The following is a 55,860-nucleotide window of genomic DNA, read 5'->3' as shown; positions in this document are numbered from 1 at the left end:
CTTGCCCGCGCTGCGCGGTGCGCTTTGTCCCGGCTGTTTCGGGCTGGTGCGCGCCACCGACACGCTCTGGGTCGAGGCGGCGATGCCCGCCCCCGCGCGGCTGCAGCTGATCGCCCAGATCGCCGCGGCAAAGGCGCAGGTGACCCGGACCCTTGGTCCGACCCGGGGCCGACTGCGCCTTTTGGCCTGTCATTCCGCAAGCTGCGACCGTCGCCTTGGCGGGCGCGGCGCGGCCGCCGTGACCTATTCCCTTGGCCCCGTCGCGGTCGTGCGCCTCTCGCCGCGCGGGCTTTCGACGACGATCCTGGCGCATGAGCTGACCCATGTCGCGCTGCATGCCCGGATGGGCGTCACCGGGCAGCTGGCCGACCGTCTGCCCGCCTGGGCCGACGAGGGGCTGGCGGTGATCGTATCCGGGGATCCGCGCTATCTGACCCCGGGGTCCGGCCTTCGGCGCTGCCGCAAGACCCCGCGTCCCGTGCTGCCCGAAACCCCGCGCGACTGGCTGCATCTGGCCGCGCAAGAGCGCGACATTTACGCCGAAGCGGCCTGCGCCATGCTGGGCTGGATGGCAGAAAATGACGGCTGGGACGGGGTTTGGGCGGTGATCGAGGGCAGGCGGCGACTGGATCGGCCCGCCAATCCCCTTGCCCCCGCCCGTGCCGCGCCCTAGTGTCGCGCCAAAGCGACAGGAGGCCCGCATGGGGATGAAACCCGCCAAGAACCGCTCGCGCGCGATCTTCGAGGAGGTGGGCGTCGAGACCCCGAAACAGATGCCGGTGGCGCCGAAGGGCGGCATGATCGACGCGCGGCCCAAGGGCGCGCGCAAGGCGCTGCTTGTGTGGATGGTCTCGCTGATCGTGCTGGCCGTGCTGCAACTGGGGCTGGATGCGACGCCGGGCTTCGGCATTGCGGAACTTGATCTGGTGCAGCCCTACACGGGGCTGGCGCTGTTCGCGGTCTGGGCGCTGGGGGCGCTCGGTCTGGCCGTCAGCCGCCGCCTGCCGCCGGGCTGGGGGATGCGCGTCGCCGGTCTGGGGCTGGGCTGCCTGCTGCTCGCGGCCTCCGACCCCGCGCCGATGTCCCAGCTTTCCAAGGCCCTGTCGCCCGAACCCGCGGTCGAGGTGCTGCCGCAGACCGGCGCCCTGCCGCCGATGCAGCTTTTGCCCGCAACCCCGCCTGCGCCCGCGCCCGTGATCGCCCCGCCGACGCCGCAGGAACGGGTGGCGCAGGCCGCCGATCTGGTCGTCGACAAGATCGCGCTGGCGCAGACGACCCTTGGCGCCGCGCCCTTCGCCACGCTGCGCCTGGGCCTGGCCTTCGCGCTGGCGGGCTTTGCCTTCTGGTATGCGCTCTTGGCGGCGCGGACCGAGGCGGCGCTGATCGCGGCCCGGCGTCAGGCGGAACCGGGGCTGGTCGGGCTGGCGACGGGGCTGATGCATCTGAGCTTTCTGCAACTGCTCGTGGGCGGGCTGGTGACCGGAGTTGGGGCGGGGGCGGTCTTCACCGACTGGCCTTTGATGGGCGGGGTCTGGCTGCCGCCCGATCTGCTCTCGCTGCAACCGATCTGGCGCAATGCGCTGGAAAATCAGGCGCTTTTGCAGTTCAGCCACCGGGCGCTTGGCTATCTTCTGCTGGCGCTTGCGGCTTTCGCGCTGATCCGGTCGCGCCGGTCCGTGCATGCGGTGACGCGCATGGCCTTTGCGCTCGCCACGGTCTGGATGCTGTTGCAGGCGGTGCTGGGCATCGTCACGCTGCTGCATGGCGATCCGCTGGCGCTGCGTCTGGCGCATCTGGGCGGGGCGCTGGTGCTTTGGCTCTTTCTCATCCGCGCGCGGTTCCTCGCGCGCTATCCGCGCGTGCAATCGATCCGGGGGATCAAATGACAGCTTTGACCGACCTGAAAGCCTACCTTCGCGAAACCGAGGCGCTTGGCCATGTGGCCGAGCGTCTGGGCTGGGATCAGGAGACGATGATGCCGCGCGGTGCCGCCGAACAGCGGGCCGAGGAACTGGCGGCGATGGAATCGATCCTGCATGCGCGGCGCACCGATCCGCGGATCGAGGACTGGCTGGCCCGGGCCGAGGCGACGACCGAGGCCGACGCGCGGCTTCTGGATCTGGCCGGGCGCAACTACAACCGCGCGACGCGGATCCCGGCGCGGCTGGCCACCGAACTGGCCCGTCTCACCTCGCTGGCGCAGGGCGTCTGGGCCGAGGCGCGCGCGGCCGAGGATCCGGCCGCCTTCCTGCCGACGCTGGCGCAAATGGTGACGCTGAAGCGCGAGGAAGCGGCCTGCCTGTCCGAGGGCGATCTTTACGATGCGCTGCTGGATGATTACGAACCGGGCGCGACGCATCGCCAGCTTGGCGCGATGTTCGACCGGATGCGTCCGCGTCTTGTCAGCTTGCGCGAAAGGGTGCTTGGATCGGCGCACCAGCCGCCCGCGCTGGCCCATGTCTTCCCCGAGGCGACGCAACTGCGTCTTGCCCGGATCTGCGCCTCGGCCTTCGGCTACGACTGGACGATGGGGCGGCTCGATCTTGTGGTGCATCCGTTCTGCTCGGGCTCGGGGCGGGATGTGCGGATCACCACGCGGGTCTGCGAAAGCGAGCCCTTCAACTGCCTTTACTCGACCATCCACGAGGTCGGCCACGCCTGCTACGAACAGGGGATTGCGCCCGACTATGCCTTCTCGCCGCTCGGTCGCGGCGTCTCGATGGGGGTGCATGAAAGCCAGAGCCGGATCTACGAAAACCAGCTTGGCCGCTCCTCGGCCTTCACCGGCTGGCTCTATCAGCGCATGGTCGATGCGTTCGGCGATTTCGGCGTGGCCAGCCCCGAGACCTTCCATGCGGTGGTGAACCGGGTGGCGCCCGGCTTCATCCGCACCGAGGCCGACGAGCTGCATTACAACCTGCACATCATGCTGCGCTTCGATCTGGAACGGCAGCTGATCGCGGGCAAGCTGGAAGTGGCCGATCTGGAAGCGGCCTGGAACACCCGCTTCGCGGCCGATTTCGGCGTCGCGGTCGAGAAACCCTCGCAGGGCTTCTTGCAGGATGTGCATTGGGCGGGCGGGCTTTTCGGCTATTTCCCGACCTATACGCTGGGCAATGTCTATGCGGGCTGCCTGAACAGCGCGATGCGCGCGGCGGTGCCGGGGATCGACGCGGCTCTGGCCGAGGGCACGGCAAAACCCGCGACCGACTGGCTGCGGGAAAACCTGCAACGCCACGGCGGGCTGCGCCCCCCGCGCGAGACGATCGTCACCGCCTGCGGCTTCGAGCCCACGGAAGAGCCGCTGCTCGACTATCTCGAAACCAAATACGCGGCGATCTACCGGCTTTGAGGGCGAGGGGGCGCTGCCCCCGCCGAGGCGATGCCTCGGCCCCCCGGGATATTTGCACCAAGGTGAACGGGGCCCCGGGCTTTGTTTCACCTTGGCCGAAATATCCCGGGGGGAGTCCCGCAGGGACGGGGGGCAGAGCCCCCCCTACGCCACCGAGGTGAAGCGGTTCGCGGCCGTGTCGATCACACTTTTTGACGGCGGCGTCTGCGCGAAGCGCTCGGCCAGCGTGAGCGGCCCCGCGGTGATGCGGAAATAATCATAGGCGCCGGGGCGGTCGAAGGCGCACAGATACTGGAAATGCAGCCGGAAGAAGCGCCAGCGCAGTTCCTTCCAGCGCGCGGGCGACAGCGTCTGCGTGAAGGCGGCCGAGAGGATCAGCGGCTGGCGTTGATCGGCGGGGCCGACGCCCGAGACCTTGACCGGATCGCACAGCGCAAAGGCGCAGCCGTCGCCCGGGGCAGTGACATCGACCCAGGTCAGTTCGGACCGCCTGCACAGATAGGCCAGATCGCCGCGCAGCCGTTTGGCTTTTGGCAGAAAACTGACCATCGGCACGACATGGCCCAGCGACAGGAAGCCAAGCCGCGGCCCCGTCGCGGGCACCCGGCCCGCGCGGATCAGATCGGCCAGAACCGAGACCGCCAGATGCGCGCCCGAGGAATGGCCGACCACAAGCACCTCGTCCCAGTCCTCGGTCAGCGCCTGCGCGATCGTGTCGCCAAAACTCGCCATCCGGGCCTCGAGCGCGGCCGGATTGGCGCCGCCCCAGCGCGCGGTGAAGGCGTAATCATGCATCAGATAATAGGCGTAGAAGCTGCCGTCGTGCTTGCGAAACCAGCGCAGCACCGCCCAGGTGACGAGGCCGCAGAGCGCAAGGCCAAGCGCCCAGTCGAAGCGGACATCGGGCAGCGGCCAAAGCAGCAGCGCGGCCAGCGCCGCCCCCGCACCAAGGCCCGCCAGCGCCTGCAAGATCAGCGCGACGATCGGGTAAAGCGCCGCGATCACCGGGCCCTTGCGCAGCCGCATCAGTCGAAAGAGCGCGCCTGAGCCGATATAGGCCCAGGCGGTGCGGACAAGTTGCAGATAAGTCGCGGGGATCGAGGCCGCCATGCTGTCGCGCACGATATCGGCCCAGATCAGCACCTCGACATCGGCCTCGACCGGCTGCCCGTCCTGGGTCGAGGCGACATGCCAGCCATAGGGTCCGCCCGCGCGCTTGGGCGCCAGCGTCAGCGCATAGCCCGAGAGTGCCGCCTGCGCCGTGCCCTCGGTCCGGTAAAGCTCGCGGTAGCGGCGCGGATGGATCGGGTCGTAGCCGGGAATGTAGAACACCCGGCGTTTGCGGACGGTCTGGGTCATCGGTCGTGGTCCTGCGGTTGCCTGCCCGGGTGATAGCGGAAAAATCGGCGCCGCGCTGTGACTTACGCCGCAGTCCAGCGGGCGACATTGGCGCGGATCGCGGCCATGCGCCGCGTCGTCTCGGGGTGCGAGGAAGCCCAGGAGGGCGCGGCAGCCCCCGCGCCCGCGCCCACCAGCCGGTCGAGCCGGGAAAACAGGCTCAGCTGCGGGTCCGGGCCGATCCCCGCCTTGATCAGCAGCGCGGTGGCGAAGGCATCGGCCTCGTATTCGTCGCGCTGGCTCAGACGCGCGGCAAGGGCGGTGGTGATCAGATTGGCGATCCAGACCCCGGCAAAGGGCACGATCCGGCCCAGCACGCCCACCAGCAGCAGCTGCAGCAGGTTCTGCCCGGTGAAATCGATCATCCGCCGCCGCGCATGGCCGCTCGCCACATGGCCGATCTCATGGGCGATGACCGAGGCCAACTCCTCGGCCGTCACCTGCCCGCTGCGGTAAAGCGCCAGGAAACCTTCGGTCAGAAAGACCCTTCCGTCGGGGGCGGCAAGGCCGTTCACCTTGGGGTCATCGAGCACGAAGACGGGCAGGGCGGAGACATTCAGCGCCTTGCGCAGCCGATCGAGCACCGGGACAAGACCCGGCTCCGCCAGCGGCACCGAGCGGGCAGAGAGCTGGCGCAGCAGGTTGCGCGCCGAGAAATGCCACATCGCAAGCGCGGCAAGGATCGTCAGCAGGATGGGCAGAAGGCGCAGAAGCATCGGCCAAAGATGGGGCCGGGCGCGGTCCGGGTCAATCCCCGGCGGGGCGCGCGGCGCTCACCCCAGCAGCTTCATCGCCCGGGTGATCCCTTCAAGCGTCAGCGGGAACATGCGTCCCTCAAACGCCGCCTGGATCATCGCGATCGATTGGGTGTAGCCCCACTGCCGTTCGGGCACCGGGTTGAGCCAGACGTGACCCGGCCACTGGCTGCGGGCGCGGTCAAGCCAGACCGAGCCCGCCTCGGCGTTCCAATGTTCGTTGGCGCCGCCGACATGGCTGATCTCATAGGGCGACATCGACGCATCGCCCACAAAAATGCATTTGTAATCAGGCCCGTAGCGGTGAAGCACCTCCCAGGTCGGGGTCACCTCGTCCCAGCGGCGGCGGTTGTCGCGCCACACGCCCTCGTAAAGGCAGTTGTGAAAGTAGTAATGCTCCAGATGCTTGAATTCGCTGCGCGCGGCGGAAAACAGCTCCTCGACCAGCTGCACATGCGCGTCCATCGAGCCGCCCGCATCCAGAAACAGCACCACCTTGACCGCATTGTGCCGCTCGGGCCGGGTCTTCACGTCGATATAGCCGCTTTCGGCGCTGGCGCGGATCGTGCCGGGCAGGTCAAGCTCCTCGGTCGCGCCGTGCCGGGCCCAGTGCCGCAGCCGTTTCAGCGCCACCTTGATGTTGCGCGTGCCGAGTTCCACCCGATCGTCGAAATCGCGAAATTCCCTTTTGTCCCAGACTTTTACCGCACGTTGATGACGGCTCTCAAGCTGCCCGATCCGCACCCCTTCGGGGTTGTAGCCATAGGCGCCAAAGGGCGACGTGCCCGCCGTGCCGATCCATTTGTTGCCGCCCTGATGGCGGCCCTGTTGTTCCTTCAGCCGCTCGCGCAGGGTTTCCATCAGCTTCTCGAACCCGCCCAGCGCCGCGATCTGCGCCTTCTCCTCGGGGGTCAGATGTTTTTCCGCCAGCTTGCGCAGCCAGTCCTCGGGCAGCTGCAGCGCGTCCAGAACCGCCTCGGGCGGGATCGCGTCAAGGCCGCGGAAGCTTTCCGCGAAGGCCCGGTCGAAACGGTCAAGGTGGCGTTCGTCCTTCACCATCGTCGCGCGCGCGAAATAGTAGAACCCGTCGATGTCGAAGCGGCAAAGACCCGCCGCAAGCCCTTCGAGAAACGACAGAAATTCGCGCGGGCTGGCGGGCACGCCGTGCCGACGCAGGCTGTCGAAGAAGGGCAGAAACATCGCAAATCCCCCGCGCCGCCGTCAGGGCGCGGGGGTCAGCCGCGCCTCAGTTGTATCGCGCCCCGGCCCGCGCCAAAGCTGCCACCTCGGCAGCGCGCGCGCGCACGGCGGCATCCGAACCGAAACCGTAGCGTGCCCATTGCGCCGAGTCGAGCCGTGCCTGCTGCGCCTGCGCCGGATTGCCGAGCGTCTCGTAGGCCTCGGCGCGGATCAGATAAAGCGTCGCCATCAGCGCCGCATTTTCCCCGGTCAGCGCCTGCGGAATCGCCCGGTTCACCAGCGCGATCGCATCCGAGGCCCGCCCCGAGGACAGCGCAAAGGCCGCCAGCTGCATGTCGACATGGGCCGACTGGATACCCGCGCCGGGGGTGGCGCGGTAGATCGCGCCCGCATTGGCAAAGGCGGCAATCGCGGTCTCGGGGTCGTCATAGACGCTCAGCCGGCCGAGCGCGAACCAGCCAAAGGCGGCCCTTGTGTCCTGCCAGCCCTGCGCCCCCGACATCTGGATCGCCGTCATCGCCGCCGCCTTGCGCGCGCCCTGCGACCCGCGGCCGATGGCGCGTTCGAGCGCGTTGACGAAGGCGCGCGGGGTGGGATCCTCGGGCAGGCCGGTGACCTTGCCGCCGCCGGGATTGATCCGGGCGAAGACGGCGGGCAGTTTCGCCTGCACCTCGGGCACCGACATGCCCGAGCGCAATTCGGGCGCATAGACGGCGCGCAGCTGCATCATGTCGTAGCGGGTCAGGACGGTGTGGAAGTTGTCGTCGTTCCAGACCGAATTCGAGAGCCGGTACAGGTCGTTCAGCGGCCCGAGCGCCTGGCTGGTTTCCTCGTGCAGGCAGTCGCGCAGCTCCTGCGGCGTCGCCTCGGCGGGGATGAAGACGGTGGCGGCGGTGCGGCGCTGCACCTTGGTCCAGTCGCCCGCGGCAGAGCGGCGGTTGGCGCGATACTCGGCCCAGGTGGCGGCATTGGGCACGACGAAACAGGCGGCATTCGGGACTTCGCGGCTCATCTCGGCGCGGGGCACGAAGGCGATGCTGATGCGGTTCGTGGCGCCCGCGCCGGTCGAGATCGGGATATTCGCCTCGCTGCGCAGCCGAGTGACGAGGCGGGACAGCTCGGTCGCGGCGGTGGGCGGCGCGGCGCCCTGCAGCGTGACGCTGATCGGCCCCTCGAAGCGCGAGAATTGCGGGATCGTGCGGCCCGATTCCAGCATGAAGTTCAGCTCGAGGAAGTCGCGCGCCATCACGCTGTTGGCGGGCAGCGCCCCGGCGCGGGGGGCGGGGGTCGGCAGCCCGATGGTCGGATCCGCCAGCGGCATGTCGATCGCGGCGGTCGAGGCGCGCGAGGTCGGCACATCACGGCCCCCCGGCGCATCGGCGCAGCCCGCAAGCGCAGCGGCCACAGCCAGCCCCGAGAGGGCAGTCAAAGCGTGACGGGCCCGTGGCGCAATGCGCCCGGACCGGGTGGCTTCCGCGGGGGCAGCCGCGAAAACCGCCCGAGGCGGCAGACAGTTCAAACGCATGGCAGTGCGTATCCCAGGTTGTGGTGCCAACATTAGGCACAGGCCTTAAAAGCGACCAGTAATTCTTCGGGTTTCAATGAGATATTAATGTGGCAGGTCCAGATATAGTGCCAAGACGAGGTCATGTACACGCCTTATTGTGGTCACAATTCAATCGCTTGCGCTGTCTTTGGGCGGAACGGGGAAACAGTGGCGGCGCTTCGCGGCGAATCATTGCCGCGATTTCAGGGCGATTCCCCGCGTCCGGCCCGGGGGTGTTTCCGGTTTTGAAACGGCAGATTTTTTTACACTTCGTTAATCACTATGTCGAAAACCTTTCGACGGGCGGCGGAAGCGGCAGGGTCAGGCGGCATTGATCCCGGGGCGGCGGGCAATCGGGCGCGATTACCGGCGGGCCCGGAAACGAAACGCCCCGGCCGGGGCCGGGGCGTTTGCAAAGGGTAGGGCGCTTCGTCGCGGGGGCGCGAATCGCCGGGGGCTCAGCGGCCGCGGCGAAGCTTGCGCCCTCTTTCATCGCGTCGAGCACCTTCGACAGCCGGATCCAGTCCATCGCATTGTCGTCGTGGTTCATCAGCAGGTTGGCGGCGCGAATGGCCTCCATCTCCTGGCTGCGGACCGGGTTCATGATCGCCGAGGTCATGCCCGCGCCGATCGCCATCGGCAGGAAGGCGGCGTTGACGCCATGCCGGTTCGGCAGACCAAAGCTGATGTTCGAGGCGCCGCAGGTGGTGTTCACGCCCAGCTCCGTCCGCAGCCGGTTGACCAGCGTGAAGACCTGACGGCCCGCAGAGGCCATGGCGCCGACCGGCATCACCAGCGGGTCGACGACGATGTCATGCGCCGGAATGCCGAAATCGGCGGCGCGTTCGACGATCTTCTTCGCCACGGCAAAGCGCACGTCGGGGTCTTCGGAAATGCCCGTGTCGTCGTTCGAGATCGCCACCACCGGCACGTTGTATTTCTTGACCAGCGGCAGCACGCGTTCGAGCCGCTCTTCCTCGCCGGTGACGGAATTCAAGAGCGGACGGCCCTCGCAGGCGGCCAGGCCCGCTTCCAAAGCGGCCGGAACCGAGCTGTCGATGCACAGCGGCACATCGGTGATCGCCTGCACCCGCAAGATCAGATCGCGCATCAAGGGCGGCTCGACGAAGTTGTTGTCGGCATAGCGCGGATCTTCGGCCATCTTGTTCGAGAAGACCGCGCCCGAGTTGATGTCCAGCACCGTCGCCCCGCAGGCCACCTGTTCCAGCGCATCCTTTTCGACGGTGGTGAAATCGCCCAGCTCCAGCTCGGCGGCCAGTTTCTTGCGGCCGGTCGGGTTGATGCGCTCGCCGATGACGCAGAAGGGCTCGTCAAAGCCGATCACCACGGTCTTCGATTTGCTTTCCAGAACGGTACGGGTCATGCCTCAGCCTTTCGTTTTGTCCGCGATCCAGGTCGCATTGGTCTTGATACCGCCGAGCGGGAAGAAATGCACCGCCTCGATGCCGAAATCGGGGTGACGGGCCTTGTGTTTGGCCAGTTCCGTCACAAGATCGGTCGGCTCGAAGGGGGTGAGCAGTTTCGTCACGTCCTTGGCGCGTTTTTGCAGCACTTTCAGGGACGGCCCGACACCGCAGGAAATCGCGAATTTGAGCAGCGTCTGCAGTTTCGCAGGCCCCGCGATCCCGAGATGGACCGGCATCCTGATGCCCTCGGCGGCGAGACGGTCGACCCATTGGATGATCGGCCCGGCCTCAAAGGCGAATTGCGTCACGATGGCCGTGTCGGCATCGGTGGTGTCGGCGAATTTCTGTTTCAGGGCAAGCGCCTGCATGACGATCTTGTCGGTGCCGTCGGCGTCGATGTCGCGGTTGCCCTCGGGGTGACCGGCGAAATGCAGCCGCTCGAAGCCCGCGAAGGCGCCGGTTTCCACCAGCTGCATCGCATTGTCGAGGCTGCCCACCGGGGTCTTGAGGCCGCCGCCCAAAAGCAGCGCCTGTTTCACGCCCGCCTCGCCCTTGTAACGGGCGACCCAGTCGCGCAGCTGCAGCGCGTCGCGGAGGATCCGGGCGGGGAAATGCGGCATCGGCTCGAAGCCCTCGGCGCGCAGGCGTTTCGCCGTGGCGACCATTTCCTCGATCGGCGTGCCCTCGATATGGGCGACATAGACGCGGGTGCCCGCGGGCAGAAGGGTGCGGAAATCCTCGATCTTTTCGGCGGTGCGCGGCATCACCTCGATCGAGAAGCCGTCGAGGAAAGCGGTCAGCGTGCCGTTGGTGGGGGTCTCGGCCTCGCGGCGGAAGTTCAAAAGCGCCATCAGATCTCTCCGTCAGGGGGGCCGGCCTGGTCCCAGCCGTCATTGCCAATCAACCGCACCAAAGCGGCGGTGTCGTAGTCGGAGAGAACCCGGGCCAGCTCGGCCTCGGCGGCTTCGGCATCCGTGCCGTCGCGGGTGCCGATCACCACCTTGCGCCATTCCGCCAGATAGGCGTCGCTGTCCTTGGCGCCGATCTTCATCGCGCAGCGGTCGATCGCCTGCTCGAAACGTTCGGGCAAAGGTTTCTTGACGGCCTTGCGACCGGTCCCGGCAATGATCTGCGCCGGGATGTCGCGCCAGAAAACGATCGTGATCTCAGCCATGTGCGTGATTCCCTCTGAGATATGGATACGCCCGTTTGCGACGCGCCCGGTGACGGATTTCGACATGTTGCGCCAGATTGGCGACAACCGCGCAGGTTCCTTACCCGCCCCTTGCGCCCCGATGCATCCCCAAAACATGCATCAAGATGATGAGGCGCGCTCAAGCGCCCGCCCGGTCGCGCGGTGCCGCGCGGCGCGGCCTCCGGCGGGGATATTTGCAGCAAGATAAATTCCCCCCTTCATCTTGCCCCAAATATCCCGGGGGGAGGCCGCAGGCCCGGGGGGCAGCGCCCCCCGCCTTGGCGCGTCACGAAGATGTCATCGGGCGCTTGAACCTTCGGCCCCCCCGCGCTACCTAGGGGGTAACTTGAAATCGGAGGGCGTAAGATGGCGCCCAGGCGTCCTCGGGCTGCGGGCGCGATCCCGAAACTGGTCGAACGCGCCGCATCCCACCCCGCCGAGCCGGGCGAGCTTTATGCTGCGCTCGATCTCGGCACCAACAGTTGCCGGATGCTGATCGCCCGACCGAAGGGCGATCAGTTTCAGGTCGTGGACAGCTTTTCCAAAGCTGTTCAACTCGGTCAGGGGCTGGAAGCCTCGGGCCGGTTGTCGCGCTCGTCGATGGCGCGCACCGTGCAGGCGCTGCAGATCTGCCGCCGCAAGATCGAAACCCATGGCGTCAAGCGGATGCGGCTTGTCGCGACCGAGGCCTGCAGGCGGGCGGGCAATGCGCGTGATTTCATCCGCTATGTCCGGCGCGAAACCGGGCTGCCGCTGGAAATCATCCCGCCCGAGGAAGAGGCGCGGCTGGCGGTGATCTCCTGCGCCTCGCTGGTCAATCCGCGCAGCGAACAGGTGCTGGTGGTCGACATCGGCGGCGGCTCGACCGAACTTGTGTGGATCGACATTTCCAAGGTGCCGCATTCGGACCGGCCGCGTTCGATCATGCGGCTCTCGGGCGGCTTCGATCAGCCCGAGGGCGAGATTCCGCAGGCGCGGGTGGTGGACTGGATTTCCGTTCCGCTGGGCGTTGCCACGCTCAAGGACCAGTTCGGCGATGTCGAGGATGACGCCGCGCGCTTCGCGCTGATGTCCTGGTTCTTCGAGGAAAAGCTGGCCGATTTCTCGCCCTATGCCTCGGGGACGCCGCAGGAGGGGTTTCAGGTGATCGGCACCAGCGGAACGGTGACGACGGTTGCCGCTTGCCATCTGAACCTGAAGCGCTATGACCGCAACCGGGTCGATGGTCTGACGATGACCTCGGGCGAGATCGACGCGGTGATCCGCTCGTTCCTGACGCTTGGCCCCGAGGGGCGCCGCGCCGATCCGCGCATCGGGCGCGACCGGCACACGCTGATCATGTCGGGGGCGGCGATCTTGCAGGCGCTGATGCGGGTCTGGCCGACGGACAAGATGTCGGTGGCCGACCGCGGCCTGCGCGAGGGGCTTTTGTATGCGCAGATGGCCGAAGACGGCGTGATCGAAGAAATGAAGCCGATCGAGGGAGAGATGAAATGACGAAACCCCCCAGCGGCAAATCGGGCGGCGCGGGCTCTGGCAAGAACACTTCGGGGCGCGGGCAGCGCGATCTGCGGGTGCGGGTGAAGACCGCGAAGGGACGCAAGCTGTCCTCGACGCTCTGGCTGGAACGGCAGCTGAACGACCCCTATGTGGTGCGCGCGAAGAAAGAGGGCTATCGCGGTCGCGCCGCCTACAAGATCATGGAACTGGACGACAAGTTCCGCTTCCTCGTGCCGGGGGCGCGGGTGGTGGACCTTGGCTGCGCGCCGGGGGGCTGGTGTCAGGTCGCGGTCGCGCGGGTGAATGCGCTGGGCGAAAAGGGCGGCAAGAAGGTCGGCACGGTTCTGGGCGTCGATCTGCAGGAGATCGCGGCGATTGCCGGGGCCGAGCTGCATCAGCTGGACTTCCTGGAAGATGGTGCCGATGACAAGGTCAAGGCCTGGCTTGGCGGCCGCGCCGATGTGGTGATGTCGGACATGGCGGCGGCCGCCTCGGGCAACCAGCAGGTGGACCATTTGCGCATCATCACTTTGTGCGAACATGCCGCCTATTTCGCCTTCGACGTGCTGGAACTGGGCGGCACCTTTGTCGCCAAGGTTCTGGCGGGTGGCGCCGAACAGGGGCTGATGACGGTCCTGAAGAAGAACTTCGAGAAGGTGGTGAACATGAAGCCGCCCGCCAGCCGCAAGGACAGCTCGGAAAAATTCGTCGTCGCCACCGGCTACCGCGGCAAGCGCCACGAAGAGGGGCAGGCGGAGCCCGCCGAGGCGTGAGTCTTAGACCAAAGTCGTAGGCCCCCCGCCTGCTCTTGCGTGACGCCGCAAAGCGCCTATCCTGCGGAAAGCACCGAAAAGAGGGGAGGCTTTCCGATGCGTCTTTCTGCCCCCACGCGCAACCATGCCGAGATCGTGCAAGCGGTCGTCGCCTCGTCCACCGCGGCGGGGCGGGCGGGCTTTGCCGCCAGCTGGCGCCGGTCGATGATCCATCACAAGCTGGACCCGGCGCGGGCGCGGGTCTCCGATCGGCTGACCGCCGCCGATATCGCCGCCCGGCGCGAGGCGGCGGGGCTGCTTCTGCGCGTCGCGACGCCGGTGCTCGACCGGCTCGCCCGCGCCGCCTGCGAGGCGGGCTGTGCGGTGTTCCTCTCGGATGCCGAGGGGCTGGTGCTGGAAGAACGCATGCGCGAGGCCGACCGGCGGGCCTTTCACGGCTCGAATCTCGCCCCCGGATCGGACTGGTCCGAGGGGCGCGAGGGCACGAACGGCATCGGCACCTGTCTGGCCGAGGGCCGGCCCGTCACCGTCTGGCGCGATCAGCATTTTCGCGCCACCAACACCGGGCTGACCTGCATGGGCTCGCCCGTCCATGGCGCGCGGGGGGAACTTGCCGGGGTGATCGACGTCAGTTCCGCGCGCGAGGACATGACCGAGGGCTACGCCCGCCTTGTCGCGCTGACGGTGCAGGATGCGGCGAGCCGGATCGAGGCGGATCTGTTCCGCGCCTCCTTCGAGGGGGCGCGGATCCTCTCGACCGGCTCGGCCGAAGAAAGCCCGCAGGGGGTGGTGCTTCTGGCGCTTGATCGCGACGATCTGGTGATCGGGGCGACGCGGGCGGCGCGGCGCCAGCTGGGCCTTGACGAGGCGCAGATGGGCCGGGTGCCCGCCACGGATCTGTTCGGCGCCAAGCGCGACGAGGGGCATGGGGCGCTGGCCGAGGCGCAACGCGCCGAGATGGTGCGGGCGCTGGCACGCTCGGGCGGCAATGTCTCGGCGGCGGCGCGCGATCTCGGCATCGGCCGCGCCACCTTCTATCGCAAGGCCAAGGCGCTCGGGCTGGCGGTGTAAGGGCAGGGGGGCGCTGCCCCCCTCTTGCCCGTGCCGGGCAATTCACCCCCCGGGATATTTGCACCAAGGTGAAAGGACAGGCAGGCGGGCGCCCCGAAACGGAGCGCCTTTGGTCTTTCACCTTGGCCGAAATATCCCGGGGGGTGAGGCGCATGACGGCTCCAATTGAGTTTGTTACCGCGCGTTTTTTGGTGCTTTTGTTTTCAATGGGTTACGGGGTGGCTATTTCACCGGGTTTGTTACAGAACGCCGGGAAGCGGGCAGAAAGCGCCGACTGCAAAATTCCGTGTCACGAAATAATTCAATGAAATCAATGTGAGGTTCGGCTAAGGTGTGGAGCGTTTCCCCCACACTCGACGAAATCGGGAACTATTTTGTTCCCACTTCTCGTTCCGGATGCGCCCTGAGATCATCATAAAGGGCCTCACGATCAGGCGAGAAGCGCTGGCCGTCTGTGGCGAAGCGCCGAGTCAAGTCCACAAAGATTAGCATCGACTTTGCTGCAACCTCGGCATCTGGCACACCCGCAACGTCGTCATCACCGAAAATCACCGCATCGCGCCGCACCTGCTCTTCTCTCATCCACCGAATGAGAGAAGACACCACGTTGAAACACGCTATCGCATAGTCTTTCTTGGACGCCCCTGGCTCAAAGTTCTCGGCACTGCGCCCAACAAGCCAGTCGAGCGAGACCTGCATTCCATCACCTATAGCAACCAGCGCATCTAAGCCCGGCCGCCGCGCGCCCTCGAGCCGCATGTAGCTCTCTAAGGAACTCTTAGGGAGCCCGCATTTCTCCGCCATCTCTTGGATCGTGAGGCCGTGTTCAAAACGAAGCCTATGAAGGCGATGAACTAGCTCGCTGGGTCGCTCAACATCAGTCATTGAAAACACCGTATTGTAGGCATAGCTTCGCATTGTAAGCGAACCGCGAAACGTTAGGTCCATCGTGTCAGCTATTAACACACAAAGCGATGCAGGAAAAGTGCGCTATCAGCAGGCGCGCGCGGGCTTCATATTGCAGGGCACGTCGCTGAACGAGTGGTGCCGCCAGCATGGTTGCCACATCCAGAATGTCCGAGATGCGTTCTTTGGTAAGTGGAGTGGGCCTGCGGCAGAGGCCTTGGTTGCTCGCGTCACGACTGCGGCGGGACAAATTCAGTCATGATGTTGAAAGTCTCTGACATTGTTTGTCTTCCGGGCGTTCCAACTACAAACAGGGGCGCGCGAGACTGGCTTAAGGCACGCGAAATCCCTGTAGCTATTGAGCGCAACCGCTTCTGGTTCCATCTTTCTGATCTGCCCGAGGATGTTCGCAGCGCCTACGAGCTGCGGCGGATCGAGGCGGCGGGGCTTGACGGCGGGGAGTTCGACGCCGAAGCGCATGACCTGTTTGCGGCAGCGACTCCGCACATGCGCAAGGTTGCCCTGCGCAAAGCGGAAATCGCCCGTTTTCTGGTCAAGGCCGGTGTGCGCAAGGGGTGTGGCATCACCCGGGCGGTTGAAGCGCAGGCGCAGGCGACCTTTGGGAAAGACCTGACGAACCGGCAGGCCTTGCGGCGTATTTCGCAGGCGGTGGAAGGGGTTGATCCGGTCAACTTCGCCCCCGCGCTGTTGCATGACTATGCCAGAACGGGCAGCCCGGAGGCGGAGATTTCCGAAGAAGCCTGGTCCTATTTCATGACCACGCTGCGCGATGCGGGGCCGGAATTTCCCCTGATGCAAGCGTGGCGGGATGTGCGCGATGTGGGCGCAAAGTGCGGGTGGAGTTGGCCGTCCTATTCCACGGTCTGGAACAGGTGGAACGCCCTGCCCGAGGCGCAAAAGATACACGCCCGGCATGGCCGTGAAGCTGCCGTGAAAGCCTTGGCGATGCCCGTGACGCGGGACAAGACCTCGGTCAAGCCGCTGGAATGGGTGTCGCTGGACGGGCGCACGCTCGATTTCTGGGTCGATTTCGGCGATGGCAAGCCGGTGCGCCCGCTGATGGTCGCGCTGATCGATTCCGCGACGAACTTCGTTCTGGGCTATGAGCTGGACCGGTCCGAAAACGCCGTGGCGGTGGGCCGCGTGATCCGCAAAGTCTGCATGGAACACGGGATCTTCGATCGGCTTTATCCTGACAACGGGTCCGCTTTCGCCTCGCATTACGTTGCCGGGGGCGCGAAGCACAAGTGGCGGGGCAAAGGCAAGGCCGAAGGCGACGTGGTTCCGTTGGGGGTGTGTCATCACCTGGGAATCGAGATGACTTTCGCCATTCCGAAGAACGCCCAGGCGAAGGCGGCAGAGCGCACCTTTGCTACGATCTCGCGCACGATCGACGACAGGCCGGAATTCAAGGGCGCCCATGCGGGCCATGCGCCCGGCGCTGCGCCGGATGACTCGATTGTTCCGGTGCCGTTCGATGTTGCGGCGCGGGTGATCCAACGCGAGATCGAGCGGCACAACCACGAGGAAGGCCGCAAGGGACAAGGGGCCCGCGGGCGGTCCTATGCGCAGATGTTCCGCGATGGTTTGGCCGGGCGCATCGTTCGCCGCCCGACTTCGCAACAGCTTTACTGGGCGAGCCTGATCTACACGGCGGGTTCGGTCGATCGGTTCGGGCGGGTGCATGTGGGCACCTGGAGCTATGGCGGGCCTGAAACCCAAGACGCGCTTTTGGGCTGGCACAAGCAAGGGCAAATCCTGATCGGGCGCGATCCCGACAATTTCGAAGCGCCTGCGGTGGCCTTCGACAGCAAGGGGTATCTGATCTGCAAGGGGATCGAGCCCGTCAAAGCTGGGGCTTACGACAGTGTTAAAGGGGCGCTTGAAGCGGCCAAGAACCGCAAGGCCGCGCGGCAAGCAGTGGCAGCGGCAGAGGCGGCGAACGGCTATCTGACGGATGCGAAAATGGCGGCGGCGCTTGCCGCGCTGGACACGCTCGACACACCGAAGGGCAGCGAACCGGAACCCCCGGCGAAAGTTGTGGGGGCGCGGTTTGGCGGCACCCTGAAACCGGAACGCAAGGCGGTTGAAAAACCGAAGGCGGCGACGGTTCCCGAAGAATTCCTGCGCAACATGGATGCCGCTATCGCGGCGAAACTGGCGGGCGGGGAGAGGCTGGCATGAGAAGCGTTGCACCGCTTCCCATGCCGATCAAGGCGGGCATGGCCCGCATCTGTGAACGGAGGCCACAATGGCAGAAGTCTTGAAATTTGCAACACCTGAGGCGGAACTGCCGAAGGCGCTGCCCCGTTCGGGCGGCTTCGTGATGACACACACCGCCGCCGAGATTCAGCGGTCGGTCGATCTGATCCGCTCGATTGACGGCCCGGCCATGACGATGATCAGCGGCGCGCCGGGCGTGGGCAAGTCGGCCACGTTGCGGGAAATCACCCGCAAGCTGGGCGACGAGGCCGTGTATGTGACCATCGCCAAGGGCGAAGGGAACCCGTCGAACGTGGCGACCGCCATTCTGTCGCAGTGGCACGAAGGCGATATGCGGGGGCACGATCTGACGACGATCCGTCAGGCGATCGGGCGGCTGATCGGGCGGGGCCGGGTGCTTATGGTGGACGAGGCGCAGTTTCTGTTTCAGCGCCACAAGGCTTCCTGCACGAAGGGCGCGGCTTTCGACTGGCTGCGCGTTGCCAGCGAGGAAAGCGGCTTTGATCTGGTCTTCTGCGGCGATCTCACCTTGGCAGAGGTGATGACGAACTTTGCGCAGCTGCAAAGCCGGATGCGTCGCCCGGTGACGATCAAAGAAGTTGACCGGGCCGATGTGGAGGCGCTGGCGGTCGCGAACGGCCTGCAAGAGCGGGAAATCGTGACGGCACTGGCGGCGGCGGCGAAGTTGAAAGGCGGGCTGCGCAACGTCGAAAACGTGATCCGCAATGCGGAGCTTTTCGCGGGCGGCGGCGCGGTGACAGGCCAGCACGTCAAGGCGGCGATCATCGACCTGAAACTTGCGGCGCAGGACGGGCGGAAATGATTAAGAACGTGCGCCATTTTCTTTCCGCGAACCCGATGACGTTCAACGAGTTGCTGGACCTCTTCGAGGCTTTCCTGACGGCCTCTTACGACATCATCACCGAGGCAACGCGGACGCTCCACGATGACTTCGAAGGGGGCAGACTGCGCAACAATGATGACCTCGCAAGCATTTTCGGGGTGGCGGTTACTGGCGGCGACATGGCGAGGCGGCTTCAACAGATTCGGGCCAAACGCAACGCCGGGTCTGATGTGACGATCACCTTGACGCAGATCGACGCTGTGAGCCTTGAATGCACGCTTGTCGAAACTGACCACCTGCTTTCAGCAGCGGGTTGCGTCTTCGAGCACCTCCAGAAACGCGACACCGACGACGCGGGGGCTTCCGCAGTGATGGCCCTCGCGGAACGTGCGCTGTTCAACGCCTATGAAATCGAAGGCGCCCGCCTGCGCAAGTTCATCGATCAGCTTCGCGCTGCACAGAAGGATATCCCCACCAAACAGGAGAAAGTCGCATGACGATCACGGCCAGACAGACCAAGCTCCTTCATGTCGCCAAGCGGCAGATCGGGCTTGACGATGAAACCTATCGGCTCGCCCTGGTGAAGATCGCGGGCGTCACCACGTCGAAAGACCTCACGCAAGAGGGCTTTACGGCTGTGATGGGCGTGTTCGAATACTGCGGCTTCCGCCCGTTTGAGGCCAGCGGCAAGAGCTACGGCAAGCGCAAGGGCTTCGCCACGCCCGCCCAGGTCGAACTGATCCGCACGCTCTGGATGGAAATTCACCGCGGACGCGCCCTGGATGAAGACGCCTTGAACGGCTGGTTGCTGAAGTTCCACAAGGTATCTTCGCTGCGGTTCCTGACCGAAGGGGCCGCGCCGAAAGTGATCACGGGATTGAAGGCGTGGAAGAGCCGCGCGAAGTGACGGAGCCAAACGGGCAGGAAAGGGCGGCACCGAAAGGTGCCGCCTTTCGCATTTTTCCCCCTCGCAAAACAGCGCGTGAGCGCGCCAAGGAAACCCCTTCTTTGATTGCGGCACCTCGGGGCCAGAAACCGCCTTCCCCCCTTCAAAAACGGCCCGTTCCCCGTTCAACGAAGCGGATTGCGCGCGAGCGGTGCGACAGGGTGGAAATGGGCGAGGCCGGGCCGGGGTCGAACCGGCATCCATTCCGCGCAAACGAAACCCCCTTACCGATCGGGATCACGGCCTCAAGCACAGTGTAAGCAAGGCCACGACCGCATTCAACGGCGGCTTCATTCGGTGCTTGATCGGGGCGCGGTTCGGGGCGAACATGGCTCTGTTCCCCTTCATCACCTTCGCGCCCCGCGCCTTGCGCAAGGTCTTGCGGATTATTCGGCCCCGTTCGGCATCTTACTGCTTTTTCCAGATCGTTCGCCAAAGGCGAACTGGAAAAAGGACGCCGCCATGATCATCAACGGTCAAACGCTTGATCTTGCCTTCCGGGGCTTCAACACAATCTTTTCCGACGCTCTCGGCGAGGCTCCTTCGCATTACGACAAGATTGCGATGGTGGTTCCCAGCTCAAGCCGCGACGAAACCTATGGCTGGCTGGGCAACTTCCCGGCGATGCGGGAATGGGTCGGCCAGCGCCAGGTGAAGGCGTTCGAGGCGCATGGCTTCACGATCCGCAACAGGACGTTCGAATCGACGGTCGAGGTCAATCGGGTCGACTTCGAAGATGACCGGCTGGGCGTCTTCAAGCCCGCCTTCGCGGAAATGGGGCAAGCCGCCGCGCGCCACCCCGACGAGATGATCTTTTCGCTGTTGAAAAGCGGGTTCAACACGACCTGTTACGATGGGCAATTCTTCTTCGATGTGGACCATCCCGTCACCGGCAGCGACGATCAGGTGACCTCGGTTGCGAACACCGATGGTGGCGCGGGTCCGGGATGGTTCCTGCTCGACACGTCGCGCAGCGTGCGTCCGCTGATCTGGCAAGAACGCATGGGTTACGAGTTCCAGAGCCTCAACGGCACCGAAGACGAATACGTCTTCCGCAACGACAAGTTCCTGTATGGCATCCGGGCGCGGGTGAATGCCGGGTTCGGGCTGTGGCAATTCGCATGGGGCTCGAAGCAACCTCTGACTGCCGCGAACTATGCGGCGGCGCGCGCAGCCATGATGGGCTTCAAGACGGATGGCGGGCGTGTTCTGGGCGTGACGCCGAACGTTCTCGTTGTTCCGCCCGCTCTTGAAAGTGACGCGCTGAGCCTTCTGAACACCGAAACCAACAGCGGCGGCGGCTCGAACCCCTGGAAGGGAACGGCGTCTCTGATCGTGTCGCCCTATCTGTCCTGATCTGCGGAGGAACTGGCCATGGTGGCTTTGAGTGCAGAACGCAACACCGCCCGCCGCATGGGCGACACCCTCAACGATGCCTTGGCTGCAAGCGTCAAGGTCTGGAAAGGGGGCATCGTCATGCGCAACAGCGCCGGGTATCTGACCAAGGGCGCGATCGCGACGGGTGCTTTCGGGGTCGGGCGGGCCGAAGCGACGGTTGACAACAGCGCCGGGGTGGCCGGGGCCTTGACGATCGACTATCGGCCCGGCACCTTCCGCTTTGCGAACTTCGCGACGGACCTGATCACGCAAGCCGATGTGGGCAAGCTGTGCTACATCGTCGATGATCAAACCGTTGCGAAGACCGATGGCACCGCCACGCGCTCGCGCGCCGGGATCGTGGAAGGCGTCGACACCTCGGGCGTCTGGGTCCGCTTCGATGAAGCCGTGACGCGGGGCATGTAATGGCCCTGCAGCTTGCAACCTGCGAACTTGACCCTGCACCCGCAGGCGGCGCGCCCGAATGGGTGCATCTGCTGCCGCCTGGCAAGATGACCGGGCGCGATGGTCGAGGCTTCGAGCTGGCCGATCCGGCGGCGGTGATCCGGGACTTTCAGTCGCGCGGGGTCGATCTGCCGATCGACTACGAACACCAGAACGACCGGCCCGAGTCGAAACAGAACGGCCCTGTTCCCGCCGCTGGCTGGATCAAGGAACTTCGGTCCGACGACAAGGGCCTGTGGGGGCGCGTCGAATGGACCGCGACCGCCCGCGAAATGATCGGGGAACGGGAATACCGCTACCTGAGCCCGGTCTTCGTCTTCGACGGCAAGACGGGGAAGATCCTGCGCCTGAAAGGCGCTGGCCTTGTCCACAATCCGAACCTGCACCTGACGGCCCTGGCCAGCGAGGAACCCACGATGAACGCCCCCGAAACTGACGGCACTCAACCGACCGAAGCGACCGATGTTCTGCGCAAGCTGGCCGAGGCGCTTTCGCTGCCGCCGGAAAGCGATCCGGCGGCGATCCTGAAAACGGTGCTGGCGGCGCTGAAGACCGAGCAAGGCCCGGCCAAGGCCACCGCGCGTGAAACCGCCGATCCGGCGCGCTTCGTGCCGATCGAAGCCGTGTCCGAACTGCTGACGCATCACAATGCGCGCGTGGCCACGATGCAGGAACAGGACGCCCGCAGGCGGGTTGATGGTGCGCTTCGGGATGGGCACATCACGCCCGCCATGCGCGACTGGGCGACGGCGCTTTGCATGCAGGATGCGGCAAGCTTCGAGTCCTTCCTGGCGAAATCGCCCGCGCCCTATGCGCACCTGCACCGGGTTGCGATCAACGGCTTGCCGCCGGGGACCGCCGGAAGCGTTGCCGCTGCGACCGCCGAAGAGGCCGCGATCTGCGTCCAACTCGGGATCAAGCCGGACCGCCTGGCGAAGTGACGGCGGGCGCATCGCGCCCGCTTCCACCTGCACAACCTGCACCACTGCAAAGGGACAATGCCCGTGACGCCTGACCTTCCCCAGCCCGCCACGGGGCGGAACATCGTCAAAGCTCTGCCGCGCCCGCCCGCCTATCTCGCGCCCTATGTCGAGGTTCTTGGGGGCGATCTGGCAATCGAATTCCTTCTGGCCTTCGGGGGGGCCGACATGACCTTTCCGAGCGATGAAGAGCGCGCGAAAGAGGGGGCGGCGGCGCGGATGGTTGGGGGCAAGCGACTCGTCGCGCTTGGGGATCGGCTTTGCGCCACGCGGGCCAAGGTGCCGCTGGGCGATCGCTGGCTTGCGGCGGCTCTTCAAGCGAAGGGATGTTCGATCGCCGAGATTGCCCGCCGGGTGCGCAAGAGTGATGTCACCGTTCGCAGCTGGTTGAACGGCACCGTTCAGCCGAATCCCCACGCGAAAGCCGGGGATGACACATGACAGGCGCGCCCGACACGTCGCATGACTGCCCGAAGGCTGCGGCTGCGGCCCTGGCACAGGTGGCGCTTGCCCTGGCCGAGGTGAAGGCCGGGCAAGCAGCCGTTGCGCGTGCCGTCACCGGGCTTGAAGCTGCCCTTGAAGTGGGTCTTCAAGAGGGGCTGCAAAGCCTGCCCGAATGCACGGCCCTGCCTTCGGAACACCGCCGCGCGCACCGCTTCGGCACGCCTCGCAAGATCGACGGCGACCCGGAGTTGCAGGCCTTCATTGCGGCGCGGGTCGATCGTCTCACCTTCGAGCAAATCGCCGCCGAAGTTGCGGCCCACTTCCCACCGGCCCGCCATGTCCGCAAAACGGCGATCTGGGATTGGTGGAAGCGGCAACAGGCTGGCACCTGAGGCAATGCCGAACGTCGCCGAACGGTCCGGGATAGTCTGCGGACTGACTGGCACTTCCGGTAACAGACCCCACGAAAAGACGTTACAGGGACAATGAAAGATAACAGCGCAGCCGAGGGGGGCAGAGCCCCCCTCTCCCTACCTGCGACCCCGCGCCGCCTTTACGAATTTTGCGATGCTGCGCCTGCACCTGTCTCGCCCCTGAAACAGCTCAGCCATAACCCCAAAACAAAGCGGCTATGCAAGAATCGCAAAGAGGCGCAGTCTCTTCGCATCGACACCCCGGGGAGGGGGTCAGACCATCAGGGAGGACAAGATGGCCAACGACATGCCGCATGATTTCAAGGGGGTGATGGTGTCGCCCTTCAAGCCGCGCTACGACAACTTCATCGGCGGCAAGTGGACGCCGCCGGTGGGCGGCAAGTATTTCGACAACATCACGCCGATCACCGGCGAGAAGATCTGCGAAGTCGCCGCCTCGACCGCGGCCGATGTCGAGTTGGCGCTCGATGCCGCCCATGCCGCGAAAGGCGCCTGGGGCACCACCTCGGCCGCGCATCGCTCGAACGTGCTTTTGAAGATCGCCGACCGGCTGGAAGAGAACCTCGATCTGCTCGCCGCCGCCGAGACCTGGGACAACGGCAAGCCGATCCGCGAAACCACCGCCGCCGATATCCCGCTTTCCGTCGATCATTTCCGCTATTTCGCGGGGGTGCTGCGCAGCCAGGAAGGCTCGATGTCGGAAATCGACAATGACACCGTGGCTTACCACTATCACGAGCCGCTGGGCGTCGTCGGCCAGATCATCCCGTGGAACTTCTCGATCCTGATGGCGGCGTGGAAACTGGCCCCGGCGCTGGCGGCGGGCAACTGCATCGTCTTGAAACCGGCCGAACAGACCCCGTCCGCAATCATGGTGCTGATCGACGTGATCAAGGACCTGCTGCCGCCGGGCGTTCTGAACATCGTCAACGGCATGGGCCCCGATGTCGGCGCGCCGCTGGCCCGGTCGAACCGGATCGCCAAGATCGCCTTCACCGGCTCGACCGAGACCGGCCGCAAGATCATGCAATATGCGACCGAAAACCTGATCCCGGTGACGCTGGAACTGGGCGGCAAGTCGCCGAACATCTTCTTCTCGGATGTGATGGCCAAGGATGACGCCTTCCTCGACAAGGCGGTCGAGGGCTTCGTGCTCTTCGCCTTCAACCAGGGCGAGGTCTGCACCTGCCCGTCGCGCGCGCTCATTCAGGAGGACATCTACGAAGAGTTCATCGCCCGCGCCATCGCCCGGGTGAAGGCGATCAAGCAGGGCGACCCGCGGCTTATGGAAACCATGGTCGGCGCGCAGGCAAGCCAGGAGCAGCAGGACAAGATCCTGTCCTATCTGAAGATTGGCCGCGAGGAAGGCGCGCAGGTTCTGTGCGGCGGCGATGCGGCGAGCCTTGGCGGCGATCTGAAGAACGGCTTCTACATCCAGCCGACGATCCTCAAGGGCCACAACAAGATGCGGGTCTTCCAGGAGGAAATCTTCGGGCCGGTCGTTTCGGTGACCACCTTCAAGGACGAGGATGAAGCCCTGCACATCGCCAATGACACGATGTATGGCCTTGGCGCCGGTGTCTGGTCGCGCGACATCAACACCTGCTACCGCTTCGGCCGCCACATCCAGGCCGGGCGCGTCTGGGTCAACAACTACCATGCCTATCCGGCCCATGCGGCCTTTGGCGGCTACAAGCAGTCGGGCATCGGGCGCGAAACCCACAAGATGATGCTTGATCACTATCAGCAGACCAAGAACATGCTGGTCAGCTACAACCCGAACAAGCTGGGCTTCTTCTGATCCCTCCCCGCCCAGCCGGGCCGCGGCAGTGCCGCGGCCCCACTTTCGAAGCCTTGCGCCCAAGGCGCAACCGGGTCGTCCTGCCGGGCGGCCCGGTTGATGGTTTCGGGGCTTAACTCGCCTTATGGTAATTTATCGAGCCGGTTAATCCCGTAAATCGGGTGTTCACGATTTTCCGCTATCCCGTCTGCGACTGACGATGGAGACCGTCGATGACGCTTCGCAGACAGATCCTTTTGCTTCCCCTTCTGACCGCGGTGATCGCGATCGTGCTCAACCTGTCCGGCATGGTGCTGGTCGGGCAGCGCACGCTGGACGCCGCCTATACCAAGGAACGCGCCGTGGCCGCGGATGCGCTGCGGCTGGCGATCGACGCCCGCACGACACAGGCGCTGTCGATGGCCCAGATCATCGCGGGGGTGCCCGCGATCCAGGAGGCCGTCTCGCGCCGTGATGACGCGGCGATCGAGACGATGCTGGCGGGCTCGATCAAGGCGATGATGGCCCAGACCGGGATGACACAGCTGCATTTCCATGTCCCGCCGGGCATCTCGATGATCCGGGTGCATCAGCTCGACAAGCGCGGCGACGATCTGACGAAAACCCGCCCGATGGTGGTCAGGGCGAATGCGGAGCAGGTGCCCGAGCGCGGGCTTGAACGCGGCAGAACCGGGATCGGCGCGCGCGGCGTCGCCCCGATCAGCTGGCAGGGCGCCCATGTCGGCACCGTCGAGGTCGGCTTTGACATGGATGCGCAGTTTCTGTCGGCGATGTCACGGGATACGGGGAACGAGTTCGAGTTTTACGCGGTGCCCCCGACGGGCTCGGCGGACAAGATCGAGCGCATGGCCGAAACCACCGGCGAGGCGCCGATGCTGGCGGCGGGCGATTTCGAAACGGTGCTGAACTCCGACGGCATGGATGTGTTGCGGGATTTCGGCGGCGTGCCCCATGTCGGCCGCGCCGTTGCGGTAAAGGATTTCTCGGGGGTTCCGATCGGCATCTATGTCGTCGCCTCGCCGGATCATCTGGCGGCCGAGATGCTGGCGGCGCAGGCCCGGCTGAGCGCGATTGCGGTGGTGGTGTCGCTGGTGCTGGCCTCGGGCGTGGCCTGGGCGGGCGGGCGGCATATTGCTTCCTGCGTGCAGCGCCAGGCGGCGACGACGCAGGCGATCGCCGAAGGGCGGACGGATGTCGAGATCGTCGGGACCGAGCGCAAGGATGAGCTGGGCGACATGGCGCGGGCTCTGGTGGTGTTCCGCACCAATCTGCAGGAAAATGCCCGGATGCAGGCGGCTCTGCAGGCCGAGGAACAGGCGAAACGCCGTGCCGAGGAGACGGCCCGGGCCGAGGCCGAGCGCGCCGAGGCGGAGCGCCGCCGGGCCGAGGCCGAGGCGCTCGAACGCGATCGGCAGCGCGTCGAGGCGGAGCGGCTCGACGCGGCCCGGCGCGCCGAAGAGACGCGGGCGCGTCTGACCGAACAGCAGCTCGTGGTCTCGGCGCTGTCGAAAGCGCTCGAATGCCTTGCGGCGGGCGATCTGCACTGCGTCATCGAAACCCCGCTGCCGGGCGAATACGATCAGCTTCGGGCGCATTTCAACACCGCCATCGGTCAGCTGGGCGATGCGCTCGTGCAGATCGACATGTCGGCGATGCGGGTCGATGCCGAGGCGGGCAAGCTTTCGCAGGCCAGCACGCAGCTCGCGCACAGCACCGAACGCAATGCGGCGGCGCTGGAGGAAACGGCGGCGGCGCTCAACCAGTTGACAAGCTCGGTTTCCTCGGCGGCTGACGGGGCGGCGCAGGCGCGTGAAATCGCGGCAAAGGCGCGTCAGAATGCGGAAAGCGGCGTCGGCGTGGTGGCCGAGGCCGTGGCGGCGATGGCCGAGATCGAGGCCTCGTCGCAGTCGATTTCGCGCATCACCCATGTGATCGAGGAAATCGCCTTTCAGACCAACCTGCTGGCCCTCAACGCCGGGGTCGAGGCGGCGCGGGCGGGCGAGGCGGGACGCGGTTTTGCCGTCGTCGCCTCGGAGGTGCGGGCGCTGGCGCAGCGGGCCTCGGATGCGGTGCGGGAGATTTCGCAACTGATCGAAACCTCGACCACGCAGGTGCAGGGCGGGGTGAAGATGGTCGGCCGGACCGGCGAGGCGCTGGATCAGATCGTGACCTCGGTGCGCGACATCTTTGACCGGATGGGCGAAATCGCCGCCTCGGCCGAGGAACAGGCCCGCGGCATCGTCGAGATCAATGGCGCGGTGACCCAGCTCGATCAGACGACGCAGCATATCGCGAACATGACCGACATGTCGGCGGCTTCGGGGCGGGCGCTTGCCAGCGAGGGCAGCGACCTGCGCCAGACCGTCGAGCGGTTCCAGCTGCCCGAGGCGGGGGCGAGCGCGCATCTTTCCGCCGCCTGACCTTGCCGGAAAGGCCCGCGGCCAGGCCGCGGGCTGTGTGATCGGGCTTATTTCGCCGCCTTCTTCATCGACTTGGCGTGATTGGCAATCCAGTCCATCAGCGCGAGCAGCACCCCGGAGATGACGAAGACCAGATGGATCACCACCATCCAGGTGATTTTTTCCGGCGGATATTTGTCGATATCCATGAAGACCTTGAGCAGGTGAATCCCGGAAATCGCGACGATCGAGGCGACCAGCTTCAGCTTCAGCGTCGAGAAATCGACCTCGCTTTGCCAATCCGGCCGGTCCTCGTGGTCGTGGGTGTCCATGCGCGAGACGAAATTCTCGTAGCCCGAGAAGATCACGATCAGGATCAGGTTCGCGGCAAGGCTGAGGTCGATCAGCGACAGCGCCCCCATCACCGCGATATCCACCTCCATCTGCGGGATCTGCAGCGCGAAATGGTAAAGCTCCAGCACGAAGGCCCACAGCAGGATCACCAGCGTGCCCACAAGGCCCAGATACATCGGTGCCATCAACCAGCGACTGGCAAAAAGCACCCGTTCGATCGCGCGTTCCATGAATACTCCGTTAATGTCTGCCCCGCCTAGATAGGGACGGCCCCGCCGCGCGCAAGAGCCAGGGCGGCAGACCGGCCGAAAGGGATATCGGCTCAGCCGCCCTTGCGGAAGGCCGAGGGAGTCTTGCCGACCCTCGCCTGAAAGGCGCGGGTGAAATAGGCCGGGCTGTTGAAGCCAAGTGCTGCGGCGATGTCCTTCACCGGGGTTCCGGTCTCGCTCAGCAGCCGACGGGCTTCGTAAAGGCGGCGATCCTGCAGCAGGTCCGAGGCGGCCCGCCCACAGCTGATCCGGCACGAGCGCGTCAGATGCGTCGCCGTCACACCGAGCTGCGCGGCATAGTCCGCCACCCCCAGCCCGGAGCGGAAATCCCGTTCCAGAACAGCGGCATAGCGGGTCACCAGCTTGCGTGCGGCCTCCGAGGCGCGGGGCTCGGCCGCCTGCGACATGCCCTGACGTTCGATGATCACGCTCAACAGCCCGAGATAATGCAGCGCCGCCCGGTCCGATCCGGGACGGTTGCTTTCCAGCTCGCGGATCACCGATTCGATCAGCCCCGAGATTTCCGCCTGCACCGGAGGTTCGCGCACGCGCAGATATTGCGCCGCATGCGGCAGCGTCAGGTCCGAATTCTTGCCGAAAAACACCGCAAGGCCGGTGGTCTGGGTCGAGATCTCGAAGCCATGCATCACCCCCGCGGGCAGGAAGGCGGCCGAATAGGGGCCATAGCCGCGGGTCACGCCGCCCATGGTGATGCGGCCCTGACCGCGGGTGAACCACAGGAAACAGGGTTCCGACAGCGCCCGCATCGCCTCCACGCGCCAGCGCCCGCCCTGGGCGAGCCGGGCGATCGGCACGATGCGCGGCACCGAGGGCGGCTCGGGCAAGAGCGACTTCGGCCGGGCGGGCTGGGCCGCGACGGATGCGGCCGAAGCGCCCGGGCGCAGGGTCTTGGCGAAGGGCGCGAGCGGAGGGGTCTTGAAAAGGGTCACGTAAACTTCCGGGGCGGCGGCGGTCGGCCCAAGGATAGGGAAGATCCCCTTGTTAATCCAACGAAAAACGCGGCCGCGCGGAAATTGGCGCGGCCCGGTTTCAGCCCCGCAGGATGTTGTGCCAGCCCCCCATCCGGGCACGAAACCATGTGCGCTGGCGCTTCGCATATTGGCGCGAGGCGGCCTTGGCGCGGTCGGTCGCGGTGGCCAGATCGATCTCGCCGCGCAGATACGCGACCAGCTCGGGGGCGCCGATCGCCTTGGCCCAGAGCGCCGCGCCGTCCCACTGGGGCAGCCGGGCGCGGACCTCGTCAAGCGCGCCCGACTCAAGCATCGTCTCGAAGCGGGCATCGATCCGCGCCGCCAGAAGGTCGCGCTCGGGCGAGAGCAGAAGCGGGACGGCGGCGGCCAGCGGCAAAAGCGGCGGCGGCGTATCATCCTGCCAGGCGGCGAGCCCCCGGCCGGTCGTGCGCGCCACCTCCCAGGCCCGCTGCACCCGCATCGGATTGCGCGGATCGACGCGGGCGGCGGTGGCGGGGTCCAGCTCGGCCAGCAGGCCCGCGTGCCCCTCGGTCAGGCGGCGCCGGTCGGCCTCGGCGCGGATCTCGGCGGGCGTGGCGGGGATCTCGGCCAGCCCCTCGGTCAGCGCGGTCAGGTAAAGCCCGGTGCCGCCGGTGATGATCGGGCGCGGGCCGGTGCCCGCGCGAAAGGCCGCAAGGATCGGGCCGATCTCGCGCAGCCAGGCGCCGACGGAATAATCCTCGCCCGGGGCGCGGTGGCCGTAAAGCGCATGGGGCGCGCGGGCCTCTTCCGCGGCCGAGGGCCGGGCCGAGAGCACGCGCCAGCACGACCAGACCTGCAGCGCATCGGCATTCACCACCACGCCGCCGGATTGTTCCGCAATTTCAAGCGCCAGCGCGGATTTGCCCGAGGCCGTCGCCCCCGCGATCAGCACCGGGCGGTCAGCGGGCAGGGCGGCAAGGTCGAACACGGCGATGATCCCGAGGCTGCGGTTGAGGTTGATCCCGGACGCCATTTGCGACATTTTGCGCCCCGATGACAACCAGGGACCGCCAAGGAGCCGCGATGACCGAAGCCAACGAACCGATCGTGAAATACAAACGCGTGCTTCTGAAGATCTCGGGCGAGGCGCTGATGGGCGATCAGGGCTACGGCCTGCATCCGCCGACCGTCGAGCGCATCGCCCGCGAGGTGAAATCGGTGCGCGATCTGGGCGTCGAGATCTGCATGGTGATCGGCGGCGGCAACATCTTCCGCGGCCTTGCGGGCTCGGCGCAGGGGATGGAGCGCACGACGGCCGATTACATGGGGATGCTGGCGACGGTGATGAACGCGCTCGCCATGCAGGGCGCGCTCGAATCGATGGGGGTCTTCACCCGCGTCATCAGCGCGATTCCGATGGATCAGGTCTGCGAGCCCTACATCCGCCGCCGCGCCGTGCGACATCTGGAGAAAAAGCGCGTCTGCATCTTTGCCGCGGGCACCGGCAACCCCTATTTCACCACCGACACCGCCGCGACCTTGCGGGCGAACGAGATGTCCTGCGAAGCGATCTTCAAGGGCACCAAGGTCGATGGCGTCTATGACATGGACCCGAAGAAACACGCCCATGCGAAGCGCTACGACACCGTCAGCTATGACGAGGTGCTGCAAAAGAACCTCGGCGTCATGGATGCCTCGGCGATTGCGCTGGCGCGCGACAACAACCTGCCGATCATCGTGTTTTCGCTCGATGAGCCGGGCGGGTTCCGCGGCATTCTGGCCGGGCAGGGCACCTATACCCGCGTGCAGGGCTGAGATCGGCGACATGTGACGCAACGGAACGGCTGCGTGCGCTTGGCCCCTATCCAAGCGCCGCCCGCCCCGTTAAGAAGACGAAAACGGAAAAGAACGGGGGAACCCATGTCCGACGACATCGAAATCGACACCGACGACCTCGAACGCCGCATGGAAGGCGCGATGCATGCGCTGAAACATGAATTCGGCACGCTGCGCACCGGGCGGGCCTCGGCCTCGATGGTCGAGCCGATCATGGTCGATGCCTATGGTTCGCTGGTGCCGATCAACCAGGTCGGCACGATCAACGTGCCCGAGCCGCGGATGGTCACCGTGAACGTCTGGGACAAGGGCATGATCAACAAGGTCGAAAAGGCCATTCGCGATTCGGGCCTGGGCATCAACCCGCAGACCAACGGCCCGATCATCATGCTGCCGATCCCCGAGCTGAACGAGGAACGCCGCCGCGAGCTGACCAAGGTCGCCGCGCAATATGCCGAACATGCCCGTGTCGCCATTCGCAACGTGCGCCGCGACGGCATGGACCAGATCAAGAAGGCCAAGGCGAACGGCATGTCGGAAGACGACGTGAAGTTCTGGGAAGGCGAGATCGAAGAGCTGACGAAAAAGCACATCGGTGTGGTCGACAAGGCGCTTGAGGGCAAGCAGGCGGAGATCATGCACGTCTGAGACGTGCAGAAAGGCAGATGATGACCGCGACCGAGCCCCGACCCGCGCCGAACGGCGGTGGCGTCACCGATTACGGCGTCTCGCATGTCGCGATCATCATGGACGGCAACGGCCGCTGGGCGAAGCAGCGCGGCTGGCCGCGGCTGGTCGGGCACCGAAAGGGCGCGGAACGGGTCAAGGAGATCGTCCGCGCCTGCCCCGATCTGGGGGTGAAATGGCTCACCCTTTATGCCTTTTCGACCGAGAACTGGAAGCGCTCGACCGAGGAAGTCCTTGGGTTGATGTCGCTTTTTGCCCGCTACATCCAGCGTGAAGCCGATGCGATGTCGGCCGAGGGGGTGCGGATGCGCTTCATCGGCGACCGCGGGCCGCTGGATGGCAAGCTGCGCGGGCTGATGGACGGGATCGAGGCGCGCACGGCGATGAATGCGCGGCTGAACCTGACCGTGGCGATCAATTACGGCGGCCGCGACGAGCTGCGCCGGGCGGCGGTCCTGATGGCCGAGGAAGTGGCGGCCGGGCGGCTGGCCCCCGAGGCGATCACCGAGGCGGTCTTTGCAAGCCATCTCGACACCGCGGCGATCCCCGATCCGGATCTGGTGATCCGCTCCTCGGGCGAGACGCGGACGTCGAATTTCCTGCCCTGGCAGGCGGCTTACGCGGAATATGAATTCACGCCGACGCTTTGGCCGGATTTCAACCCGGCGGCGCTGGCGGCGATACTTTCGCAATTTTCCGGCCGCGAGCGGCGTTTCGGCGGGGTGAAGGGATGAGCGGCAACTGGTCGGATCTGCGCGCGCGCACGGGCTCGGGGCTGGCGATGGTCGCGGCGGGGGCGCTGGCGATCTGGCTGGGGGGGCTGCCGTTTCTGCTGCTGGCGGTGCTGGTCACCGGGCTGATGATCTGGGAACTGGCGGCGATGACGCGCCCCGAGGGGGCCGCGTCCTGGCCTGCGGTGGGCCTTGGCCTGACCGGCGCGGCGGCGCTGTTTGCCGTTGTCTTCGGGCATCTTTGGTTCCTGACGCCGCTTCTGATCCTGCCCGCGGCCCTTGGCAGCTTCGCCACGGCCCGCCGCGACCGGGCGATTTTCGCCGCCTATGCGGTGCTGATCATGCTGGCGGGCTATGCGCTGGCGGCGCTGCGCCTTGGCGTCGGTGCCGAGGTGATCTTGTGGCTGGTCTGCGTCATCGTCGCCTCGGACGTGGGCGGGTATTTTGCGGGCCGTGCCCTGGGCGGGCCGAAATTCTGGCCCAGCGTCTCGCCGAAAAAGACCTGGTCGGGCACCGTGGCGGGCTGGGTCGGCGCGGGCGCCGTGGGCGGGCTTTTCGCCGCAGCGGGCCCGGGCGGTCTTGCGCTTGTCTGGCTTTCGCCGATTGTGGCGCTTGCCGGGCAGATGGGCGACATCGCGGAAAGCGCGATCAAGCGGCGGATGGGGGTGAAAGATTCCTCGGCCCTGATCCCCGGTCACGGCGGAGTGCTGGACCGGTTCGACGCGCTGATCGGCGCGGCTCTGGTGGTGCTTTTGCTTGTGCCCTTGATGCCGCAAACGCTTTTCGGAGGCTAAGTCATGCGACGCATTACGGTTTTCGGGTCCACCGGCTCGATCGGGGTCAATACGCTTGACCTGATCGCCCGCCGACCCGGGGCCTTTCAGGTGGTGGCCCTGTCTGGCGGGCGCAACATCCGGCTTCTGGCCGAACAGGCGCGGGCCTTCCGGGCCGAGGTTGCGGTGACCGCGCATGAAGACTGCCTGCCCGCGCTGCGCGACGCGCTGGCCGGAACCGGCATCGAGGCGACGGCGGGCAAAGCCGCGCTGATCGAGGCGGCTTTGCGTCCGGCCGACTGGATCATGTCGGCGATCGTCGGCGCCGCGGGGCTTGCGCCGGGGTTTGCCGCGCTCTCGCAGGGCACGACGCTTGCGCTGGCGAACAAGGAATCGCTGGTCACCGCCGGGCCGCTGCTTCTGGCCGAGGCCGCGAAACACAACGCGCGCCTGTTGCCGGTCGACAGCGAACATTCGGCGGTCTTTCAGGCGCTGGTGGGCGAGGAGATCGACGCGGTCGAGCGGGTGATCATCACCGCCTCGGGCGGGGCGTTCCGCGACTGGCCGATCGAGAAACTGGCGCAGGCGACGGTGGCGCAGGCCTCGACCCATCCGAACTGGGCGATGGGGCAACGGATCACCATCGATTCTGCGTCCATGTTCAACAAGGCCTTGGAACTAATTGAAACCAAGGAATATTTCGGCGTCAGCCCCGAACAGATCGAGGTGCTGGTGCATCCGGAATCGCTGGTGCATGCGCTTGTCGGCTTCAAGGACGGCGCGCTGATGGCGCATCTGGGCGCGCCCGACATGCGCCATGCCATCGGCTATGCGCTGAACTGGCCCGACCGCATCGACCTGCCCGTCGCGCGGCTTGATCTGGCGAAGATCGGCGCGCTGACCTTCCGCGCCCCGGATGACGCGCGCTTCCCCGCGCTGCGTCTGGCGCGCGAGGTGATGGCGATGGGCGGCACCGCGGGCGCGGCCTTCAACGCCGCCAAGGAAGCCGCGCTCGATGCCTTCATCGGCGAGGAGATCGGCTTTCTGGCGATGAGCCGTCTGGTCGAGGCCGTGCTGACCGAGATGACCGCGCGTCACGGGCTTGGAAAACCGCTCGACAGTCTCGATATGGTGATGGACACCGATGCCACCGCGCGGGCGCTTGCCCGCAGCCTTGTGCCGACAGTAAGGACCTGACCCTTGGATTTTCTTCCCGACCTCGTTTCGATGCTGCAGACCGTGCTGGCCTTTGTCGTCGCGCTCTCGATCATCGTCACGGTGCATGAATATGGCCATTACATCGTCGGACGGCTGTGCGGCATCAAGGCCGAGGCCTTCTCGATCGGCTTCGGGCCGAAGCTGATCAGCCGGGTCGACAAGCGCGGCACGGTCTGGAAGATTTCGCTTTTCCCGCTGGGCGGTTACGTCAAGTTTCTGGGCGATGCCAACGCCACCTCGGCGGGGGTGGACGAGGAAACCATGGCGCGGCTGAACGCCGAGGAACGCCGCCATTCGATGCATGGCGCGCCGCTTTGGGCGCGGGCGGCGACCGTTGCCGCGGGGCCGGTCTTCAACTTCATCCTGTCGATCCTGGTCTTTGCCGGGGCGATGGCCTGGGAGGGCAAGCCCGCCGTGCCGCCGCAGGTGGCGGAGCTGGTGGCGCTGCCCGGCGGCTCGGGCGATCTGCGCCCGGGCGACCGGCTTCTGGCGATCGAGGGCGTCGCGCTGCCCGATTTCGACCGTCTGCGCGAGGTGGCGACGCCGGAAAAACCCTTCCTCAGCTACCGGGTGCTGCGCGACGGCACCGATCTGGTGGTCGAGGGGCCGCAGCTTGCGCCGCCGCGCGCCGCGCAGGTGCTGCCGCAATCGGCCGCCGATGCCGCCGGGATCCGGATGGGCGACGTGATCACCGCGATCGACGGGCAGCCGATCTGGCGCTTTGACGATCTGGTCGCCAAGGTCGGCGCGGGCAAGGGCGCGCCCCTGACGCTGGATCTGTGGCGTCCCGCCGAGGAGGACAGCGGCGGCGCCACGCTCTCGGTGACGCTGACGCCGAAGATCGTCGACATGCCGCGCCCGGATGGCAGTTTCGTCAGCGATTACAAGATCGGCCTGATCGCGGGCCCGGGCTTCAGCCCGGTCACCGAGGCGATCGGCCCGGTCGAGGCGCTGACCGGCGGGGCAAAGCAGACCTGGGCGGCGATCACCGCCTCGGTCTCGGCGATCGAACATATCGTGCTGGGCAAGATTTCCAGCTGCAACCTGCGCGGCGCCATCGGCATTGCCGAGGGCTCGGGCGCGGCGGCCAAGGCGGGGGTGGCGGATTTCATCTGGTTCATCGCGATGCTGTCGACCGCGGTGGGCTTCCTGAACCTGTTCCCGATCCCGGTGCTGGATGGCGGCCATCTGGTGTTCCATCTCTGGGAAGGCGTCACCGGCAAGCCGCCGTCGGACCGGGTGATGAGCCTGATGGTATCGGTCGGGCTGGCGCTGGTGCTGGCGCTGATGGCCTTTGGCCTGTGGAACGATCTGGTGTGCTGAAACCGGCCGGGGCGCGGGGCGGAGGTGCCGCAAATTCGCCCCGATCCGCCCTAATTAGGCCGTATTGAACGGGTATTTCCTTTCCGAAAGGCAAAGGAGACCCGATCATGCAAGCGGTTCTGAGCGAAGGATACCGGAGCTTTGCGCTGGTCTTCGACCTTGCGGCGGATCGCATTCTGGTTCCGATGGCGATCTTCGTGGCGCTTGCGGGCGCCGTGGTGATCGGTGTCGAGGTTTCGGCGCTGCTTCCCGCCGCCGATCCGACCCTGTATCAGCTTTGATCAATCTACCATATCTCGCGCTTTCCTTGCGCCCGAACACGGTCTGTCGCTTTGACAAGGGCCGTCTTTCTCGCTAGTCACGTCAGAGAACTGCGCCTAGCGACCTGACGGGGAGAGTGCGATGACGATCCGGCTGCAACTTGCCAAGACCACGGCGAAGACCCGTCTGGGCACGCTCGCGACCAGCACATTCCTTGCCCTTGCAGTGCCTTGCGCCTTTGTCGCCGCGCCCGTGCTGGCGCAGGACTATGCCTTTCAAAGCGTGAAGATCGAGGGCAACGACCGGGTCGAACCGGCGACGATCCTCAGCTATGCCGGAATCGCCAAGGGCACCAGGGTCAGCGCCGGGGCGCTGAACGACGCGTTTCAGCGGCTGCAGGGCTCGGGCCTGTTCGAAAGCGTCGAGATCGTGCCGCAGGGCGGGACGCTGGTGATCCGGGTCAAGGAATATCCGACCGTCAACGTCGTCGATTTCGAAGGCAACAAGATCCTCAAGGATGACAAGCTGGCCGGGCTGGTGAAGACGCAGCCGCGCAAGGTGTTCTCGCCGGCGACGCTGGAAGCCGATGCCGCCGCGCTGGCCGAGGGCTATGCCACCACCGGTCGTCTGGCCGCCCGCGTCGATCCGAAGGTGATCAAGCGTGACGGCAACCGCGTCGATGTCGTCTTCGAGATCAAGGAAGGCGCCGTCTCCGAGGTCAACCGCATCACCTTCACCGGCAACCGCTCGTTCTCGGACCGGCGTCTGCGCGACGTTCTGGGCACGAAACAGGCGGGCATCCTGCACCGGCTGATCCAGCGCGACACCTTCGTGCCCGACCGGGTGCAGCTTGACCGGCAGATGCTGGTCGATTTCTACCATTCCCGCGGCTATCCGGATGTGGAAGTGACCGGCGTCTCGTCCGAAATGACGCGCGACCGCGAAGGCTTCTTCATGACCTTCAACATCCGCGAAGGGCAGCAATACAGGTTCGGCCAGATCACCACGGTGTCCGAAGTGGGCGAGCTTGACGCCAAGGAGTTCGAGGGGCTGGCCAAGATCCGCTCGGGCCGGATCTATTCGCCGACCGACATCGATTACGCCGTGACCCGGATGGAGGAAGTCGCGCTGCGCAAGGGCGTGAACTTCGTCCGCGTCGATCCGCGCATCACCCGCGATCCGCGCACGCAGACGCTGAACGTCGAATTCGCGCTGGTGCGGGGCGAGCGCGTCTTTGTCGAGCGCATCGACATCGAGGGCAACACCACCACGCTGGACAGCGTGATCCGGCGCGAGTTCAACACGGTGGAAGGCGACCCCTTCAACCCGCGCGAAATCAAGAACGCCTCGGAACGGATCCGCGCGCTTGGCTTCTTCTCCAAGGCCGATGTCGGCACGAAACCGGGCACCGGCCCCGATCAGGTGATCGTCGGCGTCGATGTCGAGGAACAGCCGACCGGTTCGCTGTCCTTCGGCGCGAGCTATGGCGCCTCGTCCGGGATCGGGCTGAACGCCTCGCTCGAGGAATCGAACTTCCTGGGCCGCGGGCAATATCTGGGCATCTCGATCGGCACCACTTCGGACAACCAGCAGAACTCGATCGACTTCATCGAGCCGCATCTGCTGGGCCGCGATCTGAAGGGCCGCTTCCATCTGTGGTACAACACCTCGGAAAGCGACAATTCCGATTACAACACCAAGATGATGGGGATTTCGCCCTCGCTCGAATTCCCGCTGGCGCGCAATGCGCGGCTGGAGATGCGCTACAGCTTCCTGCGCAGCGAGCTGAGCAGCGTGACCTCTTATGACGATGATATGGCCGACAACACCGATGACGGGCTCTGGTCGTCGCAGATCCTTGTCGCCGAGGAGGAGCAGGGCGCCCGCAACAGCATGGGGCCGGGCTACACCTATACCTTTGACACGCGCCGCACCGGCATCGACCCGCGCACGGGCTTCACGTTCCGGTTCAGTCAGGATCTTTACGGTCTGGGGGGTGATGTCGAGGCCTTGAAGACCACGGCGCTTTTGCGCGCCGAACGCAAGGTCTGGAACGAGGATGTGACCTTGCGGGCCGAGCTGGAAGGCGGGGCGATCGCCGCGCGGGGGGATACCACGCTGACGATCCTTGACCGCTTCTCGGGCAACAACAAGGTCCGCGGCTTCGAAAGCAATGGCTATGGTCCGCGCGATTACGTGCATGACGGGGCCGGGGCTGCCAACGGCGATGCCCTTGGGGGCAAGTATTTCGCGGCCCTGCGCCTTGAGAGCGAATTCCCGCTGGGCCTGCCCGAGGAATATGGCATCCATGGCGGTCTGTTCTGGGATACCGGCTCGGTCTGGGGGCTCGACAACACCACGGGCGGGCGCAGCGGTGCGCCAAGCGAGGTTGACGATTCCCTGCGTCTGCGCTCTGCGGTCGGCTTCTCGGTGTTCTGGGATTCGGCGCTGGGGCCGCTGCGGCTGAACTTCATGAAGGCGATCAAGAAAGAAGATTACGACAAGGAACAGAACTTCGATCTGACCATCGCGACGAAGTTCTGAGCCGATGCGGCGGATCCGCCCGCGCAATGCCCTGACGGGGCCGGGGAGCCTCCCCGGCCTTTTGCGCCTTTTGCTGGCCGCGGCGGTGCTGGCGCTTGGTCTTGCGGCGCCGGTGCGGGCCGAGCCGGTGGCCCCGGCCGCGGTGCCGGTGCTGACGCTCGATTTCGAGCGGCTCTTCGATGACACGCTTTGGGGCAAGGCCATCGCCGCCGAGATGACGCGCGAGTCGACCGCGCTTGCGGCGGAAAATACCCGCATCGCCGATGATCTGATCGCCGAGGAAAAGAGCCTGACCGAACGTCGGGCGAAGCTGACACCCGCGGTCTTTCGCGCCGAGGCCGATGCCTTCGACGAACGCGCCACCGGGATCCGCGCCGCGCAAAAGGCCAAGGCGCAGGCGCTGACGCAAAGCTTCGAGGCGGCGCGGCAGGCGTTTTTCGTCGCCTCCGGGCCGCTGATCGACGAGATCCTGACTCGCCGCGGCGCGGTGATGGTGCTTGATCGCCGCGCGATCATCCGCGGCCTTGAAGCCGCCGACATCACCGAGGATCTGGCCCGGCTGATGGATGCGCGTCTGGGCGCGGGCCCCGCCGCCGCGCCCGGCCAGCCCGGTCCCGGGACGGGCGGCGGCGAATAGCCGCCCATGCCCCTGCGCCCCGTCCTTGCCAAGCGGCCCGCGCGACGCTAGCAACGGCCAAAGGCCGCCATCCATGTGACAAGGCCAGTTTCGGAAGGATCGAAGATGAGCGAACCCGCCCCCCATACCAGCGCCGATCTGAGTCTGATCAAACGGATCATCCCGCACCGTTACCCCTTCCTGATGGTCGACAAGGTGCGCGACATCGTGCCCTTCGAAAGCGCGGTGGGCATCAAATGCGTGACCAACAACGAGCCGCAATTCACCGGCCATTTCCCCGAGGAACCGGTGATGCCGGGGGTGATGATCGTCGAGGCGATGGCGCAGACGGCGGCGGTGGTCGTGGGCATTTCGATGAACGTGATCGACAAGCCGCTCGGCACCTATTTCATGGCGATCGACGCCTGCAAGTTCCGCCGCAAGGTGGTGCCGGGCGACGTTCTGGAAATGCGGGTCACGGTCAAGCGCGGCGGTGGCAAAGTGTGGAAATTCCTTGGGGAATCCTTTGTCGAGGGGCAGCTGGCGGCAACCGCCGAATTCACCGCGATGATGGATCTGAAGGGCTGACCATGGGCGTTGACGCAACCGCCCGCGTGCATGTCTCCTCGGTGATCGAGCCGGGGGCGGTGATCGGCCCGGGCTGCCAGATCGGCCCGTTCTGCCACATCGGCCCCGAGGTCGTGCTGGCCGAGGGGGTGGAGCTGAAAAGCCATGTGGTGATCGCCGGCTCGACCGAGATCGGCGCGGGCACGGTGGTCTTTCCCTTTGCCTCGCTGGGGCAGATCCCGCAGGATCTGAAGTTCAGGGGCGAAAAGACGCGGCTGGTGATCGGCGCGCGCAACCGCATCCGCGAATATGTGACGATGAACTGCGGCACCGAGGGCGGCGGCGGCGTGACCCGGGTGGGCGACGACGGGCTCTTCATGGCGAATGCCCATGTCGCGCATGACGTGCAGATCGGCAACCGGGTCATTCTGGTGAATTCGGTCGCGATCGCGGGCCATTGCGTGATCGAAGACGACGTGATCGTCGGCGGGCTTTCGGGTGTGCACCAATGGGTGCGGATCGGCCATGGCGCGATCATCGGCGCTTTGTCGATGGTGGCTTCGGATGTGATCCCGCATGCGTTGGTGGCCGGGCCGCGCGCCGGGCTTGAGGGGCTGAACCTTGTCGGGCTGAAACGCCGCGGTGTCGAACGTTCCGAAATTTCAGCATTGCGTGAACTTTACATGGCGCTTGGCGAGGGCAACTTCCGCGAACAGGCCCGCAAACTCTCGGAAGAGGGCACCGACAGCGCCCATGTCCGCGAAGTGCTCGATTTCATCCTCGGTCCCTCGGACCGCAGCTTCCTGACGCCGCGATGACCCCGGGGGCCGAGACCGCGCTGATCGCGGGCGGGGGGGCGCTGCCCGGTCTGCTGCTGCAGGCCGCGCCCGGGATGCTCGTCTGCGCGCTCGAAGGCCAGCCCGCGCCGGGGGGATCGGTGCTGCCGTTCCGCATCGAGCGGCTGGTGCCGTTCCTCGACACGCTGACGGATCGCGGCATCCGGCGCGTCTGTTTTGCGGGCGCGATGCAACGGCCGAAACTGGAGCCCGAGCTCTTCGACGCCCGCACCGCGTCGCTGGTGCCGCGACTTGTCGGCGCGATGCAGGCGGGCGACGATGCGACACTGCGCGCGGTGATCGCGCTCTTCGAGGAATGGGAGTTCGAGGTGATCGGCGCCGACCGGGTCGCCCCGGGTCTTGTCCCGGGTGACGGGCTGTTGTGCGGCACGGTCGGCGATCAGGATCAGCTGGATGCGGCGCGTGCAGCAGAGATCGTCGCAGCTTTGGGCGCAGTCGATGTCGGGCAGGGCGCGGTCGTCGCGCGCGGTCTCTGCCTTGGGGTCGAGGCGCTTCCGGGCACCGATGCGATGCTCGATTTCGTCGCCGCGCATCGTGCGCTGGTGCCGATGCCGAAGGCGGGCGTTTTCTTCAAGGCGCCGAAACCGGGTCAGGATCGCCGCATCGACCTGCCCGCGCTTGGTCCGCAGACAGTGGCCAAGGCCGCCGCCGCCGGGCTTTGCGGCATCGTCTTTGAAGCCGGGGGGGTGCTGCTTCTGGACCGCGCGGCGACGATCGCGGCCGCCGAAGCGGCGGGGATCTTCCTGTGGGGGCGCAGCCCGTGAAGCTCTTCCTCGTCGCCGGCGAAGCCTCTGGCGACAAGCTGGGCGCGGCGCTGATGGCGGCGCTGCGCGATCTGATCCCCGATGTCCATTTCGTGGGCATCGGCGGCCCGCAGATGGAAGCCCTTGGCCTGCAAAGCCTTTTCCCGATGGAAGAGCTGTCGGTGATGGGCATTCTGGAGGTGCTGCCGAAGTATCGCCAGCTGAAACGTCGCATCGCCGAGACCGCGCAAGCGGTGCTGGACGTCGCGCCGGATGCGCTGATCACCATCGACAGCCCGGATTTCTGCCTGCGCGTGGCGCGGATCGTCAAGGCGGCGCGCCCGGCGCAAAAGACCGTGCATTACGTCGCGCCCTCGGTCTGGGCCTGGCGTCCCGGGCGCGCGGCGAAGATGGCCGAGGTGATCGACCACGTTCTGGCGCTTTTGCCCTTCGAGCCGCCCTATATGACCGCCGCGGGGATGAGCTGCGATTTCGTCGGCCATCCGGTGGTGGCCGAGCCGCGGGCCTCGGCCGCCGAAGCCGCCGCGCTGCGCGAGACCCTGATGATCGGCCCGGATCAGCCGGTGCTGCTGTGCCTGCCCGGGTCGCGGCGCGGCGAGGTGAAGCGGCTGATGCCGCGGTTCGCCGCGACCGTTGCTGCGCTGCGGCGAGATCTGCCCGGGCTGCGCGTGCTCATTCCCACCGTGCGCGGGGTGGCGCCGGAGGTGCGCAAGCTGGCCTGCCGCTGGGACGAGGTGCCGAATGTGATTTCGGACGGGGCCGAAAAGCGCGCCGCCTTTGCCACGGCCAATCTGGCGCTTGCGGCCTCGGGCACGGTCAGTCTGGAGCTGGCGGCGAATCGGGTGCCGATGGTGATCGGCTACCGGATGAACTGGCTCACCTGGCACATCACCAAACGCGCGATGCTGATCGACACGGTGACACTGGTCAATCTGGTCTCCGAGACCCGCGCCGTGCCGGAATTCCTGGGCCCGGCCTGTCGGCCCGCGGCGATGGCGCGGGCGCTGCAGGGATTGTTGCGCGATCCGCACCGCCGCGCGGCGCAGGTTGCGGCGATGGAAACAACGATGCAGCGCCTGGGCGAGGGCGGCGCGGCCCCCGGCCTGCGCGCCGCGCGTTCGGTTCTTTCCTTCCTTCAAAGGCGCTGAAGCACGACTCCTTCGGCCTGCAAATTGCTGCGCAGCAATTTCGCCATTTCAAGGGCTTGCGGGGTGTCGCCATGCAGGCAGACGGTGTCGATCCGGGCCGGGATCCGGTGGCCGCTGGCGGAGAGGATCGCCCCCGCCCGCAGCATCGCCAGAATCCGCGCCGCGGCTTCTTCCGCATCATGCAGCACCGCGCCCGGAAGCGCGCGATCGACCAGCGTCGCATCGTCGTTATAGGCCCGGTCGGCGAAAATCTCGCCCGCCCAATCGGCGTTCAGATCGCGCGCGGCGGCTTCCTGTGCGGTCGCGGAAAGCACCATCAGCTTCAGATCCGGCACGACGGAAAGCGCCGCGCCGTAGCAGGTGCGGGCCAGATCGGCATCTTCCGAGGTGATGTTGGAAAGCGCCCCGTGCAGCTTGAAATGACGCAATTTCAACCCCTTGGCCTGCGCGACCGCAGCCATGGCTCCGGTCTGCCAGGCGATCAGATCGACCAGTTCGGTCTTGGACAGCACCATCCGCGTGCGGCCGAAATGCGCCCGGTCGTCAAAGCCCGGATGCACGCCGATGCCGACGCCTTTCGCGGCGGCCAGCGCCATCACCCGCGCCATTTCCAGCGGCCCGCCCGCATGCAGCCCGCAGCAGATATTGGCCGAGGTCACGACTTCAAGCAGCGCCGCGTCGGCGCCCGCGCCTTCGCCCATGTCGGAATTGAGATCAAGTTTCATGCGTCTTCCTCGTCGCCGCGGATCATGCCCGAGATCAGCTGATAGGACAAAAGGTCGGCAATGTCGCGTGGATCGCGGGTCAGCGGGCGCAACTGGCGGCGGATCTGCGCCAGCCAGAGCGGCTCGGGCGGCGCGGCGATTTCGGCGGCGTCGAGCGGGATCGGCACCAGTCGCAGCGCGGTTCCGGGGCGCGCCTGCGCGGCGCGGGACAGATCGGTCGGGATCACGGTTCCAAGGCGCGGATACCCACCGATGGTCTGGCAATCGGCGAGCAGCACAACAGGTTGTCCCGCGCCGGTCATCTGGATATCGCCCGGGCCGATGAAATCGGACAGCAACCCCGCCGTGGCCGTGCCGAAAGGGGCGCCTTTGTGCGTCAGCGCAAGGCCCTGACGGCTGGCCGGACCGGCTTGGAAAGCGGTCGCAAAGGCACGGGCCCGGGTTTCGGCGTCGAAAAGCGCGGTCTGTGGCCCCTCGATCACCCGCAGCGCGCCACCGCCGAAGCGATCGTCGGCGGGCAGGCGCTGCGGCGGTGTGGCGGGCGCCGGATCGGTGCCAAAGGGCAGGCGCATCCCGGTTTCAACCACCGTGCCCAACCCCGCCGCGGCAAGGGTGGCGCGGGCACCAAGGGTTTCGACCGTCAGCAGCCCGCCGGCGAGCGAGAGATAGCCGTAAACGCCGCTGTCACCGGGGCGCAGATCAAGCAACTCGCCCGGGGCAAGCCCGTGCGATGCGTTCCAGATCAAGGGCTTGCCGTCACGGCTGGCCTGCATCGGCGCCCCGGTCAGGGCGAGGCGCGTGGGCGCGGTGACACGGAACCGGCCGCCCGTCAGCGGCAGTTCCAGTGCGGCTTGCGGGCGGGCCTGGCCCAGAAGCGCCGCGGCCTCCCAAAGCGCGCGACGATCGGCGGCACCGCCGGTCGACAGACCCAGCGCCGTGAAGCCGGGGCGACCCAGATCCTGTACCGAAATTCCGGGACCGGCGGAAATCACTTCCAGATATCCCGTCATTTCGGAAAACTCCGAATTGCACCCCCCAAGGGATCGCCTTTTTCAAGCAGCGCGGCGATGTTTTCGGCACTTGTCGGGGTAAACCGCAGAAAATCGCCCGGGCGCAGCAGGAAGGGCTCGGCGGCCTCGGCGGCAAAGGGACGAAAGGCGGTGCGGCCCAGCGCCCGCCAGCCGGTGGGCGAGGGCGCGGCAAACAGCACGATCTGACGCAGCGCGGTGGTGATCGTGCCCGCCGCGACCCGTGGGGTCAGCGCGGGCAGGCGGGCCATGTCCCAATGCGCGGGCAGGGGGCCCAGATAGGGTTGACCGGGCGCGAAGCCCAGCGCCAGAACCCGCAGATCGGTGGCGCAAAGCTCTGAAATCAGGGCCTCTTCCGTGCGGTGGGCCAAGGCCGCGGCCTCGCGCAGCTGTGCCCCCGCGGCGCCGCCGAAACAGGCGGGCACGGTCCAGTGCCGGGCCGCAGGCGCCGGTGTCGCGACGGTCTCAAGCCGGGGCGCAAGCGCCGTCAGAACCGCCGCGCGCGTGGTCAGCTGGCGGTCGAAACGCAAAAGGACCGCGCCAAGGCCCGGCGCCGCCTCGGTCTGGCCGGGCAGCGGATCGGCGATCAGCGCAGCGGCCAGATGCTGCGCGGCGGCATTCGCCGCCTCGGACCAGGCGGTGGCGAAGCGGATCAGCACGCCGTCGAGGCCAAGGGCCAAAAGCTCGGGCGGGCTCATTCGACATCCAGCGGCAGCATGTCGACGGCCTGTCGCGTCTCGGCCCGTCCGGCCGTGCGCAAGGCGCCGCGGATCGGGGCCACATCGTCGTAATCGCGCCCGACCGCGACGGTGACGAAATCCACCCCGGCGGCTTGATCATTCGTCGGATCGAACTCGATCCAGCCCATTTCACAGCCGACCCAGGCGCGCACCCAGGCATGCATCGCATCCGCGCCTTCCAGCCGCGGTTGCCCGGGCGGCGGAAAAGTGCGCAGAAAACCAGAGACATAGCCCGCGGGAACGCCGATCCCGCGCAGCGCCGCGATCATCACATGGGTGAAATCCTGACAGACGCCGCGGCCGCGGGCAAAGGCTTCGCGCGGGGGGGTGTCGACCGTCGTCGCCTCGGCGTCGAAGGTCATGTGCCGGTGCAGCGCATGGCCCACCGCGGCGACGGCACTGGCGGCGGTCATCGTGCGGCTGGCCGCGGCGCGGGCAAAGGCGGTGATCTCGGGGCAGGGCACGACACGCGGAGAGGCGCCCAGAAAATGATGCGGGGCGCCCGGCGCCAGCGTCGTTTCCGCCGCGATCTCGGCGCCCAGCGCCTGCAGCGGCGGCGAAAGGTCGAGCGGTTCGGGCCGGGCCAGCCGCTCGATCCGGGCGGAAAGATCGAAGCGCACATCGGCGACCGGGCGGTGCCAGACGACCGAGGTGACGACATTGCCGAAGAAATCGAGCCCGTCGCGGCGTTCGTCGGGGGCGGGGTCCAGTGTCAGGCGGCGCGCCAGCACCCGTTGCGCCCCGGGAATGTCGGGCGGCAGCAGCCGCGCCAGATTGCGCAGATGGTCCGAGGGCGCGGCATAGTCGTAATCGATCGCCAGTTTGATGTCGTAGCGCATGACCTACCCCAGATAGCTTTGCGTCACGAGATCCGAGATTTCACCCACTTCCGCGCGCAGGGTCTGCAGCCGGTGCGTGGTGATCTCCTCGGGGGGGACGACCGAGAGCAGGCTCTCGATCGGCACGATGGCGCGCGACAGCGCCGCGAGGCGCCCGTTGTCGCGCGCATGCGGCAGATCGGCGGCGAGCGCCCGCATCCGCGCGATCTGAAACAGGATCGCGCGCGGGTTGTCGCCGTCCAGCGCCAGCAGATCGACCACCGTCTCGCGCGAGCGTTCCATGCGGTAGCGGCGCTGGTGCGTGATCACGCTGTCGGCCACTTCGATCGCGATATCCAGACAGCCCGAGGGCGCCTTGGCATCGGCAAAGGTCGCCAGAACCGCCGCCAGCGCATCGGTGCGTTCGAGCGCGCGGCCAAAGGACAGGAAGGTCCAACCCGAAAACCGATACATGTTTTCATGCACAAGGCCGGAAAAGCCGGTGATCTTGCGCAGCAGAACCGACATCGCGCGGGCGGCGTCATCGCCCGGTTTCGCGGTCTGGCTCATGGACCGCGCGGTGCGGGCCAGATCGGCCAGCGCGGTCCAGCCGTCGGTCGAAAACCGGTCGCGGACCTTGGCGGCGCAACCGCGGGCGGCCTCGATCCGGTCGATCAGCGCGCTCGGCACCGGCTGGGTGGTGGTGATGCCATAGCCCGCAAGGAAGCCGCGCAGAAGCCGCAGCCGCGCGTCCTCGGCATTGTCGGTGGCGGCCAGGCGCAGGTGATAGGCGCGAATGAGCCGGATCGCGTCTTCCGTGCGTTCGACATAGCGGCCAAGCCAGTAGAGATTGTCGGCCGAGCGCGCGGGCAGGATGCCGTGGCTTGCCCGGCGCACGCCCTTTTCCGGCCGCGGCAAGAGGCTGTCTTGCCGCACCGGCCGGTCGGCGACGACCCAGACATCGGCCACCGCCCCGCCGCGCTGCATCGCCAGCGCCGTGGTGTCGCCAGACCGCCCGATGCGGGCGTAGCCGCCCTTCATGAAGGTCCAGTTGCCGGTCGCATCGCGGGCGGCAAAGACCCGCACCGTCATCGGCCGCGGCTCGATCCGGTTCGCGCCGGTGCCGCTTTCGACCCAGGCGGGGGTGGTGGACAGCGTCACCGCCTCCTGTCCCACCAGCATCTGCCCCTCGGCCTCCAGCCAGTCGGAAATCGACGCCCGGGCCGAGCCGCGCAGCGTGCCGCCCAGCGCCGTCGCCGCGCCCAGATCGAAGGGCAGATCGCAGGCATAGGCCGAGCCGATCATCATCCGGTCGGCATGGTCGCGCACGAAGGCGCGTTCCTCGGCGCCGCCGCACCACCAGGTCGCGATATTTGGGATCTTCAGCGGCTGGCCGCGCAGCACCTCGCAGATGCGCGGCAGAAAGGCCATCATCGCCCGCATCTCCATCACGCCCGAGCCAAGCGCGTTCACCAGCGCCAGATTGCCCGCCCGGATCGCCTCGACCAGACCCGGGGTGCCGATCTGGCTGGTGGCATCCAGTTCGACCGGATCGGCAAAGGCCGCATCGATGCGCCGCCACAGCACCCCAAGCGGCTGCGGCCCCTCGATCGTGCGGACCATGGCCTGACCGTCCTGCACCAGCAGATCCTCGCCCTCGAGCAGCATCAGACCCAGATAGCGGGCGATATAGGTGTGTTCGTAATAGGTGTCGTTCGAGGGGCCCGGCGTCAGGATCGCCGCCGCCCGTTCGCGCCCGCCCGGCGCCTGCGCCAGCCGCTCCAGCGCGGCGCGGAAGGTGCCGAAGAACCCGGCCAGCCGGTGGATATGCGCGCGCGGGAAGCGTTCGGGAAAGATGCGGCCCGTCGCCATGCGGTTTTCCAGCGCAAAGCCCGCCCCCGAGGGCGCCTGCGTGCGATCCCCCAGCACGAACCAGCGCCCATCCGGGGCGCGGCCGATTTCAAAGGCCAGCACATGCAGGAAATGGCCGCCGCGCGGGGTGATGCCGACCATCGGGCGCAGCCATTGCCGTGACCCGGCGATCAGCTCCGCGGGCAGATGGCCCTCGGTGACCAGCCGCCCGGGGCCGTAAAGATCGGCCATGACGGCTTCGAGCAGGTCCGCGCGCTGCCGCAGCCCGGCGCAGATCGTCTCCCATTCCGTTTCATGCAGGATCACCGGAATATGCGAGAGCGGCCATTCCCGTTCCGCCAGCGGGTCATTGGAATATTGCCGGAAAAAGACGCCGGCATCGCGCAGATATTGATCGGCGCGTTCGAACCGCGCGGTGATCTCGGCGGGGCTCAGCCGGGCGAAGCGCTCGACAAAGCGCTTCCAGACCGGGCGCATCTGCCCCCGCGCGTCGAACAATTCATCCGCCACCCCGGGCGAGAGCCGGTAATTGGCAAAAAGGTCCTTCGCAGGATGGGGCGGGGGCGTCTGGGTCATGGGGCACCGGGGCTTGAGCCTCACTCAAGCCCGATGGGACGGCGCAGGTCAAGGGTCAGCGGAAATTCCGGGTGCGGCGTCTCGGGGGCGGGGGCATAGGCGCCGGGGCTGTGGCCATGCGGCTCAAAGCGCGCCAGCCTGCGCGCCTCGGCCTCGTTCGCATTGACCGGGAAGGTGTCGTAATTGCGCCCGCCCGGATGGGCGACGTGATAGGTGCAGCCCGCCAAAGCCCGGCCCGACCAGCGGTCGTAGATGTCGAACACAAGGGGCGTGTTCACCGGCAGCGTCGGATGCAGCGCGGCGGGCGGTTGCCAGGCCTTGAAGCGGACGCCTGCGACGGAGGTCCCCGCGGTGCCCGTGCGCGTCATCGGGACGGGTCTGCGGTTGCACATCACCGTATAGCGGTCCTGATGCAGGCTTGTGAGCTTCACCTGCAGCCGCTCGACCGAGCTGTCGGTATAGCGCACGGTGCCGCCGATCGCCCCGGTCTCGCCCAGCACATGCCAGGGTTCCAGCGCCTGACGCAGTTCCAGATGCACCCCTTCGGCCTCGATCTGGCCGCAGAAGGGGAAGCGGAATTCCGATTGCGCCTCGAACCAGACCGGGTCGAAGTCAAAGCCATGCGCGCGCAGATCGGAAAGCAGGGCGAGCAGATCTTCCCACAGGTAATGCGGCAGCATGAAGCGATCATGCAGCACCGTGCCCCAGCGCACCGGGCGGCCGGTGACGGGGGCGTTCCAGCAGCGCGCGATCAGCGCCCGGATCAGCAGTTGCTGCGCCAGGCTCATCCGGGGGTGGGGCGGCATCTCGAAGCCGCGGAATTCGACCAGACCCAGACGGCCGGTCGGGCCATCGGGGGAATACAGCTTGTCGATGCAGATCTCGGCGCGATGGGTGTTGCCGGTGACGTCGATCAGCATGTTGCGCAGCAGCCGGTCGATGAGCCAGGGCGGCGGCAGGTTGCCGCCATGGACCGGATCGCCGATCTGCGCGAGCGCGATTTCGAGTTCGTAAAGCGTGTCATGCCGCGCCTCGTCGATCCGCGGCGCCTGCGACGTCGGCCCGATGAACAGGCCCGAGAACAGGTAAGACAGGCAGGGGTGGCGCTGCCAGATCAGGATCAGCGATTTCAAAAGGTCTGGGCGGCGCAGGAACGGGCTGTCATTGGGTGTCGCGCCGCCCACGACGACATGGTTGCCGCCGCCGGTGCCGGTGTGGCGCCCGTCGATCATGAACTTGTCGGCGCCAAGACGCGAGAGCCGCGCCTCGGCATAGATCGCCTCGGTCGTGGCGACGCACTCGTCCCAGCTGTGCGCGGGGTGAATGTTCACCTCGATCACGCCGGGATCGGGGGCGACGCGGATCACATTGAGCCGCGGATCCTGTGGCGGCGCGTAACCCTCGATATGGATGGGCAGGTTCAGCTCGGCCGCCGTCGCCTCGGCGCTGGCGATCAGGTCAAGGTAATCTTCCAGCGTGTCGCAGGGCGGCATGAAGAGACACAGCCGCCCGTCGCGCGGCTCGATCGCGATCGCGGTCCGCACCGCGCCCGTCGCCGGATCGGCGCCCTGCGCCAAAAGCGCCCCCCGCTCGGTCGGATCGCTCTCGGTCCGGGTGGATTTCTGCTGATGTTCAGGGCTGACCGCAGGCAGGAAGGCCGCGCGTTCCGCCGCTTCCTCGGCGGCCAGCCGGTCGATCTCGGCCTGGATCTTCGCGCGCCGTTCCGCAATGGCGGCGCTGAAATCCGGCAGCGGCCCGACCTCGATGGTCGGATCGGCGGGATAGGAATAGGGATAGGCCTCGGCGGCCACATGGGGCAGCGCGCCGAGCGGCAGGCGGAACCCCACCGGACTGTCCCCCGGCACGAGGAACAGATGCCCGCGCCGCGGCTTCCACAGTTCCGAGCGCCAGCGCCGCCCCTCGGCCCGGCCCTGCCAGGGCTGGATCGGCAGCACGAAGCCCGAGGGTTCGGTCAGGCCGCGGTTGAAGACGCGGGCATAGCGGGCGCGGTCCTCGGGGTTCTTCAGCTTCGGGTTTTCCGGGCTGACATTCGGCGGCAGGTTCGCCTCTTTCAGGATCCACTCGCCCGGGTCTTCATAGGCGGGCTGGGCGAAGATCGGATCGAGCCCCAGATGCGTGGCAAAGCTTTCCATGAAGCGCCCGGCCTCGGCGGGGCCGACCCCCGTCGCGGCGTTTTCCCGCGCGATCAGATCGGGGTTTCGCCAGACCGGCGCGCCGTCGTGGCGCCAGTACAGCGAAAAGGTCCAGCGCGGCAGGCTCTCGCCCGGATACCACTTGCCCTGCCCGTAATGCAGGAACCCCCCCGGCGCGAAGCGGGCCTGCAACCGGCGGATCAGATCATCGGCCAAGGCGCGTTTTTGGGGCCCGACGGCCTCGGTGTTCCATTCCGGCGTCTCGAAATCATCGACCGAAACAAAGGTCGGCTCGCCCCCCATCGTCAGGCGCACATCGCCCGCCCGCAAGGCGTCATCGACCCGGTGGCCGAGCGCATTCAGCCGGTCCCAGGCCGCGTCCGAGAAGGGCTTGGTGATGCGCGGATGCTCGGCCACCCGCTTGACCGTCATGTCAAAGGCAAAGCGCGTCTCGGGCGTGCCCGCCGCGGTGAAGCCCCCGGCAATCGGCGCGGCATTGCGGTAATGCGGCGTCGCCGCCAAGGGGATATGGCTTTCGCCCGCCAAAAGCCCCGAGGTCGGGTCAAGCCCCACCCAACCGGCACCGGGCAGGAAGACCTCGACCCAGGCGTGAAGATCGGTGAAATCGACCTCGGTCCCCGAAGGACCATCCAGCGCTTTCACATCGGGGGCCAGCTGAATGAGGTATCCCGAGACGAAGCGGGCGGCAAAGCCCAGATTCCGCAGCACCTGCACCAGCAGCCACGAGCTGTCCCGACACGAGCCGGAGGCCAGCCCCAGCGTCTCGTCGGGCGTCTGCACCCCGGGCTCCATGCGGATCGTGTAGCGGATTTCCCGCGCGATCCGGGCGTTCAGCGCCACCAGAAAATCAACGGTGCGGGTCTGGGTGAAATCGACCGTGCCGATGAATTGGGCCAGATGCGGCCCCTCGGGCTCGGGCGTGCGGTAGATCGACAGATCGTCGCGCAGATCCTCGGGGTAGGCAAAGGGCCAGGTCTCGGCCGTCTCCTCAAGGAAGAAATCGAACGGGTTGTAGACCGTCATGTCGGCGACCAGATCGACCTCGATCTTGAACTCGGTCACCGGCTCGGGAAAGACGAAGCGGGCCAGCCAGTTGCCATAGGGGTCCTGCTGGTGGTTCACGAAATGGCCGCCGGGCGAAACCTTGAGGCTGTGCGAAATCACCCGCGTGCGCGACTGCGGCGCCGGGCGCAGCCGGATGATCTGCGGCCCCAAACTCACCGGGCGGTCGTAGACATAATGCGTCAGGTGATGGATGGATGCGTGGATCGCCATGGTCTTCCCCCCGTGTTGCCCCGACTGTAGGAAGCCGGGCGGCGGATGCCATGGGAAACCGGCCCCGGCCGCGGGGCGGGCGGCGTTTTCCGGGCAACTGCCCGAAAATTGGGCGCCGCGCATCTTGCACCAAGGTCGAATAGGCAGCCTGTCCCGGCTCAAGCACAGTTGCGGCATGATCCGGTTCCTGCTTCTTTGGCTGGCCTTCGCGACCCCGCTTTGCGCGGAGGTGCTGACGCGCGATGCGCTTTCCGCGCTGATCCTGGCGCCCTATGAACTTGGGGCGCCGGTGAATGACAAGGGCGTCTGGACGCTTTTGAATTCGGGCGGAGGCGAGGCGGGATTTGTCTTTGAAACCGAACCCCTGGCGCCCTTGCCCGGGTTTTCCGGGGCGCCCATCGACCTGCTTGTCCTGCTTGACCGCGAGGGGCGGTTCATCGACGTGCGGCTGCTGCGGCAAAACGAGCCGATCTTCGTGTCGGGTCTGGGCGAGGCGCCGTTCCGGGCTTTTCTGGAACAATATCGCGGCCATGCGATCACCGAGCCGCTGGTCGTCGGCACGCCCTATGGCGCGGGGGGCACGGCCTCGGACAATGTCTATCTTGACGGGGTGACGAAGGCGACGGCCTCGGTGCGGATCGCGCATGACTCGATCCTGGCGGCGACGCTGGCCGTCGCGCGCGACAAGATGCAGGGCGTGGCGGCGGGGCCCGCGCCAAGGCCCGATCTTGCGCATGACGAGGCCCTGTCGTGGAAAGATCTTCTGGATCAGGGGCTTGTTGGCCGGTTGCAGGTGACCGGGGCGCAGCTCGTCGCGGCCTTTGCGGGCACGAAATGGGCGCAGGATGGCGCGGGCGGCGACCCTGACGCGCCCTTCATCGACCTTTACGCTGTCGACCTTGGCCCGCCCGCGCTGGCCCGTGCCGTGCTGGCCCCCGAGACTTTGGCCGAGATCGCCCGCTTCACCGCCCGCGCGCCAGAGGACGAATTGTTCCTGCTGATCGAGGCGGGGCAGCATGGGCTGGTCTCCGAGGCTTTCGTGCGCAACACCGCGCCCGACCGGCTGACGGCGGTGCAGGACGGCCTGCCGCTGGTGCTGCGCGATGCCGATATCCTGCCGGAACTGGCCGCCGCTCTGCCGCCGGAGCTGTCCGAGGCGACGAAGATGGTGGTGCGGCTCGACCGCCGTCTGGGCTTCGATCCGACCCGGCCGTGGGAGCTGCGGCTGCAGGCCGTGCGCGAACACGGGATGTTTCAGGCCGAGGTCGGCTCGGCGCATTTTCCGCTCACGCTGCAGACGCCCGAGCGGTTTTTCCTGCGTCCCGCCGCGCCCGACCGGCTCAGCCCCTTTCACGTGGCGCTGCGCAATCGCGCCGCCGATCTTTGGGCGCTGGGCGGGTTTCTGGCTCTGTTGATGGCGGCGCTTTCGGCGCAATCGCGGCTGGCGGGGCTGCGCGCCTTCACCCCGGTGCGGCTGACGATCCTCGCCGTCGTCATCGGCTTTGTCGGCTTCTGGGGGCAGGGCCAGCTTTCCATCGTCACGGTGATGGCCGTCGCGCGCGGGCTGGTCGCGGGCGGGCTTGACGTGCTGCTTTATGATCCTTTCGGACTGGCGGTCTGGGCGGCGGCAGGGATCGGCTTCCTGCTTTGGGGGCGGGGGTTCTTTTGCGGCTGGCTCTGCCCTTTTGGGGCGATGCAGGAACTCGCCCATCACGCCGGGCGGCTCATGCGCCTGCCACGGATCGAGCCGCCCGCAAGCCTCGCCCGGGCGCTGCTCTGGACCGGTCCGATTGCGGCAACTGGACTCATCGCTGTGGCCTTCCTTGCCCCCCAACATGCGGAAGCGGCGGCGGAAATCGAGCCCTTCAAGACCGCGATCACCCTGCATTTCGACCGCAGCTGGCCCTATCTGATCTGGGCGATTGGCTGGATCGCGGTGTCGATGGTCTGGTTCAAGGGCTTTTGCCGCTCGCTCTGCCCCTTGGGCGCGGTGATGCGGCTTGGGGGGCTGATGCGGCTGCGCGCCTTCATCCCGCGGCGGGCGGACTGCGGCACGCCCTGCCAGCTGTGCAAGGTGCGCTGCAGCTATGGCGCGATCAAACCCACGGGCGAGATCCGCTATTCCGAGTGTTTCCAGTGTCTTGACTGTGTGGCGATCCATGATGACAAAAGCCGCTGCGTGCCTCTGGTGCTCGCGGCGAAACGGGCGCGGAGGGCGGCATGAAGCGGCGTCGGTTCTTGCAGATCATCGCGGGGGCGGCGCTGATCGCCCAAGGCGCACGGGCCGAGACCTGGACCGGTCAGGCCTTTGGCGCCGATCTGCGGATCACCGCGCCCGGAGCCTTGCCGCTGGCCGAGATCCGCGCCGAGATCGCCGCGATCGAGGCGACGTTTTCGCTTTTCCGCGACAGCGAATTGACCCGGCTGAATGCGACCGGCCGCGGTCCCGGCTCTGACCGGATGCGGTCCGTGCTGGCGGCGGCCCGGCGCGTGCATGACCTGACGCGCGGGGCCTTCGATCCGACGGTGCAGCCGCTTTGGCTTGCGCTGGCCGAGGGCCGCGATCCGCTGCTGCCGCGCGCCGCGATCGGCCTGCACCGGGTGCAGATCGGGCGGGACATCGTGCTGTCGCGCGGGCAGGCGCTGACGCTCAACGGCATCGCGCAGGGGCATGGCGCCGATGCGGTGGCCGGGATCTGCGCGCGGGCGGGGCTTGGCGATTGTCTGATCGACATGGGCGAGTTTCGCGCCCTGGGCGGGCCGTTCCGGCTGGGCATCGCAGACCCCGAAGCCGGGCTGGTGGCAACGCGGATGCTTTCGGGCGGGGCGATGGCGACATCTTCGCCCGCCGCGATGCCCTTTCCGGGGGGCAGCCATATCCTTGGCCCGCATGGACAAATTCCGCGCTTCTCGACGGTGACGGTGGCGGGCGCTTCGGCCACGCTCTGCGATGCCGCCTCGACCGCCTTCGTGCTGATGCGGCGCGACGAGATCATCGCCGCGGCGCAAAGGCTGCGGCTGCGCGCGGTGACGGCGGTGGATTTCGAGGGCAATTTCGAGACGCTGGTCTAACGCGCCGGCGCCTCGAAGCTGATCCCGTGATCGGCAAAGATCCGCGCGATCCGGCCATCGGCCAGCGCCGCCGCGATCGCATCATCGACCGCATAGCCAAGGTCGCGATGCTGAAAGGACAGCGCGACGCCCAGCGTCCAGCTTTGCCGTGCCAGTCCCAGCAGCGGCGGCTCATGCACGGCAAGGCCGGGGGCCAGATGGGCCTCAATCTCGGCCCGCGGCCCCATCGCCGCGCTGACCTGATTTGCCGCCAGCCCCGCCATCGCCGCGCCCGTGGTCTTGTAGCGATGCACCTTGTCCGCCGTCGCCCCATGCGCGACCGAGGTCAGGAAGAAATCCGAAAGCGAGTCATTCTCGACCCCCACCGGATCGTAGCGAAACACCGCAGGCACCGGCGGCTTGTCCGGGTAGCTTGCGATGTCATAGGCGATCGCCAGCCGCTCGGTCGCATATTGGCCGGTGAAGACGACCTGATCGAAGCGGCAGGCGTACTCGACGTCATAGGGCACATGGCCCATGAGATCAGAGACATGCCCGCCCACCGCCGCGCCGCGATAGACATAGTTCAGCAGATCGGCATCCAGCGTCTCGCCCGGTTGCACCAGCCGGATCCGCGCCGTCACCCCCAGATCGGCGGCGATCAGCCGGGCGATCTCGACATCGATGCCCCGCGGCCGACCGCCCTCCACCCAGGACCAGGGCTTGTAGTTCTCATACAGCGCCACCTCGATCCAGCCCTCCTCGCGGATGCGGTCCAGGCTGCGGCCGATGTCCTGCGCCGGGCTGTTTTGCAGCTTCTGTTCGGGGGGCAGCCCCTCGCAGGCGGCCAGCGCCGCAAGCGGCGCCAGAGCGGCAAGCCCGCAGAGCAAAACCAGGGTCCAGATCCGCGCCGACAGGGTCATTTCGCCGCCGACAGGCCCAGCGTCAGCAGCTCGGCCGCGTGCTTGAAACTGGCCTTGTCCGCGCTCAGCACCTCGGCGGCGCGGCTGACCGTGCTGTCGGCCACCGGCGCCCCGGAAAAGGTCTTCACCCCGGAATTGATCTGTTGCAGCTCCTCCTTGACCGCCACCCCGTCCGCCGTGCCCGCCTCCAGATCGGCGACGATCGCCCGCAGCCGGTCGGTGTGGCTGTCAAGCGCCCCGTCCTCGGGCCGGGTCTCGATATAGGTGCGGATCGCCCAGCCGGCCTTTTGCCCCAGCACCGGGCCAAAGGCGGGCATCTTCGTCGTGCCGTCCTGAGTGTAGCCGTGCTGGAACCGCTCGGCGAACCATTCATCGCCATATTCCTCGGCCTCGAGGAAGCGCAGATCCGGCGCAAGACCCCCCGAAACCGCGCCCAGCCCATGGCAGCGCGCGCAATTCTGGTTGAAGCCGGAATCGCCGATCTTCACCGCCGCCTTCCAGACCTCCTCGCCCGCCGCATCGGCGCGATAGGGGTTTTCGGTCAGCCATTCCTCGCCCACCTCGGGCAGCGCGTCGGTGTTCACCGGCTGCGGCGCCACGTCGCCATGTGCAAAGAGCGGCCCCGGAAGACCGGCCAGCAGCAGGGCCGCAAGGAAACGGCGGTTGCGGACGTCGAGCATCTCTCTCTCCCTAACGATCGGTGCTGCCAAGGTGGTAACG

Annotated in this window: 51 protein-coding genes and 1 tRNA gene (1 of these 52 running past the window's edge); 32 read left to right on the top strand and 20 right to left on the bottom strand. The window is 66.8% G+C overall.

Annotated features, from left to right (window positions below; translation table 11 throughout):
- The 3 genes in view from FBT96_RS04495 to FBT96_RS04485 are tightly spaced (at most 28 nt apart) and all read left to right on the top strand, a layout consistent with a single transcriptional unit that may run on beyond the window.
- On the top strand, positions 1-673 hold the 3' portion of the coding sequence (locus tag FBT96_RS04495) for a hypothetical protein (protein WP_169583203.1). The gene continues 77 nt to the left of window position 1, outside the view; 673 of the gene's 750 nt are visible here — the last part of the coding sequence; its start codon lies beyond the left edge, outside the window; it ends in the stop codon at positions 671-673.
- Between the two features lie 28 nt (positions 674-701).
- Positions 702-1,886: a COX15/CtaA family protein gene (locus FBT96_RS04490; protein ID WP_136905140.1), complete on the top strand. Its 1,185-nt coding sequence runs from the start codon at positions 702-704 to the stop codon at positions 1,884-1,886.
- Entirely contained in the window at positions 1,883-3,352 is a 1,470-nt protein-coding gene (locus FBT96_RS04485; RefSeq protein ID WP_136905139.1) for a carboxypeptidase M32, read from the top strand. Before FBT96_RS04490 ends, FBT96_RS04485 begins: the two co-directional genes overlap by 4 nt.
- A 144-nt stretch (positions 3,353-3,496) precedes the next feature.
- Here FBT96_RS04485 and FBT96_RS04480 read toward each other — a convergent pair whose 3' ends face one another.
- From FBT96_RS04480 to FBT96_RS04450, 7 genes are all read right to left on the bottom strand, one after another.
- Positions 3,497-4,711: a hypothetical protein gene (locus FBT96_RS04480; RefSeq protein WP_136905138.1), complete on the bottom strand. Its 1,215-nt coding sequence runs from the start codon at positions 4,709-4,711 to the stop codon at positions 3,497-3,499.
- 62 nt (positions 4,712-4,773) lie between these two features.
- Positions 4,774-5,466 carry a M48 family metallopeptidase gene (locus FBT96_RS04475; protein WP_136905137.1) on the bottom strand — a complete coding sequence of 231 codons (693 nt, stop codon included), beginning with the start codon at positions 5,464-5,466 and terminating at the stop codon, positions 4,774-4,776.
- 57 nt (positions 5,467-5,523) lie between these two features.
- Positions 5,524-6,705 carry a vWA domain-containing protein gene (locus FBT96_RS04470; RefSeq protein ID WP_136905136.1) on the bottom strand — a complete coding sequence of 394 codons (1,182 nt, stop codon included), beginning with the start codon at positions 6,703-6,705 and terminating at the stop codon, positions 5,524-5,526.
- Positions 6,706-6,751: 46 nt separating this feature from the next.
- Complete coding sequence (locus FBT96_RS04465) at positions 6,752-7,954, bottom strand: DUF2927 domain-containing protein (protein ID WP_136905151.1); 1,203 nt, start codon at positions 7,952-7,954, stop codon at positions 6,752-6,754.
- Positions 7,955-8,531: 577 nt separating this feature from the next.
- The gene (locus FBT96_RS04460; RefSeq protein ID WP_249306301.1) at positions 8,532-9,635 is read right to left on the bottom strand and encodes a methyltetrahydrofolate cobalamin methyltransferase; all 1,104 of its coding nucleotides are present in this window, start codon (positions 9,633-9,635) and stop codon (positions 8,532-8,534) included.
- 3 nt (positions 9,636-9,638) lie between these two features.
- Positions 9,639-10,529, bottom strand: a complete 891-nt coding sequence (locus FBT96_RS04455; RefSeq protein ID WP_136905135.1) for a methylenetetrahydrofolate reductase — start codon at positions 10,527-10,529, stop codon at positions 9,639-9,641.
- The gene (locus FBT96_RS04450) at positions 10,529-10,852 is read right to left on the bottom strand and encodes a virulence factor (protein ID WP_136905134.1); all 324 of its coding nucleotides are present in this window, start codon (positions 10,850-10,852) and stop codon (positions 10,529-10,531) included. The genes FBT96_RS04455 and FBT96_RS04450 overlap by 1 nt, the downstream gene beginning before the upstream one ends.
- A gap of 387 nt (positions 10,853-11,239) precedes the next feature.
- Here FBT96_RS04450 and FBT96_RS04445 point away from each other — a divergent pair, with 387 nt between their 5' ends.
- The 3 genes from FBT96_RS04445 (at position 11,240) to FBT96_RS04435 (ending at position 14,217) form a co-directional block, all read left to right on the top strand.
- Positions 11,240-12,370 (top strand): Ppx/GppA phosphatase family protein, encoded by a 1,131-nt coding sequence (locus FBT96_RS04445; protein ID WP_136905133.1) that lies wholly within the window; start codon positions 11,240-11,242, stop codon positions 12,368-12,370.
- On the top strand, positions 12,367-13,146 hold the full coding sequence (locus FBT96_RS04440; RefSeq protein ID WP_136905132.1) for an RlmE family RNA methyltransferase: 780 nt from the start codon (positions 12,367-12,369) through the stop codon (positions 13,144-13,146). The genes FBT96_RS04445 and FBT96_RS04440 overlap by 4 nt, the downstream gene beginning before the upstream one ends.
- A 96-nt stretch (positions 13,147-13,242) precedes the next feature.
- The gene (locus FBT96_RS04435) at positions 13,243-14,217 is read left to right on the top strand and encodes a GAF domain-containing protein (protein ID WP_136905131.1); all 975 of its coding nucleotides are present in this window, start codon (positions 13,243-13,245) and stop codon (positions 14,215-14,217) included.
- A 369-nt stretch (positions 14,218-14,586) separates the two neighbouring features.
- On the opposite strand, the gene FBT96_RS04430 is transcribed toward FBT96_RS04435, so the two are convergent.
- A complete protein-coding gene (locus FBT96_RS04430) occupies positions 14,587-15,102 on the bottom strand; it encodes a helix-turn-helix domain-containing protein (protein WP_169583201.1) in 516 nt (171 codons plus the stop codon).
- Between the two features lie 528 nt (positions 15,103-15,630).
- Here FBT96_RS04430 and FBT96_RS04425 point away from each other — a divergent pair.
- The 4 genes from FBT96_RS04425 (at position 15,631) to FBT96_RS04410 (ending at position 19,118) form a co-directional block, all read left to right on the top strand.
- Positions 15,631-17,328, top strand: coding sequence for a transposase domain-containing protein (locus tag FBT96_RS04425; RefSeq protein WP_169583199.1), 1,698 nt, complete (start codon positions 15,631-15,633; stop codon positions 17,326-17,328).
- 67 nt (positions 17,329-17,395) lie between these two features.
- Positions 17,396-18,190, top strand: coding sequence for an AAA family ATPase (locus FBT96_RS04420; RefSeq protein ID WP_136905128.1), 795 nt, complete (start codon positions 17,396-17,398; stop codon positions 18,188-18,190).
- Positions 18,187-18,708 (top strand): hypothetical protein, encoded by a 522-nt coding sequence (locus FBT96_RS04415; protein ID WP_136905127.1) that lies wholly within the window; start codon positions 18,187-18,189, stop codon positions 18,706-18,708. Before FBT96_RS04420 ends, FBT96_RS04415 begins: the two co-directional genes overlap by 4 nt.
- The gene (locus FBT96_RS04410) at positions 18,705-19,118 is read left to right on the top strand and encodes a regulatory protein GemA (protein ID WP_136905126.1); all 414 of its coding nucleotides are present in this window, start codon (positions 18,705-18,707) and stop codon (positions 19,116-19,118) included. The genes FBT96_RS04415 and FBT96_RS04410 overlap by 4 nt, the downstream gene beginning before the upstream one ends.
- Before the next feature lie 211 nt (positions 19,119-19,329).
- On the opposite strand, the gene FBT96_RS20595 is transcribed toward FBT96_RS04410, so the two are convergent.
- Positions 19,330-19,404 (bottom strand) — tRNA-Ala (locus tag FBT96_RS20595).
- A 215-nt stretch (positions 19,405-19,619) separates the two neighbouring features.
- Here FBT96_RS20595 and FBT96_RS04405 point away from each other — a divergent pair.
- The 7 genes from FBT96_RS04405 (at position 19,620) to FBT96_RS04375 (ending at position 27,078) form a co-directional block, all read left to right on the top strand.
- Positions 19,620-20,513, top strand: a complete 894-nt coding sequence (locus FBT96_RS04405) for a Mu-like prophage major head subunit gpT family protein (RefSeq protein ID WP_136905125.1) — start codon at positions 19,620-19,622, stop codon at positions 20,511-20,513.
- A gap of 18 nt (positions 20,514-20,531) precedes the next feature.
- Positions 20,532-20,960, top strand: a complete 429-nt coding sequence (locus FBT96_RS04400; protein ID WP_136905124.1) for a hypothetical protein — start codon at positions 20,532-20,534, stop codon at positions 20,958-20,960.
- A complete protein-coding gene (locus tag FBT96_RS04395; RefSeq protein ID WP_136905123.1) occupies positions 20,960-21,940 on the top strand; it encodes a phage protease in 981 nt (326 codons plus the stop codon). The genes FBT96_RS04400 and FBT96_RS04395 overlap by 1 nt, the downstream gene beginning before the upstream one ends.
- Positions 21,941-21,997: 57 nt before the next feature.
- On the top strand, positions 21,998-22,420 hold the full coding sequence (locus tag FBT96_RS04390; protein ID WP_169583197.1) for a helix-turn-helix domain-containing protein: 423 nt from the start codon (positions 21,998-22,000) through the stop codon (positions 22,418-22,420).
- Positions 22,417-22,815, top strand: coding sequence for a sigma-70 family RNA polymerase sigma factor (locus FBT96_RS04385; protein WP_136905121.1), 399 nt, complete (start codon positions 22,417-22,419; stop codon positions 22,813-22,815). The genes FBT96_RS04390 and FBT96_RS04385 overlap by 4 nt, the downstream gene beginning before the upstream one ends.
- A gap of 316 nt (positions 22,816-23,131) precedes the next feature.
- Positions 23,132-24,658 (top strand): aldehyde dehydrogenase, encoded by a 1,527-nt coding sequence (adh, locus tag FBT96_RS04380; protein ID WP_169583195.1) that lies wholly within the window; start codon positions 23,132-23,134, stop codon positions 24,656-24,658.
- A 212-nt stretch (positions 24,659-24,870) separates the two neighbouring features.
- Positions 24,871-27,078, top strand: coding sequence for a methyl-accepting chemotaxis protein (locus FBT96_RS04375; protein ID WP_136905120.1), 2,208 nt, complete (start codon positions 24,871-24,873; stop codon positions 27,076-27,078).
- Positions 27,079-27,125: 47 nt separating this feature from the next.
- On the opposite strand, the gene FBT96_RS04370 is transcribed toward FBT96_RS04375, so the two are convergent.
- From FBT96_RS04370 to miaA, 3 genes are all read right to left on the bottom strand, one after another.
- The gene (locus FBT96_RS04370) at positions 27,126-27,641 is read right to left on the bottom strand and encodes a TIGR00645 family protein (protein ID WP_136905119.1); all 516 of its coding nucleotides are present in this window, start codon (positions 27,639-27,641) and stop codon (positions 27,126-27,128) included.
- Between the two features lie 92 nt (positions 27,642-27,733).
- Positions 27,734-28,630, bottom strand: coding sequence for an AraC family transcriptional regulator (locus tag FBT96_RS04365; protein ID WP_249306298.1), 897 nt, complete (start codon positions 28,628-28,630; stop codon positions 27,734-27,736).
- A gap of 100 nt (positions 28,631-28,730) precedes the next feature.
- Positions 28,731-29,666 (bottom strand): tRNA (adenosine(37)-N6)-dimethylallyltransferase MiaA, encoded by a 936-nt coding sequence (gene miaA / locus FBT96_RS04360; protein WP_394347659.1) that lies wholly within the window; start codon positions 29,664-29,666, stop codon positions 28,731-28,733.
- A 50-nt stretch (positions 29,667-29,716) separates the two neighbouring features.
- Between miaA and pyrH the strand changes: the two genes are divergently transcribed.
- The 13 genes from pyrH to lpxB all read left to right on the top strand — a co-directional run bounded on the left by pyrH (position 29,717) and on the right by lpxB (position 41,958).
- The gene (gene pyrH / locus FBT96_RS04355) at positions 29,717-30,448 is read left to right on the top strand and encodes a UMP kinase (protein WP_013067349.1); all 732 of its coding nucleotides are present in this window, start codon (positions 29,717-29,719) and stop codon (positions 30,446-30,448) included.
- Positions 30,449-30,553: 105 nt separating this feature from the next.
- Positions 30,554-31,117, top strand: coding sequence for a ribosome recycling factor (gene frr, locus FBT96_RS04350; RefSeq protein WP_136905117.1), 564 nt, complete (start codon positions 30,554-30,556; stop codon positions 31,115-31,117).
- A gap of 20 nt (positions 31,118-31,137) precedes the next feature.
- A complete protein-coding gene (uppS, locus tag FBT96_RS04345; protein WP_136905148.1) occupies positions 31,138-31,890 on the top strand; it encodes a polyprenyl diphosphate synthase in 753 nt (250 codons plus the stop codon).
- Positions 31,887-32,681 carry a phosphatidate cytidylyltransferase gene (locus FBT96_RS04340; protein WP_136905116.1) on the top strand — a complete coding sequence of 265 codons (795 nt, stop codon included), beginning with the start codon at positions 31,887-31,889 and terminating at the stop codon, positions 32,679-32,681. Before uppS ends, FBT96_RS04340 begins: the two co-directional genes overlap by 4 nt.
- Positions 32,682-32,684: 3 nt before the next feature.
- Positions 32,685-33,857 (top strand): 1-deoxy-D-xylulose-5-phosphate reductoisomerase, encoded by a 1,173-nt coding sequence (gene dxr / locus FBT96_RS04335; protein ID WP_136905115.1) that lies wholly within the window; start codon positions 32,685-32,687, stop codon positions 33,855-33,857.
- A 3-nt stretch (positions 33,858-33,860) separates the two neighbouring features.
- Positions 33,861-35,201 (top strand): RIP metalloprotease RseP, encoded by a 1,341-nt coding sequence (rseP, locus tag FBT96_RS04330; RefSeq protein WP_136905114.1) that lies wholly within the window; start codon positions 33,861-33,863, stop codon positions 35,199-35,201.
- A 107-nt stretch (positions 35,202-35,308) separates the two neighbouring features.
- Positions 35,309-35,482 (top strand): hypothetical protein, encoded by a 174-nt coding sequence (locus FBT96_RS20590; RefSeq protein ID WP_169583193.1) that lies wholly within the window; start codon positions 35,309-35,311, stop codon positions 35,480-35,482.
- Between the two features lie 121 nt (positions 35,483-35,603).
- Positions 35,604-38,006 carry an outer membrane protein assembly factor BamA gene (gene bamA, locus FBT96_RS04325; RefSeq protein ID WP_136905113.1) on the top strand — a complete coding sequence of 801 codons (2,403 nt, stop codon included), beginning with the start codon at positions 35,604-35,606 and terminating at the stop codon, positions 38,004-38,006.
- Positions 38,007-38,010: 4 nt separating this feature from the next.
- The gene (locus FBT96_RS04320; RefSeq protein ID WP_136905112.1) at positions 38,011-38,643 is read left to right on the top strand and encodes an OmpH family outer membrane protein; all 633 of its coding nucleotides are present in this window, start codon (positions 38,011-38,013) and stop codon (positions 38,641-38,643) included.
- A gap of 105 nt (positions 38,644-38,748) precedes the next feature.
- Positions 38,749-39,210 (top strand): 3-hydroxyacyl-ACP dehydratase FabZ, encoded by a 462-nt coding sequence (fabZ, locus tag FBT96_RS04315; RefSeq protein ID WP_055208633.1) that lies wholly within the window; start codon positions 38,749-38,751, stop codon positions 39,208-39,210.
- 2 nt (positions 39,211-39,212) lie between these two features.
- Complete coding sequence (lpxA, locus tag FBT96_RS04310; protein ID WP_136905111.1) at positions 39,213-40,007, top strand: acyl-ACP--UDP-N-acetylglucosamine O-acyltransferase; 795 nt, start codon at positions 39,213-39,215, stop codon at positions 40,005-40,007.
- Positions 40,004-40,810 (top strand): LpxI family protein, encoded by an 807-nt coding sequence (locus tag FBT96_RS04305; protein WP_136905110.1) that lies wholly within the window; start codon positions 40,004-40,006, stop codon positions 40,808-40,810. The genes lpxA and FBT96_RS04305 overlap by 4 nt, the downstream gene beginning before the upstream one ends.
- On the top strand, positions 40,807-41,958 hold the full coding sequence (gene lpxB / locus FBT96_RS04300; RefSeq protein ID WP_136905109.1) for a lipid-A-disaccharide synthase: 1,152 nt from the start codon (positions 40,807-40,809) through the stop codon (positions 41,956-41,958). Before FBT96_RS04305 ends, lpxB begins: the two co-directional genes overlap by 4 nt.
- On the opposite strand, the gene FBT96_RS04295 is transcribed toward lpxB, so the two are convergent.
- The 6 genes from FBT96_RS04295 to FBT96_RS04270 are packed head-to-tail and all read right to left on the bottom strand — an operon-like array spanning position 41,946 to position 51,166.
- Positions 41,946-42,683 carry a LamB/YcsF family protein gene (locus FBT96_RS04295; protein ID WP_136905108.1) on the bottom strand — a complete coding sequence of 246 codons (738 nt, stop codon included), beginning with the start codon at positions 42,681-42,683 and terminating at the stop codon, positions 41,946-41,948. The genes lpxB and FBT96_RS04295 overlap by 13 nt on opposite strands.
- A complete protein-coding gene (locus FBT96_RS04290) occupies positions 42,680-43,693 on the bottom strand; it encodes a 5-oxoprolinase subunit C family protein (protein ID WP_136905107.1) in 1,014 nt (337 codons plus the stop codon). Before FBT96_RS04290 ends, FBT96_RS04295 begins: the two co-directional genes overlap by 4 nt.
- Positions 43,690-44,409 (bottom strand): 5-oxoprolinase subunit B family protein, encoded by a 720-nt coding sequence (locus FBT96_RS04285; RefSeq protein ID WP_136905106.1) that lies wholly within the window; start codon positions 44,407-44,409, stop codon positions 43,690-43,692. Before FBT96_RS04285 ends, FBT96_RS04290 begins: the two co-directional genes overlap by 4 nt.
- The gene (locus FBT96_RS04280) at positions 44,406-45,290 is read right to left on the bottom strand and encodes a transglutaminase family protein (RefSeq protein WP_136905105.1); all 885 of its coding nucleotides are present in this window, start codon (positions 45,288-45,290) and stop codon (positions 44,406-44,408) included. The genes FBT96_RS04285 and FBT96_RS04280 overlap by 4 nt, the downstream gene beginning before the upstream one ends.
- A gap of 3 nt (positions 45,291-45,293) precedes the next feature.
- Positions 45,294-47,717: a circularly permuted type 2 ATP-grasp protein gene (locus FBT96_RS04275; protein WP_136905104.1), complete on the bottom strand. Its 2,424-nt coding sequence runs from the start codon at positions 47,715-47,717 to the stop codon at positions 45,294-45,296.
- Positions 47,718-47,737: 20 nt separating this feature from the next.
- The gene (locus FBT96_RS04270; protein ID WP_136905103.1) at positions 47,738-51,166 is read right to left on the bottom strand and encodes a transglutaminase family protein; all 3,429 of its coding nucleotides are present in this window, start codon (positions 51,164-51,166) and stop codon (positions 47,738-47,740) included.
- Between the two features lie 175 nt (positions 51,167-51,341).
- On the opposite strand from FBT96_RS04270, the gene FBT96_RS04265 reads away from it, so the two are divergent.
- Together FBT96_RS04265 and FBT96_RS04260 are read left to right on the top strand one after the other, a co-directional pair.
- Positions 51,342-53,390 carry a 4Fe-4S binding protein gene (locus FBT96_RS04265; RefSeq protein ID WP_136905102.1) on the top strand — a complete coding sequence of 683 codons (2,049 nt, stop codon included), beginning with the start codon at positions 51,342-51,344 and terminating at the stop codon, positions 53,388-53,390.
- Positions 53,387-54,238, top strand: a complete 852-nt coding sequence (locus tag FBT96_RS04260) for an FAD:protein FMN transferase (RefSeq protein ID WP_136905101.1) — start codon at positions 53,387-53,389, stop codon at positions 54,236-54,238. The genes FBT96_RS04265 and FBT96_RS04260 overlap by 4 nt, the downstream gene beginning before the upstream one ends.
- On the opposite strand, the gene FBT96_RS04255 is transcribed toward FBT96_RS04260, so the two are convergent.
- Both FBT96_RS04255 and pedF read right to left on the bottom strand, forming a co-directional pair.
- Positions 54,235-55,140 carry a substrate-binding periplasmic protein gene (locus FBT96_RS04255; protein ID WP_136905100.1) on the bottom strand — a complete coding sequence of 302 codons (906 nt, stop codon included), beginning with the start codon at positions 55,138-55,140 and terminating at the stop codon, positions 54,235-54,237. The two genes, FBT96_RS04260 and FBT96_RS04255, sit on opposite strands and share 4 nt — an antisense overlap.
- Complete coding sequence (pedF, locus tag FBT96_RS04250) at positions 55,137-55,820, bottom strand: cytochrome c-550 PedF (RefSeq protein WP_136905099.1); 684 nt, start codon at positions 55,818-55,820, stop codon at positions 55,137-55,139. The genes FBT96_RS04255 and pedF overlap by 4 nt, the downstream gene beginning before the upstream one ends.
- Positions 55,821-55,860 lie beyond the last annotated feature (40 nt).

The sequence above is a fragment of the Rhodobacter capsulatus genome (genome assembly GCF_005144475.1).
GTDB lineage: Bacteria > Pseudomonadota > Alphaproteobacteria > Rhodobacterales > Rhodobacteraceae > Rhodobacter > Rhodobacter capsulatus_C.
The sequence above is the reverse complement of the archived record's forward strand: the minus strand, read 5'-3'. Positions and strand labels throughout refer to the sequence as shown.

What these genes read in the sequence shown, in the direction of transcription:
- FBT96_RS04290 (WP_136905107.1), bottom strand. Translation starts at nt 43,693, where the DNA reads ATGACGGGATATCTGGAAGTGATTTCCGCCGGTCCCGGAATTTCGGTA.
- FBT96_RS04450 (WP_136905134.1), bottom strand. Translation starts at nt 10,852, where the DNA reads ATGGCTGAGATCACGATCGTTTTCTGGCGCGACATCCCGGCGCAGATC.
- FBT96_RS04375 (WP_136905120.1), top strand. Translation starts at nt 24,871, where the DNA reads ATGACGCTTCGCAGACAGATCCTTTTGCTTCCCCTTCTGACCGCGGTG.
- FBT96_RS04400 (WP_136905124.1), top strand. Translation starts at nt 20,532, where the DNA reads ATGGTGGCTTTGAGTGCAGAACGCAACACCGCCCGCCGCATGGGCGAC.
- FBT96_RS04460 (WP_249306301.1), bottom strand. Translation starts at nt 9,635, where the DNA reads ATGACCCGTACCGTTCTGGAAAGCAAATCGAAGACCGTGGTGATCGGC.
- FBT96_RS04320 (WP_136905112.1), top strand. Translation starts at nt 38,011, where the DNA reads ATGCGGCGGATCCGCCCGCGCAATGCCCTGACGGGGCCGGGGAGCCTC.
- FBT96_RS04420 (WP_136905128.1), top strand. Translation starts at nt 17,396, where the DNA reads ATGGCAGAAGTCTTGAAATTTGCAACACCTGAGGCGGAACTGCCGAAG.
- dxr (WP_136905115.1), top strand. Translation starts at nt 32,685, where the DNA reads ATGCGACGCATTACGGTTTTCGGGTCCACCGGCTCGATCGGGGTCAAT.
- FBT96_RS04405 (WP_136905125.1), top strand. Translation starts at nt 19,620, where the DNA reads ATGATCATCAACGGTCAAACGCTTGATCTTGCCTTCCGGGGCTTCAAC.
- FBT96_RS04395 (WP_136905123.1), top strand. Translation starts at nt 20,960, where the DNA reads ATGGCCCTGCAGCTTGCAACCTGCGAACTTGACCCTGCACCCGCAGGC.
- fabZ (WP_055208633.1), top strand. Translation starts at nt 38,749, where the DNA reads ATGAGCGAACCCGCCCCCCATACCAGCGCCGATCTGAGTCTGATCAAA.
- FBT96_RS04370 (WP_136905119.1), bottom strand. Translation starts at nt 27,641, where the DNA reads ATGGAACGCGCGATCGAACGGGTGCTTTTTGCCAGTCGCTGGTTGATG.
- pyrH (WP_013067349.1), top strand. Translation starts at nt 29,717, where the DNA reads ATGACCGAAGCCAACGAACCGATCGTGAAATACAAACGCGTGCTTCTG.
- bamA (WP_136905113.1), top strand. Translation starts at nt 35,604, where the DNA reads ATGACGATCCGGCTGCAACTTGCCAAGACCACGGCGAAGACCCGTCTG.
- FBT96_RS04265 (WP_136905102.1), top strand. Translation starts at nt 51,342, where the DNA reads ATGATCCGGTTCCTGCTTCTTTGGCTGGCCTTCGCGACCCCGCTTTGC.
- FBT96_RS04485 (WP_136905139.1), top strand. Translation starts at nt 1,883, where the DNA reads ATGACAGCTTTGACCGACCTGAAAGCCTACCTTCGCGAAACCGAGGCG.
- FBT96_RS04475 (WP_136905137.1), bottom strand. Translation starts at nt 5,466, where the DNA reads ATGCTTCTGCGCCTTCTGCCCATCCTGCTGACGATCCTTGCCGCGCTT.
- FBT96_RS04415 (WP_136905127.1), top strand. Translation starts at nt 18,187, where the DNA reads ATGATTAAGAACGTGCGCCATTTTCTTTCCGCGAACCCGATGACGTTC.
- FBT96_RS04445 (WP_136905133.1), top strand. Translation starts at nt 11,240, where the DNA reads ATGGCGCCCAGGCGTCCTCGGGCTGCGGGCGCGATCCCGAAACTGGTC.
- FBT96_RS04385 (WP_136905121.1), top strand. Translation starts at nt 22,417, where the DNA reads ATGACAGGCGCGCCCGACACGTCGCATGACTGCCCGAAGGCTGCGGCT.
- FBT96_RS04455 (WP_136905135.1), bottom strand. Translation starts at nt 10,529, where the DNA reads ATGGCGCTTTTGAACTTCCGCCGCGAGGCCGAGACCCCCACCAACGGC.
- FBT96_RS04280 (WP_136905105.1), bottom strand. Translation starts at nt 45,290, where the DNA reads ATGCGCTACGACATCAAACTGGCGATCGATTACGACTATGCCGCGCCC.
- pedF (WP_136905099.1), bottom strand. Translation starts at nt 55,820, where the DNA reads ATGCTCGACGTCCGCAACCGCCGTTTCCTTGCGGCCCTGCTGCTGGCC.
- lpxA (WP_136905111.1), top strand. Translation starts at nt 39,213, where the DNA reads ATGGGCGTTGACGCAACCGCCCGCGTGCATGTCTCCTCGGTGATCGAG.
- FBT96_RS04390 (WP_169583197.1), top strand. Translation starts at nt 21,998, where the DNA reads ATGCCCGTGACGCCTGACCTTCCCCAGCCCGCCACGGGGCGGAACATC.
- FBT96_RS04470 (WP_136905136.1), bottom strand. Translation starts at nt 6,705, where the DNA reads ATGTTTCTGCCCTTCTTCGACAGCCTGCGTCGGCACGGCGTGCCCGCC.
- FBT96_RS04425 (WP_169583199.1), top strand. Translation starts at nt 15,631, where the DNA reads ATGCGCAAGGTTGCCCTGCGCAAAGCGGAAATCGCCCGTTTTCTGGTC.
- FBT96_RS04340 (WP_136905116.1), top strand. Translation starts at nt 31,887, where the DNA reads ATGAGCGGCAACTGGTCGGATCTGCGCGCGCGCACGGGCTCGGGGCTG.
- uppS (WP_136905148.1), top strand. Translation starts at nt 31,138, where the DNA reads ATGACCGCGACCGAGCCCCGACCCGCGCCGAACGGCGGTGGCGTCACC.
- FBT96_RS04440 (WP_136905132.1), top strand. Translation starts at nt 12,367, where the DNA reads ATGACGAAACCCCCCAGCGGCAAATCGGGCGGCGCGGGCTCTGGCAAG.
- frr (WP_136905117.1), top strand. Translation starts at nt 30,554, where the DNA reads ATGTCCGACGACATCGAAATCGACACCGACGACCTCGAACGCCGCATG.
- FBT96_RS04255 (WP_136905100.1), bottom strand. Translation starts at nt 55,140, where the DNA reads ATGACCCTGTCGGCGCGGATCTGGACCCTGGTTTTGCTCTGCGGGCTT.
- FBT96_RS04435 (WP_136905131.1), top strand. Translation starts at nt 13,243, where the DNA reads ATGCGTCTTTCTGCCCCCACGCGCAACCATGCCGAGATCGTGCAAGCG.
- FBT96_RS04410 (WP_136905126.1), top strand. Translation starts at nt 18,705, where the DNA reads ATGACGATCACGGCCAGACAGACCAAGCTCCTTCATGTCGCCAAGCGG.
- FBT96_RS04270 (WP_136905103.1), bottom strand. Translation starts at nt 51,166, where the DNA reads ATGGCGATCCACGCATCCATCCATCACCTGACGCATTATGTCTACGAC.
- FBT96_RS04295 (WP_136905108.1), bottom strand. Translation starts at nt 42,683, where the DNA reads ATGAAACTTGATCTCAATTCCGACATGGGCGAAGGCGCGGGCGCCGAC.
- FBT96_RS04305 (WP_136905110.1), top strand. Translation starts at nt 40,004, where the DNA reads ATGACCCCGGGGGCCGAGACCGCGCTGATCGCGGGCGGGGGGGCGCTG.
- miaA (WP_394347659.1), bottom strand. Translation starts at nt 29,666, where the DNA reads ATGGCGTCCGGGATCAACCTCAACCGCAGCCTCGGGATCATCGCCGTG.
- FBT96_RS04430 (WP_169583201.1), bottom strand. Translation starts at nt 15,102, where the DNA reads ATGACTGATGTTGAGCGACCCAGCGAGCTAGTTCATCGCCTTCATAGG.
- adh (WP_169583195.1), top strand. Translation starts at nt 23,132, where the DNA reads ATGGCCAACGACATGCCGCATGATTTCAAGGGGGTGATGGTGTCGCCC.
- FBT96_RS04275 (WP_136905104.1), bottom strand. Translation starts at nt 47,717, where the DNA reads ATGACCCAGACGCCCCCGCCCCATCCTGCGAAGGACCTTTTTGCCAAT.
- FBT96_RS04490 (WP_136905140.1), top strand. Translation starts at nt 702, where the DNA reads ATGGGGATGAAACCCGCCAAGAACCGCTCGCGCGCGATCTTCGAGGAG.
- FBT96_RS04480 (WP_136905138.1), bottom strand. Translation starts at nt 4,711, where the DNA reads ATGACCCAGACCGTCCGCAAACGCCGGGTGTTCTACATTCCCGGCTAC.
- FBT96_RS04260 (WP_136905101.1), top strand. Translation starts at nt 53,387, where the DNA reads ATGAAGCGGCGTCGGTTCTTGCAGATCATCGCGGGGGCGGCGCTGATC.
- FBT96_RS04285 (WP_136905106.1), bottom strand. Translation starts at nt 44,409, where the DNA reads ATGAGCCCGCCCGAGCTTTTGGCCCTTGGCCTCGACGGCGTGCTGATC.
- FBT96_RS20590 (WP_169583193.1), top strand. Translation starts at nt 35,309, where the DNA reads ATGCAAGCGGTTCTGAGCGAAGGATACCGGAGCTTTGCGCTGGTCTTC.